General features: G+C 62.5%; 56 protein-coding genes and 2 pseudogenes (2 of these 58 running past the window's edge). 25 read left to right on the forward strand and 33 right to left on the reverse strand.

Going from position 1 to position 55578, the window contains the following annotated elements:
• The 3 genes from BMZ69_RS16065 to BMZ69_RS16075 all read left to right on the forward strand — a co-directional run.
• Positions 1 to 2093: the 3' portion of a relaxase/mobilization nuclease domain-containing protein gene (locus BMZ69_RS16065; protein WP_092158329.1), read on the forward strand. It extends 166 nt beyond the left edge of the window; 2093 of the gene's 2259 nt are visible here — the last part of the coding sequence; its start codon lies beyond the left edge, outside the window; its stop codon occupies positions 2091 to 2093.
• Positions 2094 to 2263: 170 nt separating this feature from the next.
• Positions 2264 to 2986, forward strand: coding sequence for an antitoxin Xre/MbcA/ParS-like domain-containing protein (locus tag BMZ69_RS16070; protein WP_092158331.1), 723 nt, complete (start codon positions 2264 to 2266; stop codon positions 2984 to 2986).
• A complete protein-coding gene (locus tag BMZ69_RS16075; RefSeq protein WP_092158332.1) occupies positions 2983 to 3570 on the forward strand; it encodes an RES family NAD+ phosphorylase in 588 nt (195 codons plus the stop codon). Before BMZ69_RS16070 ends, BMZ69_RS16075 begins: the two co-directional genes overlap by 4 nt.
• A 126-nt stretch (positions 3571 to 3696) precedes the next feature.
• Here BMZ69_RS16075 and BMZ69_RS16080 read toward each other — a convergent pair whose 3' ends face one another.
• The 12 genes from BMZ69_RS16080 to BMZ69_RS16140 form a co-directional block, all read right to left on the reverse strand.
• Positions 3697 to 5970: a type IV secretory system conjugative DNA transfer family protein gene (locus BMZ69_RS16080; RefSeq protein ID WP_092158333.1), complete on the reverse strand. Its 2274-nt coding sequence runs from the start codon at positions 5968 to 5970 to the stop codon at positions 3697 to 3699.
• Complete coding sequence (gene virB11 / locus BMZ69_RS16085; protein ID WP_092158335.1) at positions 5948 to 6994, reverse strand: P-type DNA transfer ATPase VirB11; 1047 nt, start codon at positions 6992 to 6994, stop codon at positions 5948 to 5950. Before virB11 ends, BMZ69_RS16080 begins: the two co-directional genes overlap by 23 nt.
• A gap of 57 nt (positions 6995 to 7051) precedes the next feature.
• Positions 7052 to 8404 carry a type IV secretion system protein VirB10 gene (virB10, locus tag BMZ69_RS16090; RefSeq protein WP_092158337.1) on the reverse strand — a complete coding sequence of 451 codons (1353 nt, stop codon included), beginning with the start codon at positions 8402 to 8404 and terminating at the stop codon, positions 7052 to 7054.
• On the reverse strand, positions 8391 to 9239 hold the full coding sequence (gene virB9, locus BMZ69_RS16095) for a P-type conjugative transfer protein VirB9 (protein ID WP_092158339.1): 849 nt from the start codon (positions 9237 to 9239) through the stop codon (positions 8391 to 8393). The genes virB10 and virB9 overlap by 14 nt, the downstream gene beginning before the upstream one ends.
• Positions 9236 to 9958, reverse strand: a complete 723-nt coding sequence (locus BMZ69_RS16100; protein ID WP_092158341.1) for a VirB8 family type IV secretion system protein — start codon at positions 9956 to 9958, stop codon at positions 9236 to 9238. The genes virB9 and BMZ69_RS16100 overlap by 4 nt, the downstream gene beginning before the upstream one ends.
• Before the next feature lie 15 nt (positions 9959 to 9973).
• The gene (locus BMZ69_RS16105) at positions 9974 to 11056 is read right to left on the reverse strand and encodes a TrbL/VirB6 family protein (protein ID WP_092158343.1); all 1083 of its coding nucleotides are present in this window, start codon (positions 11054 to 11056) and stop codon (positions 9974 to 9976) included.
• 216 nt (positions 11057 to 11272) lie between these two features.
• Entirely contained in the window at positions 11273 to 11995 is a 723-nt protein-coding gene (locus BMZ69_RS16115) for a conjugal transfer protein (RefSeq protein WP_092158347.1), read from the reverse strand.
• Between the two features lie 14 nt (positions 11996 to 12009).
• The gene (locus BMZ69_RS16120) at positions 12010 to 12942 is read right to left on the reverse strand and encodes a hypothetical protein (RefSeq protein WP_092158349.1); all 933 of its coding nucleotides are present in this window, start codon (positions 12940 to 12942) and stop codon (positions 12010 to 12012) included.
• A 2-nt stretch (positions 12943 to 12944) separates the two neighbouring features.
• Positions 12945 to 15353, reverse strand: coding sequence for a VirB4 family type IV secretion/conjugal transfer ATPase (locus BMZ69_RS16125; RefSeq protein WP_092158351.1), 2409 nt, complete (start codon positions 15351 to 15353; stop codon positions 12945 to 12947).
• Positions 15354 to 15355: 2 nt separating this feature from the next.
• Positions 15356 to 15649 carry a VirB3 family type IV secretion system protein gene (locus tag BMZ69_RS16130; protein ID WP_092158353.1) on the reverse strand — a complete coding sequence of 98 codons (294 nt, stop codon included), beginning with the start codon at positions 15647 to 15649 and terminating at the stop codon, positions 15356 to 15358.
• Between the two features lie 4 nt (positions 15650 to 15653).
• Entirely contained in the window at positions 15654 to 15962 is a 309-nt protein-coding gene (locus BMZ69_RS16135) for a TrbC/VirB2 family type IV secretion system protein (protein ID WP_092158355.1), read from the reverse strand.
• 14 nt (positions 15963 to 15976) lie between these two features.
• Positions 15977 to 16873, reverse strand: a complete 897-nt coding sequence (locus BMZ69_RS16140) for a lytic transglycosylase domain-containing protein (RefSeq protein ID WP_244543399.1) — start codon at positions 16871 to 16873, stop codon at positions 15977 to 15979.
• Positions 16874 to 16891: 18 nt separating this feature from the next.
• On the opposite strand from BMZ69_RS16140, the gene BMZ69_RS16145 reads away from it, so the two are divergent.
• Together BMZ69_RS16145 and BMZ69_RS16150 are read left to right on the forward strand one after the other, a co-directional pair.
• Positions 16892 to 17206 (forward strand): hypothetical protein, encoded by a 315-nt coding sequence (locus BMZ69_RS16145; RefSeq protein ID WP_092158359.1) that lies wholly within the window; start codon positions 16892 to 16894, stop codon positions 17204 to 17206.
• A 17-nt stretch (positions 17207 to 17223) separates the two neighbouring features.
• A complete protein-coding gene (locus tag BMZ69_RS16150) occupies positions 17224 to 17805 on the forward strand; it encodes a thermonuclease family protein (RefSeq protein WP_092158361.1) in 582 nt (193 codons plus the stop codon).
• Here the strand turns inward: BMZ69_RS16150 and BMZ69_RS31180 are convergent.
• Positions 17735 to 18001 carry a hypothetical protein gene (locus tag BMZ69_RS31180; RefSeq protein WP_139219067.1) on the reverse strand — a complete coding sequence of 89 codons (267 nt, stop codon included), beginning with the start codon at positions 17999 to 18001 and terminating at the stop codon, positions 17735 to 17737. The two genes, BMZ69_RS16150 and BMZ69_RS31180, sit on opposite strands and share 71 nt — an antisense overlap.
• 114 nt (positions 18002 to 18115) lie before the next feature.
• Here BMZ69_RS31180 and BMZ69_RS16155 point away from each other — a divergent pair, with 114 nt between their 5' ends.
• Complete coding sequence (locus tag BMZ69_RS16155; RefSeq protein ID WP_092158363.1) at positions 18116 to 18847, forward strand: thermonuclease family protein; 732 nt, start codon at positions 18116 to 18118, stop codon at positions 18845 to 18847.
• Positions 18848 to 18883: 36 nt separating this feature from the next.
• Here BMZ69_RS16155 and BMZ69_RS16160 read toward each other — a convergent pair whose 3' ends face one another.
• Positions 18884 to 19162, reverse strand: a complete 279-nt coding sequence (locus tag BMZ69_RS16160; protein ID WP_139219068.1) for a hypothetical protein — start codon at positions 19160 to 19162, stop codon at positions 18884 to 18886.
• A 450-nt stretch (positions 19163 to 19612) separates the two neighbouring features.
• On the opposite strand from BMZ69_RS16160, the gene BMZ69_RS16165 reads away from it, so the two are divergent.
• The 5 genes from BMZ69_RS16165 to BMZ69_RS16185 all read left to right on the forward strand — a co-directional run bounded on the left by BMZ69_RS16165 (position 19613) and on the right by BMZ69_RS16185 (position 22694).
• Entirely contained in the window at positions 19613 to 20044 is a 432-nt protein-coding gene (locus BMZ69_RS16165) for a thermonuclease family protein (RefSeq protein WP_139219069.1), read from the forward strand.
• Complete coding sequence (locus BMZ69_RS16170) at positions 20041 to 20664, forward strand: hypothetical protein (protein ID WP_244543400.1); 624 nt, start codon at positions 20041 to 20043, stop codon at positions 20662 to 20664. Before BMZ69_RS16165 ends, BMZ69_RS16170 begins: the two co-directional genes overlap by 4 nt.
• A gap of 158 nt (positions 20665 to 20822) precedes the next feature.
• Positions 20823 to 21407 carry a hypothetical protein gene (locus tag BMZ69_RS16175; protein ID WP_092158369.1) on the forward strand — a complete coding sequence of 195 codons (585 nt, stop codon included), beginning with the start codon at positions 20823 to 20825 and terminating at the stop codon, positions 21405 to 21407.
• 167 nt (positions 21408 to 21574) lie between these two features.
• Complete coding sequence (locus BMZ69_RS16180) at positions 21575 to 21940, forward strand: hypothetical protein (protein WP_092158371.1); 366 nt, start codon at positions 21575 to 21577, stop codon at positions 21938 to 21940.
• A 1-nt stretch (position 21941) separates the two neighbouring features.
• The gene (locus BMZ69_RS16185) at positions 21942 to 22694 is read left to right on the forward strand and encodes a lytic transglycosylase domain-containing protein (RefSeq protein WP_092158373.1); all 753 of its coding nucleotides are present in this window, start codon (positions 21942 to 21944) and stop codon (positions 22692 to 22694) included.
• A 1-nt stretch (position 22695) separates the two neighbouring features.
• Here the strand turns inward: BMZ69_RS16185 and BMZ69_RS16190 are convergent, their stop codons facing one another.
• From BMZ69_RS16190 to BMZ69_RS16205, 4 genes are all read right to left on the reverse strand, one after another.
• Positions 22696 to 23124 (reverse strand): helix-turn-helix transcriptional regulator, encoded by a 429-nt coding sequence (locus BMZ69_RS16190; RefSeq protein ID WP_139219070.1) that lies wholly within the window; start codon positions 23122 to 23124, stop codon positions 22696 to 22698.
• Between the two features lie 65 nt (positions 23125 to 23189).
• Entirely contained in the window at positions 23190 to 23597 is a 408-nt protein-coding gene (locus BMZ69_RS16195; protein ID WP_092158377.1) for a hypothetical protein, read from the reverse strand.
• Between the two features lie 919 nt (positions 23598 to 24516).
• Complete coding sequence (locus BMZ69_RS16200) at positions 24517 to 24720, reverse strand: hypothetical protein (protein WP_139219071.1); 204 nt, start codon at positions 24718 to 24720, stop codon at positions 24517 to 24519.
• A 635-nt stretch (positions 24721 to 25355) separates the two neighbouring features.
• Complete coding sequence (locus tag BMZ69_RS16205) at positions 25356 to 25679, reverse strand: WGR domain-containing protein (protein ID WP_348272477.1); 324 nt, start codon at positions 25677 to 25679, stop codon at positions 25356 to 25358.
• Positions 25680 to 25732: 53 nt separating this feature from the next.
• Between BMZ69_RS16205 and BMZ69_RS31615 the strand changes: the two genes are divergently transcribed.
• The 4 genes from BMZ69_RS31615 (at position 25733) to repC (ending at position 29840) form a co-directional block, all read left to right on the forward strand.
• Positions 25733 to 25891, forward strand: coding sequence for a hypothetical protein (locus BMZ69_RS31615; RefSeq protein ID WP_175506829.1), 159 nt, complete (start codon positions 25733 to 25735; stop codon positions 25889 to 25891).
• Positions 25892 to 26108: 217 nt separating this feature from the next.
• Entirely contained in the window at positions 26109 to 27293 is a 1185-nt protein-coding gene (repA, locus tag BMZ69_RS16210; RefSeq protein ID WP_092158383.1) for a plasmid partitioning protein RepA, read from the forward strand.
• A 78-nt stretch (positions 27294 to 27371) separates the two neighbouring features.
• Positions 27372 to 28364: a plasmid partitioning protein RepB gene (repB, locus tag BMZ69_RS16215; RefSeq protein WP_092158385.1), complete on the forward strand. Its 993-nt coding sequence runs from the start codon at positions 27372 to 27374 to the stop codon at positions 28362 to 28364.
• Between the two features lie 159 nt (positions 28365 to 28523).
• Positions 28524 to 29840, forward strand: a complete 1317-nt coding sequence (gene repC, locus BMZ69_RS16220) for a plasmid replication protein RepC (RefSeq protein ID WP_092158387.1) — start codon at positions 28524 to 28526, stop codon at positions 29838 to 29840.
• A gap of 11 nt (positions 29841 to 29851) precedes the next feature.
• Here the strand turns inward: repC and BMZ69_RS16225 are convergent, their stop codons facing one another.
• Positions 29852 to 30808, reverse strand: coding sequence for a recombinase family protein (locus tag BMZ69_RS16225; RefSeq protein WP_092158389.1), 957 nt, complete (start codon positions 30806 to 30808; stop codon positions 29852 to 29854).
• A 283-nt stretch (positions 30809 to 31091) separates the two neighbouring features.
• On the opposite strand from BMZ69_RS16225, the gene BMZ69_RS16230 reads away from it, so the two are divergent.
• Positions 31092 to 32207, forward strand: coding sequence for an RHE_PE00001 family protein (locus BMZ69_RS16230; RefSeq protein WP_092158401.1), 1116 nt, complete (start codon positions 31092 to 31094; stop codon positions 32205 to 32207).
• A gap of 65 nt (positions 32208 to 32272) precedes the next feature.
• Here the strand turns inward: BMZ69_RS16230 and BMZ69_RS16235 are convergent, their stop codons facing one another.
• Both BMZ69_RS16235 and BMZ69_RS16240 read right to left on the reverse strand, forming a co-directional pair.
• Positions 32273 to 32956 (reverse strand): hypothetical protein, encoded by a 684-nt coding sequence (locus BMZ69_RS16235; RefSeq protein WP_092158403.1) that lies wholly within the window; start codon positions 32954 to 32956, stop codon positions 32273 to 32275.
• Positions 32957 to 33017: 61 nt separating this feature from the next.
• Positions 33018 to 33929 (reverse strand): helix-turn-helix transcriptional regulator, encoded by a 912-nt coding sequence (locus BMZ69_RS16240; protein WP_092158405.1) that lies wholly within the window; start codon positions 33927 to 33929, stop codon positions 33018 to 33020.
• Positions 33930 to 34066: 137 nt separating this feature from the next.
• On the opposite strand from BMZ69_RS16240, the gene BMZ69_RS16245 reads away from it, so the two are divergent.
• Genes BMZ69_RS16245 through BMZ69_RS16255 form a run of 3 tightly spaced genes read left to right on the forward strand, consistent with a single transcriptional unit; the run spans position 34067 to position 38093 of the window.
• Complete coding sequence (locus BMZ69_RS16245) at positions 34067 to 35215, forward strand: patatin-like phospholipase family protein (protein WP_092158540.1); 1149 nt, start codon at positions 34067 to 34069, stop codon at positions 35213 to 35215.
• 3 nt (positions 35216 to 35218) lie between these two features.
• Positions 35219 to 36265: a cyclic GMP-AMP synthase DncV-like nucleotidyltransferase gene (locus BMZ69_RS16250; protein WP_092158413.1), complete on the forward strand. Its 1047-nt coding sequence runs from the start codon at positions 35219 to 35221 to the stop codon at positions 36263 to 36265.
• Positions 36258 to 38093, forward strand: a complete 1836-nt coding sequence (locus BMZ69_RS16255) for a ThiF family adenylyltransferase (RefSeq protein WP_092158542.1) — start codon at positions 36258 to 36260, stop codon at positions 38091 to 38093. Before BMZ69_RS16250 ends, BMZ69_RS16255 begins: the two co-directional genes overlap by 8 nt.
• A 167-nt stretch (positions 38094 to 38260) precedes the next feature.
• On the opposite strand, the gene BMZ69_RS16265 is transcribed toward BMZ69_RS16255, so the two are convergent.
• Entirely contained in the window at positions 38261 to 39052 is a 792-nt protein-coding gene (locus tag BMZ69_RS16265; protein ID WP_092158417.1) for a hypothetical protein, read from the reverse strand.
• A 52-nt stretch (positions 39053 to 39104) separates the two neighbouring features.
• Complete coding sequence (locus tag BMZ69_RS31185; RefSeq protein WP_175506830.1) at positions 39105 to 39371, reverse strand: hypothetical protein; 267 nt, start codon at positions 39369 to 39371, stop codon at positions 39105 to 39107.
• A gap of 143 nt (positions 39372 to 39514) precedes the next feature.
• On the opposite strand from BMZ69_RS31185, the gene BMZ69_RS16270 reads away from it, so the two are divergent.
• Positions 39515 to 39871 (forward strand): DUF6283 family protein, encoded by a 357-nt coding sequence (locus BMZ69_RS16270; protein WP_139219073.1) that lies wholly within the window; start codon positions 39515 to 39517, stop codon positions 39869 to 39871.
• Between the two features lie 204 nt (positions 39872 to 40075).
• On the opposite strand, the gene BMZ69_RS16275 is transcribed toward BMZ69_RS16270, so the two are convergent.
• Both BMZ69_RS16275 and BMZ69_RS16280 read right to left on the reverse strand, forming a co-directional pair.
• Complete coding sequence (locus BMZ69_RS16275) at positions 40076 to 41809, reverse strand: UvrD-helicase domain-containing protein (protein WP_092158421.1); 1734 nt, start codon at positions 41807 to 41809, stop codon at positions 40076 to 40078.
• On the reverse strand, positions 41806 to 43926 hold the full coding sequence (locus BMZ69_RS16280; RefSeq protein WP_092158423.1) for an ATP-dependent nuclease: 2121 nt from the start codon (positions 43924 to 43926) through the stop codon (positions 41806 to 41808). Before BMZ69_RS16280 ends, BMZ69_RS16275 begins: the two co-directional genes overlap by 4 nt.
• Positions 43927 to 44084: 158 nt before the next feature.
• Here BMZ69_RS16280 and BMZ69_RS16285 point away from each other — a divergent pair, with 158 nt between their 5' ends.
• The 3 genes and pseudogenes from BMZ69_RS16285 (at position 44085) to BMZ69_RS16295 (ending at position 46229) form a co-directional block, all read left to right on the forward strand.
• Positions 44085 to 44780: a hypothetical protein gene (locus BMZ69_RS16285; protein ID WP_092158425.1), complete on the forward strand. Its 696-nt coding sequence runs from the start codon at positions 44085 to 44087 to the stop codon at positions 44778 to 44780.
• A gap of 32 nt (positions 44781 to 44812) precedes the next feature.
• Positions 44813 to 45739: pseudogene (locus BMZ69_RS16290) on the forward strand (IS701 family transposase); the annotation flags it as partial.
• A gap of 16 nt (positions 45740 to 45755) precedes the next feature.
• Entirely contained in the window at positions 45756 to 46229 is a 474-nt protein-coding gene (locus BMZ69_RS16295; RefSeq protein WP_092158427.1) for a Shedu anti-phage system protein SduA domain-containing protein, read from the forward strand.
• Positions 46230 to 46554: 325 nt separating this feature from the next.
• On the opposite strand, the pseudogene BMZ69_RS16300 reads toward BMZ69_RS16295, so the two are convergent.
• Positions 46555 to 49434: pseudogene (locus BMZ69_RS16300) on the reverse strand (Tn3 family transposase).
• Positions 49435 to 49587: 153 nt separating this feature from the next.
• On the opposite strand from BMZ69_RS16300, the gene BMZ69_RS16305 reads away from it, so the two are divergent.
• On the forward strand, positions 49588 to 50232 hold the full coding sequence (locus BMZ69_RS16305; RefSeq protein ID WP_062654055.1) for a recombinase family protein: 645 nt from the start codon (positions 49588 to 49590) through the stop codon (positions 50230 to 50232).
• Here the strand turns inward: BMZ69_RS16305 and merA are convergent.
• Genes merA through BMZ69_RS16325 form a run of 4 tightly spaced genes read right to left on the reverse strand, consistent with a single transcriptional unit; the run spans position 50212 to position 52640 of the window.
• The gene (gene merA, locus BMZ69_RS16310; protein ID WP_052642669.1) at positions 50212 to 51654 is read right to left on the reverse strand and encodes a mercury(II) reductase; all 1443 of its coding nucleotides are present in this window, start codon (positions 51652 to 51654) and stop codon (positions 50212 to 50214) included. The two genes, BMZ69_RS16305 and merA, sit on opposite strands and share 21 nt — an antisense overlap.
• A gap of 5 nt (positions 51655 to 51659) precedes the next feature.
• On the reverse strand, positions 51660 to 51911 hold the full coding sequence (locus BMZ69_RS16315; RefSeq protein ID WP_052642671.1) for a mercury resistance system transport protein MerF: 252 nt from the start codon (positions 51909 to 51911) through the stop codon (positions 51660 to 51662).
• Between the two features lie 11 nt (positions 51912 to 51922).
• Positions 51923 to 52210, reverse strand: coding sequence for a cation transporter (locus BMZ69_RS16320; protein WP_077548684.1), 288 nt, complete (start codon positions 52208 to 52210; stop codon positions 51923 to 51925).
• A 16-nt stretch (positions 52211 to 52226) separates the two neighbouring features.
• On the reverse strand, positions 52227 to 52640 hold the full coding sequence (locus BMZ69_RS16325; protein ID WP_092158429.1) for a mercuric transporter MerT family protein: 414 nt from the start codon (positions 52638 to 52640) through the stop codon (positions 52227 to 52229).
• 98 nt (positions 52641 to 52738) lie between these two features.
• Here BMZ69_RS16325 and BMZ69_RS16330 point away from each other — a divergent pair, with 98 nt between their 5' ends.
• Positions 52739 to 53179, forward strand: a complete 441-nt coding sequence (locus BMZ69_RS16330; protein ID WP_052642677.1) for a MerR family transcriptional regulator — start codon at positions 52739 to 52741, stop codon at positions 53177 to 53179.
• Here the strand turns inward: BMZ69_RS16330 and BMZ69_RS16335 are convergent.
• The 3 genes from BMZ69_RS16335 to BMZ69_RS16345 form a co-directional block, all read right to left on the reverse strand.
• Positions 53176 to 54090, reverse strand: a complete 915-nt coding sequence (locus BMZ69_RS16335; protein WP_092158431.1) for a nucleotidyl transferase AbiEii/AbiGii toxin family protein — start codon at positions 54088 to 54090, stop codon at positions 53176 to 53178. The two genes, BMZ69_RS16330 and BMZ69_RS16335, sit on opposite strands and share 4 nt — an antisense overlap.
• Entirely contained in the window at positions 54080 to 54925 is an 846-nt protein-coding gene (locus BMZ69_RS16340) for a type IV toxin-antitoxin system AbiEi family antitoxin domain-containing protein (protein ID WP_092158433.1), read from the reverse strand. The genes BMZ69_RS16335 and BMZ69_RS16340 overlap by 11 nt, the downstream gene beginning before the upstream one ends.
• Positions 54926 to 55031: 106 nt before the next feature.
• Positions 55032 to 55578, reverse strand: the final stretch of a protein-coding gene (locus tag BMZ69_RS16345; RefSeq protein WP_092158435.1) for a hypothetical protein. It continues 818 nt past the right edge of the window; only the last 547 of its 1365 coding nucleotides appear in the window; its start codon lies off the right edge, out of view; its stop codon occupies positions 55032 to 55034.

A 55578-nucleotide genomic window follows, 5' to 3' on the forward strand; every position in this document is an offset into this window, starting at 1 on the left:
ATGGCATGCCTGCGCGTCCCGTCGCGTCACGCTTCGACGTGGAGGATCCGCCGCACGGAAAGGCTGGCCGGCGAGTTGCCGGTGGGGCGAGGGCTTCGCGGCTCGTGCCCAGTGCCGGGGCTGCGACTCCGGCTGGACTGCTCGCGGCCGGTTATCAGCCGGCGGTGCTGAAGGTGATCTCCTACGGTCACGGCGTCGCGCGGGCCACGGCGATAGGCCAATACATCCAGCGGGACCAGGCAGCGCTGGAAACACATGACGGGAGAATTCTCGCGACGCAGGACGCGGTTGCCGCTGAAATGAAGACCTGGGCGCGCGACTTCGACAAACGCCGCGAGAGCGATGATGTCGCGATGTTCCGGCTAACCGTGGCGGGCGAGAAGGACCCGGAGCGCCTCGCCGCAGCGGTCGAGGCAGCTTTCGCAGGCCACCGCTACGCTTACAGGATCGATCGGCGCGGAGATGGTACGGCTTCCGCCCGCATCGTCGCGACGATGGCCGGACACAGCGTTGTGAATGGCGAGAACGGCGATGAGAAGCTGCATCACCGTTTTCATCTCTCCGATGCCCGGGTGCAGGGCGATCGCCGGTTCAGCGCCCCCACCCGACAGATGATCGCTGATCGTGTCGGCGCCGCGATCGGTATCCCAGCCGAGGCAGTCGATGTCGTTCCAGTTGGCAAGGCGAGCCACGGCAAGGCTGGTGTCATCTACCAGCTCTCTCGGCTGACCCATGACGGCAAGGCACGAGGCGGAGATGGCGAGGTGATCGCGACCGAGCCGCAGGTGCGCGCTGCGGCCCAGGCCTGGAGCAAGGCGCTCCGTTCCTTCTCGCCACGCGATACGATGCACATGATCCTGTCGGCGAAGGCCGGTGAGGACAAGGCGGCGCTGGTTCGGGCGGCGCGCGGGTTTCTGCACGAGCTGTTCCCCGAGCATAAATTCGCATTCGCGCTTCATGATGACAAAGAAGTCGATGGGCATATGCATGTCCACGTCATCGTCGCAGTCAAGGGCGAGGACGGGCAGAGACTGCGGCCGGGCCCGGCCGACCTGCGGAACTGGCGTGCGGTCTATGCGACTCATGCCCAGCAGCAAGGTCTCAAGATCGTCGCCACTTCGGCCGCCTACCGCGCGTCGTCGCAGAGCTACGGTCCGCGCGACAAGGCGATTGTCGACGTCGCTGAACGGCCGCGCGCGGGGCGGGAGGCCCAGGACCGAGCCTATGCGAAGGCCAATCCGCATGTCGTCGAGAAAGCGCGGCAGCGCATTCAGCGCGCCAGGATCAACCCCGTTCGGCTGCCGGAGACCGGGTCACAACTCGCTGCCGCAGGCGAGGGGCTGCGGGACTGGCAGGCGGTCGCACAGGCGCAGCCGAACCATCCGGCTGCGGCTCAATATATTGCGCGGCTGACGCAAAGCCTCGCTTCGGGTAAGATTCTGGTCTCGCTCAATCAGTACCGAAAGGCATCGAACATGGCTGACGCGACCGCCGCCGAGATGCGGGAAAACCTGAAGGACATTAGCGAGGCCGTGGCGCTTGCTGCCGGCGTCATGGGGGGCGCGACGAAGATGGAGTTCCTGCGCCGGACCGCTGCGACCATGGAGAAGCTGGCAATCCAGACCGATCTCAAGGCCAATCAGGAAAGCGGACAGACACATATGTCCGAGGATGAGGTGCGCCAGCTTCTCGGGCCACATGCCGACGCGTTGATCGCACGCGCCCGCGAGATCGAGGCGGCTGAGCAGCGCGAGGCCGAACGGGCCGAGGCCATACGCGATCGAGCGATCGCCGAGCAGAGGCGGGAGGAGAGTTCCGGCGCAATCGATCCTGCCTCGCTAAGGGAGGTCGCCGAAGACCGTGCCACCACGCACCATGCCGAGGCGATCGCGGCGCGCGAACGCCGGGAGGCCCAGGCCGCGGTCGAGGCGGCGCGCGCGCTTGCGGAGAACCCAAACCAGCGGCTCGATCCCAACCTCGCTCAGGGTGAACGCTTGCAGGAGCTGAAGCACCAGCAGGACACCGGCATCAACACCCGGCCCATCGAGGGCGAGGAATCGGACAGGGAGAAGCCGTCGAGCCAGCGCATGTGATGGCTGATATTCGGGCGTCGGAACGCCCTGGACCGGGCGCCCGGCGTCGGACCCGGGTCGTGTTACCGTGGCATAGCCATGGGCATCTCGATCGTATCGCACAAATTGGACATATTGGACAATCGGCGGCCGCTCACCTATATTGGTCACACAGTGTTGGAGTGTGATCCATGGCCAGTTCCCAGATGCAACGAAACGGAGCAGGGCAGGCGAATGTGGCGGCCCGCGTTGCGAGCAAGGTGAAGGATGCGCTGCGCAGCGACAAGGCCTTTGAGGCCGGGTCCCTTGCTCTCTCGGCCCGCATCGCCGGAGCCGCGGCTGCTGCTGTCGTGGATCTTCCTGTCGAAGCGCGTCGCGAGCTCGGCAAGCGGCAGGGCGAGCTCGCACGCGGCATCCGCAGGCTGGTCAAGGCCTTCAGCGACGAGCCATCCGCTGGCAAGATCGAACTCGACCTGCCGGGGGACGTCGCCCCGTCGAAAGGCGAGGGGCTCGGTGAGATCGTCTCGCGTGAAGAGGGGGAACGCTTGCTGAGCGACATAGCCGTTGCCCGAAGGCTGGAGGACTGGGCCGGCCCGGTTGCCGGTGCGAGCGAGCTCAGCCGCGACTATGGCGTCCCCCGCTCGACGCTCAATCATTGGCATCACGCCGGTGAGGTGATCGCCCTGCTGAAGGGGACGAGGAACCACGTCTATCCGATCGCGCAATTTGTCGACGGGCGTCCTGCCAGAGGCCTCGCCGCGATCAGCACCCTTGCCGGAAATTCCCGGATCGCCTGGTTCTGGCTCAGCAGGCCGAATGCCGCTCTTTCGGGCCGGAAACCGATCGACGTCCTGAAACAGGATCGCGTCGACGAGGTCGTCGACGTGGCCCGCGCCTATTTCCATGCGCAATGACGCTCGACAGGGTTGTTCTGCAACGTCTCGCCGTGCGGGAAGACGTCACCGACTATGTGAGGATTGTCGGCCGCGCGCACGCCGCTACACCTTTGGGCATGGGCTTCGGAAAGACGCGGTTCTCAAGCCCGAAGGACAAGTTCCGTCTGCTCTACCTCGCCCAGGATACGATGACGGCGGTCGCGGAAACGATCGTCCGCGACCGCTTTGAGCGCAAGACGAAACGCGAGATCCTGCAGGAGGAATTCGATCTCTATTCGATAGCGGCAATCCGGAATTCGGTGCCCCTGCTCCTGCTCGACCTTCGGCACGAGGGGGCAAGCCTTCTTGGCGTCTCGACCGACGCCGTCAGGGCCAAGGCGCAATTGGCGGGGCGGCGGTTCAGTCAGCAGCTCTACGATCGAACCGACTTCGACGGGATCATCTACATGTCCCGCATCACCAACAAGCAGTGCATAGCGGTCTACGACCGCGCAGCGACATTGAAGCTTGAGGCCAATAGCCCCGCCCTTGATTTGCCCCGCCTCGGATCGCTGCACGCGATCCTGAACATGCTCCACATCACCGTCATCGCGCGGGTTTAGCGCATCGGCTCCCGGCCTCGGGCAATTCTGAAAGCAGAAACCCCGAGAACGCTCGGCGGAGGGGCAGGCACCGACACCACCGGCATCTGCCCCCTCAAACCCCGTCGATGGACGGCCAAGGAAGCGTCAGGAGCCGCTGCGACCCTCGCCATGATCCTTGATTTGACGGCTGACGTCGTCGATCGCCGCTTGGGCCTCAGCACTCAGATTGGCCAGCATATCGGTCGGCATCAGCTCGAGCTGCTCGGTGGCGGTCCTATCGGCATTCGCCTGGATCAAGGCGGAAATGCTGACGTTCCGGGCGCCAGGACGCATCGGCAGTGCCAGCAACCGGGAAGGGGAGGGTGAGGGCTCCTTCGTCCGCTCTCCACTGTTCGCGACCTTCGGGAGCGGAGCCGCTTCTGTTGGGGGCCCGGGTCTGAGCTCGACGATTTCGTCGTCATCGCTCTCATCGAGGCGCTCCGGAACTGGAGCCGCCTCCTGTCCTGGCGGTAGCGGTGGCTCCTCGATGATCGTGTCCGGTCCATCGAGGTCTGGCGGGAAGGCCGCCGCGGGTGGTGGGCTGGATCGGACGGGAGGCAGCACCTCGGGCTCGACGAGGTCGATCGGCAGGTGGGAGGCCGCCTGGGCGGTCTCCCGAGCAAGCTTGGCCTTCACCTCCGCCAACGATGTGATCGGCTGGACCTCCCAGGCGGGGAGGGGCGGGACTTTCAGTCGACGGTCACGACACCGCCGATAGATCGCCTTGAAGGGTGCGTCGCGAAAATACCTCAGCTTGCCGATCACGAAGCCCGGTGCATTCGGCACCAGCACGATCGCGCGGTCGGACGGCATCTGGCGCAATTCCTCGGCGGTGCGCAGCGCACGCTCCTGATAGCTGACGCTCTTGTCGCGGCTGGCGAAGATGCCTTTGCCGGCGCGAATGATCGGGGTCCGCACCTCGATCGTGGTGGAGCCGAGCATCTTCGAGACGTATTCTGAGGTCTCAAGATCGTTCATGCGGATGAAGAGCTTGACCTGGCAGGCCGAGACGGTGGTTTGCCGCGTCGCCCGGCCATAGAGCTCGTCGAGCTGCGCGAGGTCCTGGAGGATCAGAACCATGCGGAAGCCATAGCCGGCATTGATCGTGAGCTTGGAGACCAGCGACTCCATCTTGCCGAGCTGCCGAAACTCATCGATCACGATCAGGACCTGATGCGGCTCGTCTGAGCCCGGCATCGCGGTCATCAGCACATCGTGGATTTGCTGGATCAGAATCTTGATGATCGGCCGGAAGATGTCGAGCTGCGCGACCGAGCAGCCGATGAAGATGGCAGTCGGATCCTTGCGGAGCTGCGCGATGTCGAAGTCAGTACTCGCGGTCGCGGCCGCGACGAGATCGTTGGTCCACGGGTTCAGCGCGGCGGTCAGGTTGAAGAAGGCCGAGTTGCGGGTTTCCTTCTCGAGCGCGATGAACTGGTTGAGACCCTGGACGACCCAGCTTGGCAAAAACTCCTGCTCGTCGTCGCGGATATTGGTCAGCACGCGCAGGAATTCCACGCCCGTCGCGGTCAGGTTCGTGACGGCGCGAAGATGGCGTTGACCCTCATAGCGCGGGCTCGCGACGACATAGCCGATCAGGGCGGTGAGGAGCTGGCGGCCTGTCCGGGCCCAGATCTCCGAGGATCCGGTTCCCTCCGGCACGATGAAGGACGCGACCACGGCCGCATCCGTTGCCATGTGCGCATCGCGGCGGATGAAGTCGAGGGGATTGAAGCGATGCGTTTCGCGCTCGCCGGGCGAGAACATGAACACCTTGTCGCCAAGCGCCTGCCGGTGGGCGCCGATGGCCTCGAACAGCTCGCGCTTCGGGTCGAACCAGACTGAGGATCCGCGCCAGCTATAACCGTTGGGGATCACGAAGCTGACGCCCTTGCCCGATCGGGTGGGTCCGACGACGAGCACATGGGAGGGATCGTCCGAGGTGATCGTCGCGCCGTTCAGCCGGCCGAGGATCAGGCCCTGCCTGGCTAGAAGTCCCTTGCGGCCGGCATCGATCAGAGTGCCGAAACGCGCATTGCCATGATGGGTGGGCTTGCGCATGACGACAGCGAAGAGGGCGATGCCTGCGGCAAGCGCCAGCGTTGCGCCAACGGCGATCAGTCCACGCAGGATGGTCTCCTCGCGCGTGCCCGGATAGGCGAGCCGCTGCGAAAAATGCTCCCAGGCGACGAGCAGGGCACCCGGATCGCGGCGGCTGTTCTGGAACTGGAGGAGCGCCCAACGTGATTTCCCTTCGCCGGCGAGGGCAGGATTCCAGCGCGCTGTTGCGACGAGCTCGTAGGCGAGGCTCGTCAGCAGGACGGCGGCGACGAGCGCAAGCAGCGCGATCAGCAGCCTAAAGGCGTAGACTCGCGCCATTGCCGAGGCCCTTTCTGGCCGCCTGCCAATCGGCCATGCGGTTGAAAAAGATCGCGGAGGTACCGCGCCAGCCGCCGCGGCGGGTCTGCTGGATGACGATCGGCAGGACCGAGCGGATGTAGTCGATGATCTCAGCTTTTCGCAGGCCGAGGCCGGCCTGCATGACCATCAAGGCGAGCTGCTCGAAGGCACCGTGCGGACTATCGGCATGGATGGTGGTGATCGATCCGGGATGACCGGTATTGACGGCGCGCAGGAAGGAATAGGCTTCGGCGCCGCGGATCTCGCCAAGGAAGATGCGATCCGGTCGCAGTCGCATGGCGGCCTGCAGCAGGCTTTCGATCGTCACCCGCGCCTGGCCCTGGTCGCCCTTCGAGGCGACGAGCGGGAGATAGTTCGGCTGGACCGGTTTCACCTCGCGCGTGTCCTCGATCGTGATGATCCGCTCCTCCGGCGGCACCTCGTGCAGGATCGCGTTCAGGAAGGTCGTCTTGCCGGAGGACGTTCCGCCGGAGAGCAGGATCGAATAGCGCTCGGCCACGGCAAGGCGGATGAAGTTCTCGATCTCGCCGGCGTCGAGATGCTCGCAGAGCCGGATATCGGTCGCGCTCAGCGCATTGGGATCGCCGATATCGATCGCCTCGAACGAGCCGCGCTTGCGGTACTCCTGGAGACGCATGTCCTTCACGACCTGCTTGCGGATCGCGAAGGCGCCGCCATTGGTCGTCGCCGGCGGCAGTACGCCCTGGAAGCGCTCGCCATCCGGCAGGGCGGCAGAGAGTAGCGGATGCTCCTCGTTGACGGACTGGCCACTGAAAGCGGCGACGCGTTCCATCAGATGGCGTAGCGCGGCGCGGTTGAGCTCCGGCACGGCATGGCGCTCCATTTCGGTGCCGCCGGCGACCTCGACCCAGACTTCGCCCGGGCGATTGGCGCAGATCTCGACGACCGTATCGTCGCTGAGCCAGCGCCTGATCGGCTCCAGCGCGCGGCTCAGAAAGACGGTCCGGGTGGTGTCATTCATCGGTCTCAGTCGCGATTCGCATAATGAGAATTATGGAACATATTCCTATTTCATGATTTATTTCATAGTGCGTGCGCGGGATCGTTCAAGCCGGATTTCCCGCAAGGCCTCCTTCACCGGATCCGGATAGAAGGCCGAGAAATCGAGATCGCGCCGAACGAAGACCATGATGCGCGAGCCCTGGTCGACATGGATCGTCGGCGGAATGCTGATGGAGTCGCGTAGCGCCTCTTCCGCGATCCGGTTCAGCGTCATCGAAACCTGCTGCGCGCCGATCTGCCGCGCATAGAGCGCGTTCTGGTTCGGCTGGCCCTGCACGAGCACCGGTTGGCCTGTATTGGGATCGATCGTGCTGTACTGGTTCTGGCCTGACTGGTTGTCCTGGCCGAGATTGGCGATGAACTGCGCCGTGCCGCCGACGAGGCTGAGCAGGATCGCTGAGCCGAACTTCTCGACCCAGTGCTTGTCGACGATGCCGGTCATGCCCGTCCGGCCGAGTTCGTCGGTCCCCATCGAGCCGAGCTGCACGGAGACGCCGTCGCTTCTCAGCATCCGCGTCCAGACGATGAAGACGCGGGTCTGGCCTGTGCTCAGGCCGCTGCGGTATTCGCCGATCAGGCGTGAGCCGGCCGGAATGAGAATACGGCGGCCATCGAACGACCAGACATTCTCAGAGACCACGGCGCGCACCATGCCGGCGAGATCGCTTTGGATCGCGGTCTCAAGCACGCCCTTGATCATGGTTCCCTGCGCGACCAAAGCGTCGATGCGCGGGTTTTTCGTCGCCTCCGAGATCTCGACGCCTGCCTGCCCGGTGCGGGCCAGGAAGCGACGGTTCGGATCGTCTTCGGTATTGTCGGTGGCGCCGGCGGTCACTGAACCATTGCGATTGGTGCCCCTCGTTTCGCTGGCTGTGCCGCCGCTATCGGCCACGAGCTGGCCCGCGCGCAGGCGCTCCCACTTCTTCCGTTCTTCCTCAGCCAAGCGCAACCGCTCCTCCTCGGCCAGCCGGCGCGCTTCGCTGTCGTCGGGTACGGTCGCCTCCTGGATCGGCGGCTGGAGTGGTGGCGGCGGTGGAGGCGCTTCGATTGTCGTCGGTGGTTGCGCCGGCGGCGGAGGAGGAGGTTCGGGCGCAGTCGGGATCGTGATGGTGCCGTTGTCGAGTTGCGGCCGCGGCGTGTCGATCGATGGGCCCGGATATTGGGTCGTCCGAAAATCCTCCGTATCCGGGCTTGTGATCGAGGGGCGGTCGGGGGCACGCATCGCGCTGTAGATCATCCAGCCGGCGACCAGTACGGCGCCGGCCGGCACCACAACCTTCACGAAGGTCCCGATCCGTGAGGCGCGCGCCGCAACCACGCTGCCGGCAGCCTCCTCGGCCAGAGCCCGGTACTCATTAGGAGATGGCATTGTGGGTCCTCACCGGGCGCGGCTTTGGGCCACCGATGCGCTGCGGCGCATGAGGCTCCAGACCCGTCGGCTCGTTCACATTGTTGAGGCGCATGTTGAAGATGCAGATGGCGTCGTCGCCATTGCGCAGCGTCCACTGGTAATTGACCCGATCGACGACGAGATATTCTCCCTCCCGCCGGAAATTGATCAGGCTCTCGTTACGCTCCGCGTCGACGACATAGATCGCGGGCGTCTCGCGCGCCGGATCGAAGCGGAAGAAGGTTTTTACGCCATCATCGAAGATGACGAGCGGCTTGTTGGCGGAGGCACCCTTGTAGCCATAGGCCGAGTTCACATTCTCGGCCCGGAGGTTGCGGAGATTGGGCTGCGCGGCGCGTTCGCGCGCCTGGGCCATCATGGCGGCGTTGTCGCCCTCCTCGTCGGGATAGCGGAAGACGATCGAATAGACCTGCTGCGCGACCGGTCGGAACTCGCCCTTCAGGATGAAGACGTAGGAGCGCTTGTTGGTGAGCACGTTGAGATTGGCGTGGGCCTCCTTCTCGACGGGCTTCACGAAGAGGACGTTGCCTTTCTTGTTGGGCTCGATGCGCCATGCCAACGCGTCACCAGCGCCGAGGGTTTCGATCCGCTCGTCCTCGGCGAAGGTGATCATGGTCGAGGCGCCATAGGAGGCTTGCACCGAGACGACCTCGTCCTTGTGATACCAGACATAGCGAATGCGACTGTCGCGAGGGCCTGCACGTGGACTGAGTTCCGCTGCAGCCGGGAGGGCGAAGGCGACGGCCTGTATGATGAGAACCGCAAGCGCGCTGATGCGCGCGAGGATTGTCATGGCCTGCCCCCTTCGGGCGAAACCGTCTCCTGGTCACGCCGGTATTCGAGGACCTGGAAGCCGAGCGGGTTCTGGAAACGATATTCATTGCGGGCTGGCGCCGCGGTGTAGCGGAAGCGGATCAGCGACACCCAGTGCCGGGTGACGATGTTCGTCTGGGATTTCTCGTCGGTCGAGAATCTGACGAGCGCGGTGCGCTGGTTCGGGAAGGTGACGGATTTGACGTTGACCGCGACGATCGTGTTCGAGCCGAGGATCTTGATGGGATTCTGCGGATTGGCGGGGCTGTAGATCTCGACGAGCTCGCGCGAGGCGTCGCCCATCGAGAGAAGCTGAGCCAGGTCGAAATTGTCCTTCAGCGCCTTGGGATCATAGGTCTCACGCGCCTTCACATAGCGCACGAGATCGAAGGTCGCGATCGCCTCATCCTGCTGCAGCGGCCCTTCGGCCATCGGCCGCTTCACCTCGACGAACCCCGTCGAGCGGTCGACCACCACCATATAGGGTTCATAGGTCTTGAGCGGCAGCGCCAGGACCAGGGCCCCGAGCGCGGCGACCGCGATCACCGACATGACGAGCGCGATTGTCCAGGCGATCGAACGGGACCAGCGGTTGCGGCGGGCGATGTCGTTCTCCCAGATCGCCGCGTCGGTGTAATATGGCAAGGGCGGCGCCCTGCCTTGGGTCGCTCCCGTGGCCTCACTCACCAATTCCGTCATGCCTGTTCCTGACCGCTATGCGGTTTCTGTGAGTTTCTTCGCCAGGCGCTTGTAGTCGGCGCTCTGTTCGAACTCCCGTTGCGTGAAATGGAGACGCGCGCGCGCCCTCCCCGCATGGCGCTCTGCGGGCGTGGTCCAACCCGTTCTGTCGAGCAGCCTTCGTCCGAGCGCGCTGCCGCCCATAGCGGCGCCAAAGGCACCGATCCGAGAGTACATGCCGCCAAATCGCGGCGATTGGACCGCGATGCCGCCGGCGATCGAGGCGGCAACCATCGTGATCTGCGAGAGCAGCAGGATGCCGATCACGCAGATGACCACGAGGGGCGCAGCTTCGGTGAAGCTCGTCGCCACCTTCGCGTTTGCCTGGTTGACCGCGTCGAAATAGCTCTGGCTGATCGAGATGAAGAAGGCGCAGAAGCCGTAGACTAGGATCTGCACGCAAACATATTGCACGATCGAGGATGCCCAACCGGAAAAGAACCGGCTCGTGTAGCCGAACAGCAGGAGGATGATGAAGATCGGCGCGAGTGCCAGCAGCAGCCAGAGGAAAATCTTGGCGAGAATGATCAGGAACAGCGCGTAGCCGACCAGCAGCGCCCCGAAAATCAGGATGACCGCCCCGAGGACATAGCCGCCGAAGTTGAGCACGCCGAGATTCTTGATGAAGCTGGTCGTCGAGCCCGCGAGCGAGTCCCACATGTTCTGGAGCCCGGTCTGCACGCCGTTGACCGAGTTGAGCCCGGCCGAGGTGCCGGTGACGTTGGCGCTCACGCTCGTCAGCATCGCGTTGCCGATGGCCGAGGGACCCTCGTTCAGCATCTGATAGGCGAAAGTCTGAAAATCGTTCCAGCTTGTCGCCAGCGCATAGATCGCGAAGGCGCGTAGCAACCGGAACGTGATCTCCGCTGGATTGCCCTGCGCGGTTCCCGACCAGATGCCGTAGGCCCAGACGATCACATAGAGCGTCAGCAACAACCCCGCGACGCCGACCTGTCCGTCGCCCGTCAGGGCGGAGGCGAGGTTCTGATAGGCTTGGGCGACGAAATTGTTGCCGAAGCGGTCGACGGTCGAGAGCAGCGTCGTGATGTTGAAATTCATGCGCCGCGGCTCCGTGTTAACGCGCTGGAGCCGCGTTGACGGGCCGCATCGGACCGCATTCGTCGGAGGCGGCGGGAGACACGGCTCCGAGCGATGAAAACGCCATCGGCACGATCGGCGGGCCTTCGTCGCGCGAGCACGGTGCCTTGAGCGGCTTCACCGCGCACCCGCCGATGAGCGCGGTAAGGACGCCGGCCGCGATGAGGCGCCCTCCCCTCATCGCCCCGCCTTGTACTCGAGCGCGCGGGTCGCCTGCGAGATCATGGTCATGCGGTCGATGTTGGGTTGGTTGGCCGCGGCCGTCGCCGTGTTTACCGCGCCGATCAGCTCGTTCACGGTGATGCCGGTCTGCACCATGATCTGACTGTTCTGGTCGACACTCCCCTTCAGGTCCGGGGCCTGGCCGATCATGCCGGCGCCTTGCTTGAAAGATCCGCTGCGGGTCTGCACACCCGATTGCGTGGAGTCGACGAGGCCCGTAATGGTGCCGGCCGTATTGACGAGCTGCGAATAGCTCTTGTCCATGGGGCTGGTCTGGCCGTTGATCAGGCCGGAGATCGTCTTCACGAGCTGCAGGCCGTTGATGAGACCCGAGACGATGTTCTGCGAGCCGCCGCCCATCCCGGCAAAGGACAGCGATCCCCCGGAGATCACGCTGCCAAGGGAGGGTGCGCCGCCCATCGAAAAGCTGCCGCCACCGAGCGCGATCTGGGAGAGTTGCCCGGCCTGACTGGTGCGATCGCCGGTCACGGCGGCAAGCGTCTTCTGCGTGAACTGCATGATCTGCCGGTCGGCAGCGAGGATGCTATTGGTCGTCGTCGCGATCTCCTGCGCCTTGCGCAGGTTCGCGTTGTCGATCACCGGCGTTTGGGCCGAGGCGGCGGCAGCGAAAAGCACGGCCGCGACGCTCACACACAGGGTCTGGATGGACTTGCGCATCACGATCGCTCCCTTCAGCGAGATTGGTACTGTCGGACCGCGGCCACGAGCTCATCGCTCGACAGCGGCTGTTGCGCGGCATTCGCCCGCGCGGCTTCGCGTTCGATCGCAAAGGAGACATTCCCCGCCGTGTCGTTGTAGCGGCGGGCGACGCAGCCCGACGCCGGCGTCGTCCCGTAGGGCGTCGTCGAGCAGCCCGCGGCTACGCAGGGGCTTGCGGCGGTCCCCTCCCCCGTCATCCCGGCCGGACATAGATTGATCGTCTGTGGCGGCCTAGCCGGTCCGCGGGCCGATGTCGGCAGCGTGACGCCGCGCGTGCCCTGGCTCGACATCGAGGCGGCGGCAAGATTGGGCAGGTTGAAGGCTTGCGTGAGAAAAGACACGCCGTGGATGGCCTCGTTGAAGGTGAGCCCCGTCTGCGTGCGGATCGCGCTATTGCGGTCCATGGCCTCCATCAGGGTACCGTCCGAGCCGACCTCGCGGCCCATGCGTTCGAAGACCTGGCGGTTCGGCTGAAGCGAGGCCTGCACCGTCTCCATGCCGCCGATGACCTGGCCCGTGCCTTCGCGATCAGCGCGCGGCCCGGCCGTCCAGTCGGTCGCCGGCTGTGCCCCAGTGCTCGTGGACCCGGTCGTCGTCGGCTTGGCGAAAGCCGGCGACGTTTTGATGGTTGGGTCAGCTCGATCGAGGGTCGCCGCGCCGCGGCCCGCATCAGGCTTCTGCGTCGGGCTCGTGACCGCATTGTCCTTCTTCGGCTTGGTCACAGAGCAGTTGATGCCCTGCGTAAATGTCTGGGTCTTGCCGGTGATGAGCTTGATCTCGACCTTCTTGGTGGACTCGTCCGTGCGCCGGTCGAGGATTGCCCCGTCATTCACCGGCACCGCAGCAAGGGTAGGGCCCGCGATCCCCGCTGCCAGCAGCATCAAGGCGAATGTCTGGAACCGCATGATCAGTCTCTTCCCATGAAAACCGGTAGCCAGGCCTGCGGATCGTCCCCGACCCGGGCGCGCAGCGCGTCGAGCTCGGCGACCGTCTCGGTGCGGCCCGACAGCACCTTGATCAGCTCCGGCATGCCCCGGAGATTGAGGCGCGCGATCACGCTGTCCTGGTCATGCTTGATCAGGAAGGAACGCGATTCCGCCGGCGTGGTGCGGATCCAGCGCACCTCGCGCGCCGACAGACGGAAGGCACCGCCATAGGACGCCTCGTCGGCCTTGGGGTTCGGGAAGAAGATGTTCGTTGCCGATTGCTCGATCAGCGTATGCGCGAGCTTGGAGTTCACGATATCGGCCGCCGATTGCGTGCCGAAGCCGATGACCCCGTTCTGCTTACGGATGGTCTTGAGCTTGTCCTTGATGAAGTAACTGAAGACCTCGTCGTCGAGGAGCCGCCAGCCCTCGTCGAGGAAGATCATCACTGGCTGGCCGTCGAGCAGTTCGTCGAGCCGGTGGAAGATGTACATCAGCGCCGCCGTCCGGTTGACGGGATCGTCGAGCACGCTGGTCATGTCGAAGCCGAAGATCGCGGACATCGAGAACGTGTCCTCGGTGTTGTTGAACAGCCAGCCGCGCTGGTCCGCGCGGATCCAGGGCTGCAAACGGGCGTAGAGATCGTCGTCGCCGGCCCGCATGGCGCCGCGCAGCAGCTCGGCGAACTCGTCGAGCGTTCGCCCTTCCGGCGGCGCCGTCAGGACCTGCGTGATCGCATTGCGGATGACCTGCTCCTCGCGGGTCGAATGACCGATGCCGTCGGCGCGCCGGAGCATGAAGCTGAAGAGCTGGAACAGGAACTCGCGGTTTGCGCCATTGTCGGAGAGCCGCAGCGGATTGAACCCGGTCGGCTCGCCGGCGCGCAGAACCTCGTATTGCCCGCCGAGCGCGCGCACGAAGATCTCCAGGCCCCGATCCTTGTCGACCAGCACCAGCTTTGGCCGCGGTTGCACGCGTTGGGCCTGGGCGGAGATGAAGCCGAGGAACACCGTCTTGCCCGAGCCGGACGGCCCCGTGACTGTGAAATTGCCGAGGTCGCGGACGTGGAAATTGAAGAAATACGCGGTCTGCGACGTCGTCTCGAGAACCGAGATCGGCGTGCCCCAATGCGTCCCGCTCGCCTGCCCACTCGGATAGTTATGGAGCGAGGAGAACCCGGCCATATTCTTCGAGGAGATCATGGAGGAGCGCGCGATATAGGAGGCATTGCCGGGGAGTTGCGCCCAGAAGGCCGGCTCGCAGTTCAGGTCCTCGCGCACCCAGATCGCCGAGACATCCGTCAGTGCCGTGCCGCAGTCGGTGACGCATTTGGTCACCTCGTCCATGTCGCGGCCGAGGCAGAGCACGCTGAGATGGTGGTGGCCGTAGATTGATTCCGACGAGAGAAGCTCGTCGCGCGCATCCGAGAGATGCTCGGCAACGACCGAGCCGGCCTCGTCCGACATCTCGATCTGACGACCGACGCGATCGATCTGCGTCATCGCGATCGGCTTGTCGATGAGGGCGAAGGACTGCGTGACGATGAACTCGTGCGGCACCCGCAGCATCGGGTTCAGCATCCCCGGGCCAGTCAGCGCCGGATATTCGCTGACCGAAATCAGCGCCCCGAAGCGTGTGTCCTCCGGCGAGGCGCCACGGATCTCGACGGCGTTGCGGCCGAAGAACAACCGCTTCGTCGACAGGGCTTCGGCGAGCTTCATGCGCGGCAGCGCCATCGGGCGCGGCATTCCGCCATTCACGAGCTGGACCAGGAATTCCAGCGGTTCCGAATGCCAGACGCCGCCGCGCTCGACGACCCGCAGGACCCGAGCGCCGTAGGCCTGCAACGTCTCGCGCATGGCTGTCATCACGTCGGACAATTCGTTGACGGCCTGCTCCTCACTGAGCGAGCGGCCGTCCGCGTCGTGGCGCCCGAACAGCTTGCGCAACACGACATCGACCGTGCCGACGCTGCCCTGAAGCTCCCGGCGGACGACGGAGAGGTAGATGTCGTTCACGAACATCCGCCGCTGGCGCAGGCCGGCGGTATAGCGTTCGTCGAGCTCGCGGCAGAAATCGTTGTCGAAGGTCGAGGCGATCGAAGGCTTCACCTCGCGCCGGACGATATGGGTGTAGAGCGCGTAGCGCGACGAGCCCAGCGCCCGCAGGAGATCGTTGCGGCCGAGCAGTCGTGAATTGACCTCGCTGATATCAGCCGTCTCGAAGCAGAAGCCGGAGAGGTGCAGGAACGACATCAGCATGCCGTCATCCGTCCTGATTGCCTCGTCCGAGACGTGCCGTGAATAGGGAATATGCGCAGCGACCGGGTTCTCGCGCCGGGAAACCGCACCAAAGCTCAGCTCGTCACGCAGCGCCCGCGCAATCGCCATGGCTAGACCCGGTAGCTCGTGGCGCCCCAGAACCCCTTGCTCCGGGGCGGGACCTTTCGGCCGCGGATCAGCATGATCTCGAAGATCGCCGGATCGCGCACGATCATGATCCGGCCGATGGCGTAGAGCGGCAGGATCGTCAGCAGCATCAGGAGGTTTTTCGTCACGAGGAAGACGACGGCCGAAACGACGCCGATCAGCATGAAAAACTGATACGGCACGCCAAGAAGGCTCGGCGGCCGGGTCAGGCCCTTCACCAATGGCGTGATCAACGGCTGGTCGACATCCTCGGCCATGCGATCACCTGCCGACCGCTGACTGGAAGAACTGGACGATCTGAGCCGATCCGAACACGAGCACGATGCCGAAGATGACAGAGCCGGCAAAACCCCAGGTCAGGCGCCCGACGAACGCCATGAGTCCGCAGGCAATGACCGCGAGCACCGCGAGCGACGTCGAGATCGGCCCGGTCAGCGTGTTGACGAGCGTCTGCAGGGTGCTCTGGACAGGCTGAAGCTGACCGCCGCTCTGTGCCAGGGCCGGTGCTGCCATTGCCATAGCCACGGCGCCCGCCCATGCGCTCCGTTGGATCCAGCCCTCAAGCCTCATGGTCTTGCTCTCCTTCAATCGAAATTCTGGACGAAGCCGCCCTGCCAACCCTCGGCCTGGCGGCGCGCGCCCGCTCGGGCCGGCGCGGTCGTTCTCGGCACGCTTCCGGTGGGTTCACCGGTGGATTCATTGGGTCCGCGCCTGGGCGCAGGCGCGAAGGCGTCGGTCCGGCTGCCAAGGGCGGGCCACTGGTAGAACTCGTTCAACACTGCCGCGACGAAGCCGACGGTCTCAGGTGTCGGCGGCACGCCGCCCGCCTCGAGGACGGCCGGTTCGCCGGCGTTGTAAGCGGCGAGCACATAGACCGGATTGCGATATTTCGCCGTCAGCTCACGCAGGAAGGCGATGCCGCCGCGCACATTGTCTTTCGGATCGCAGATGTCGACGCCGTAGGCCTGGGCGGTCGCCGGCATGAGCTGCATCAGCCCATAGGCGCCCTTCCCCGAGAAGCTCGTCGAGTTGTAACGGCTCTCGGCTTGCGCGACCGACAGCACGAACTCAGGCATGAATTGCTCTTCGCGCGCCGTCGTCTCGACCAGACGCCTTGCCTCCTCGCGGTTGAGCGGGGCACCCTCTGCGCAGGGCGATGTGGCCTTCGCGGCATCAGGATCAGCGCGGGCGCCCTCCCCGATCCGCTGCACGGGCTCGGCCGAGTCGGTGGCGTCCGGCACGATCCGCCCATCCGCGTCGACGGAGGCAGATCTGACCGCCGGGCGCTCGACCGGCGCCGGAAGACGCTCCTGACGCTTGGCCGGGATAGGACTGTTTGCGTCCGATTGCTGCGCCGAAGAGGTGCTTGCCGCAGCGAGAAGCGCGATCCCTGCCAGCGCCGTTCTGCGTCGGGCGCTCATGTCGATTTGCTCCGCATCATGCTGTACGCTTAATATATTGAGCGAGGCGCAGGCAACCAAAAATCACGGAGCGGTCATATGAGACCCCGGCATCTGTTCGCACCGCTGGCAATTCTGCCGACGCTCACGGCGATTTCGCCGGCGCCCGCCCGGGCCGATACCTTCGGCTGTACCGTGCTTCTCTGCATGCTGAACCCCCAAGGATGGGCGTCGGTGCCGTACTGCGTTCCGCCGGTCCAGAAGGCCTTCGCCCTTGTTGCGAGCCGCCGCCCCTGGCCGCAATGCCCAGAGGCCAACATGTCGGCACTGCCCGACAAGGCGGGCGAATCCATTGACATCCTGGGCCAAGACGGGACGACGCGCGTCCCGCTCGGCAAGTCTATTGCGCCGTGAGTCGCAGCTTCGCTCTTATGATCGCCGTCTTCCTCGCCGGCGGCGCCCATGCGCAAGATCCAGCAAAGCCAAACCCCTGGTTCGCCATCCCGAAAGGCGCCGTCTTCACGACCGGCGACACCTGGACCTATGCCGGCGAAACGCATCGGCTCTACGGCGTTCAGGCCTGCCTGCGCGGGACCCACTTCACCAATGGCAGCGGCGCCCGGATCGATTGCGGCGAGGCGAGTCTGACCATGCTCGTCTCGCTCGTCCGCGACCTCAATCCGCTCTGCTATTCAGCGGGGTGGCAGGCTGTCTCGAAGACGCGCTTCGTGGTTTGTGTCGCTCAACCCGGCCAGGGCGCGGGCGCCGGCTCGCGGATCGATCTCGGCACGGCCCTCGTTTCCAGCGGATGGGCCTTCGCCGCCGTCAACCCGGAGGGTGCTGCGGTCCACGAGCCCTATCTGGTTGCCCAGGCCGTCGCCCGGAAGGAGCGTCTCGGCCTCTGGCGATTTCCCGATATGCCGGACCCGAACGCCATCATCCTCAGGCAGATTCGCGCCGGCGCCGCCGCTGCTCCGGGCGCTCCCCTCCCCGCTCCGGCTCCAGTTCGATGATGGGCGGCCGGTTCCCGCGGTCCTCTGTGAGCGTTTCCACACGTCGGTGCATGAGGAAGCCGATCGCAAGTGCCAGGCCGGAGAGCCCGCCGATGAACAGCGCGGCGAACAGGCCGGGATCCCGCCACAGCGTCGCCTCGTCCCAGTTCATGATCAGCCGGAAACCACCGAAGGCGAGGATCAGGATTGTCGCCATGATGATCCCCAATCGTGGATCGATTGAGAATCGCGTCAGCACAGCTTTCCTCCCTCCCCGATGCTTCGCGATCTCGCGTGAAGCGCTTCACAAACCGATGTCCGAGGCCAACCGATGACCTTCACCAAGCCCGCGATCGCGGTGATCGTCAGTCTCCTCCTGACCTCGATCGCAGCGGCTGCCGAGATCTGCGGCGTTCCAAAGATCCTCGACGGCGACACCGTCGAAATCGCCCACCAGCGCATCCGGATTTTTGGGATCGACGCGCCGGAGATGGAGCAGCTTTGCCTCGATGCGGCGACCCGCCGCTCCACCTGTGGTGTCGACGCCCGCAACGCGCTGTCGTCATTTGGCGCCGGGCGGTCATGGTCCTGTACGAGCGTCGACGTCGACCAGTATGGCCGGCACGTCGCGCGATGCCAGATCGAAGGACAGGACGTTGGACGCTGGATGGTTGCACAAGGGTGGGCGCTCGCCTTCATCCGCTATTCCTCCGCTTATGTCGAAGACGAGAAAGCGGCTCGCTCCGCCCGACATGGGCTTTGGAGTGGCGCCTTCGTCGCCCCGTGGGACTGGCGCTCCCGCAGCACCAGCACCGTGATCCATGTTGCCGTCAGTGTTCCGGCCGGTGCACAGAAGATCCTGCTCAACTCGGTCTCGGAGGCCGGAGGCCCAGCTGGCGCGTGTGCGATCAAGGGAAACTTCAAGGCGGATGGCTCCTGCATCTACCACCAACCAGGTCAGCGCTTTTACGATGCCGTGCACATGAATGGGTCGGATCGAAAGCGATGGTTCTGCACGCCGGCGGACGCCGAGAAGGCGGGTTGCCGCGCGGCGCGTTGGTAACGCGCGAAGCGGTCGCGAGCTTGCTGCCTTCGTCGCCTAATTTCGAACCATGAATCCCATGATCAATGTCTTCACGAGGCGAACGCCTCGGCGCAGGAGCGCCAAGGCGATGAGTCCCAATACGGAGAAGGCGAACACATATCCAAGGCCAGGTATCCAGCGCTCGATGGTGTCGGCGGCGATGCCGATGCCGCTGGCGAACAGAAAGAGCAGCAGCAGAGATCCGAGAATTCCGTCGAAGCTCGGAGCGCCACCGGACCGGAATACCTGCTGGTTCATCTCATTGTAGGTGTGCGGGTGCCAACGCTTATCCATCTGATACCACTCGCGGTTTGACGGAATTGTGGGACGCTTTCGTCTCGTCCCCTCTGTTCCGTCTCACTCCTGCCCGGCAGGCCTGTTTCCCGTCTCGCTTAATATATTGATCTAACGCGGCCGGATGCTTTAAGCAATGTTCTCGGCCCATCAGGGGCGTGGGAATTGGCATTCTGCCCCTTGTCATCAGCGGCGCTGCGCCCCTGCCCTGCCGGCAGCGTTGGCCCGTTCGGCATCAGCGCGACCCGCGACTGGCAAGAGTGGCCAACGCGCGGAACGGAGATCAGTTTGGATGAGGCGATGGCTTCGCGTTCTGACCGGTTGCTTGCCCCCCTACTCCTCGCGGCGGGAGCTTCCGTCGCGCAAACACCAGTAGCGCCGACGAGCGCGCCCGCGGCTCCGCAGTTGCCAGATCTCTACGCGCCGCAGTCGACAACCGCGACGGTTCCGATGCGCGTCGAAGTCGTGACGAGCACGACCTTTCGCGACGTTGAAACGAAGCAGCTCTATCGCCTCTATGGCGTCGACGCCTGCGATGCCAACCAAACCGCCACTTTCGGCAAGCAGACCTGGCCCTGCGGGGTCGTCGCAACCGCCTGGCTCGTCAACGTCACCCTCAATCGCTGGGTGGCCTGCACGCCCATCCGGCAGACCGAGACCCTGAAGCTCGGGCGGTGTGCGACCGGCGAGATTCCGGATCTGGCCGCCGAGATGCTGAAGCTCGGCCACGCGATCACCCTCCCCTCCCCCGAGGACCGGCTGATTCCGACCTACGCCCAGCTCGAGAAGGATGCGCGCGCTGCCTATCGCGGCATCTGGGCGAGCTCGTTTCAGATGCCGTGGACATTCCGGCAGCAAGCCAGCCCTCCGAATAAACCGTGACGGATTTGATCATCATGTGCCGGTACGTTTTGCCAATTGGGATCGCGGTTGCAGCCGTCACGCTGGCGGGCTGTGCCTCGCAGCCAGCGCACGATGCGCAGATCTCGTCGCCGGCCACCAGCGCCTACCTCGCGCCCGAACAGGTCGACCGCGGCAGACAGGAATACGGCTCCGGCTACGAGCGGTTCCCACCTGTCATGACCGCGCGCACCGGCTATCCGACGCGGAACCAGGCCAATACAGCGCTGCGGCTCTCGCGCTGGGGAACGGTGCCGATCCGAACGCTCGTCACGAAAGAGGGCATCAAGACCATCGCCATACCCGCTGCCCTCCCCGACACCGTTGCCCATCGCGTTCGTCTGTTCGCCTGTCGGCCGGGGGCCCTGGACGGCGTGACCGGCCGCGTTCGGACCTATCGCGGCCCCGTCGTCGTCTGTGCCTCCGATCTGTTCGGCGCTGATGGCGCGGTCCTGGCGCGCGTTCCGCTCAATTTCTACTACTGGCAAAACGCCTGGCGGGTTCAGGATCCCCGGCCGGGCTACAAGCCGGTGCCATGGGTCGAGAACGAGCCCTCCCCGCCCAGGAGCTCCGGCTGGTTACCCTGGCAGGATCGCTACTGATCTGTTCACCCATCCGGGCGTTCCCTTCGGCCAAAATCGTATTGGGCTCGATCGGGTCTCGGACAGACCAGCGCCCTTCCCTTATCGGCCCGCCCTTCATTCCGGCTCGACAATCGCTGGCTCAATATATTAAGCAATAGCGAATTGTGAGGGAGGCCATGCTCGCGCGATCGACGATGGCGCTCGGCGCCGCTCTTTTCTCGTCGCCTCCGGGCCTGGCACAGTCGCCGACGGCCGAGCCTGGCAAATGGCGGCCGGTTGTCTATGCCGATCTCCAGCTTCCGGGGGAAGCCGCCCTCCCCTATGCCTCGCTCTGGGCCGACGAGCTCAGGCGCAACAATGACGCCTACAAGGCCAGAGGCGACAAGCGCTTCCTGGTGGCGAACGCTCCGGCTGCCGAGAGCCACGTCGTGATCCGGAGCCCGGAACGGGTGGTCGTCCTGTCGGTGCTGCATACGGTTACAGCGTGCACGACCCTGCGCCGGGACGTAAGCCACGCGACCCTGAAGAGCTGCCCGATGCGGCTCGCGATCTACGAGAACGGGCAGTCGCGCGTTGCCGATGCCGGCCGAGGCTGCTTCATCGAATATGCGGCCAGCCAGGGCGGCACCGCACCCGACATGGTGCGCAACGCGGCGCTCGCCGCCTACGACATCGAGAGCCGGGCGATCCGCGCCGGCATCGTCTTCCAGGGCCAAGCCGCGGACGAGTGCCAGTTCCGCGTGCCCATTCCCCGATCCTGAGGAGGTTCATCATGCGATCGTCGTCGAGCCGAACCAAACCTGAGTGTCCACTGTGCCGCGGCTCGTCGCCTTGCGGTCAAGGCAACCCTGCGGGCGCGCTGCGCGCGGCCTTGACTGCAGCGCCGCTCCGCGGCCGGGCCGTGGCCTCAGGTCCTCGGAGGTTCGCCATGACGACGAGCATCGCATTCGCACTCAGCATCGGCCTGGGCGCTGCCTCATACGCCCTCGACATCCGCGACTTGCGCCCGGGCTCCTATGTCCAGCGGCCGGCCGCCTGTAGTGCTCTCGGTGGTGCCGGCACCATGACCTTCGATGGACGCAATTTCTCGGGCCACTATCAAATGTGCCGGACCGACCCGCTCGGCGGATCGCGCGTTCGCAACACCTGCATCGAGGCCCAGGGTCCCAATCGACCCGATCCCAAAGAGATCGACACCGACCCGGATCGGACGGTTGTCGAGGCGATGGTGACGGTACAATCGCAGACATCCTTCACGATGTCCGGCAAGCAATTCCAATTCTGCGGAGAGTGAGATGCATCGGCCGCTCGTGACCGCCGCACTGACAATGCTCGCGACCGTGTCATTCGCGAGCACCTGCCCTCAGGGCGACGAGATGCTCAAGAACAATACGTCGCTGGCATCCCTCTGTCCGAACGGATTTACCTCGCAATCTGGTGGCGACATGGCGACGGCGATGGATCGGCAGAAGAACAACGTCTCGATGGTCTACGCATCCGCGCAGAATATGGGTGTTCCGCCCGAACTCGCTCTCGCCGTCAGCTATCATGAAGCGGTCGGGTTCAATTCCTGCGCTGGCTCGGATACCGGCGTCAGAGGGCCGATGCAGCTCACCAAGCGAACCGGCCGGTCCTACGGCTACGATCGCGACATCAACGAGCAAAACGTCAATGGCGGTATGAAGGTCCTGAAAACCGCCTACGACAGATGCGGCATGGACTATGCCTGCCTGTCGGCGAACTACAACGGCTCACCCCGCCCGGGTGAGCAGGCGGGCTGGGCGCGTGGCGTCGGCGCCGCTCATCAGAAATTGCTCAATACGCCGAGCCTGATGGCGAAGGCATGCAGCGGGAGCCAGAGCGCGGCCTGTGTCAGTCCCGGCGACTTTCCCAACCCCGGCACGAGTCCCAGCCTGGTTGCAGGATCTGCTGCGCCCGCGGGCAATGCGGGGCTGGCGGGCATCGTCCCGCAACCCATGGATACCGACATCGTCGTCGGATCGCGGATGGCGGAGCACCGGTCGGGCAGCGCTCTCACCCGGGGCTGATCTATTCGTCAGGCGGTTCAGCCTTCGAAACAGAACGCTGCGACTGCTGGGGGGCTTGATCGTCGTCGAAGCGCTCGTCCGAATATTCGTGGGACAAGAGCTGATCGATCTCGTCGGCCGAGAGGCCGTATGACTGCGCCCCGCTGCTGACGGTTTCGTCGCGAATGCCAAGGAGGCTCCAAACAGAAACCTCATACGAAGCCGCCAGGGTGAGCAGTGTCGCGAAGCTTGGATTCCCCTTTCCATTGCGCAGCAGCGCTAACGTCCGACGCGAAATCCCGGACTTCTCGGCAAAGGCCGCATAGCTGGGAAAAGAGCGCTCAATCTGCCGAAGCCGCAATGCAAGCACACTATTTAGCCACCTATCGGTCGTATCGGCAGGCTTTCTCCCAGGCATCGTCATAGAGCCTCGACTTTTGATCAGGCTCAATAAATTAACCCGGGGAAACGAACCGAGTCGAGATGTAAGGGGGCTGTTCACGCAACTAATGCGTGTCAGCGGCGCTTCTTGGCGACAGTTTCTTGCTTCCGGGACGGCTGCGGGACCGGTGCTTCCGCCCCGATTTCCTTGTTCAGCTGCTCGAAAATGCCGTCATATGGGAGCCCGAAGGACTCGACGTCGCCCTTCACACTCTCCTCGCGGATTCCAAGCAGGCTCCAAACCGAAACACCGAAGCTATCTGCCAGCGTGGTCAAGGTTTTCAGGGAGGGGTTGCCGCGGCCATAGCGCAACAGGAGCAGGGTGCTGCGGGAAAGCCGCGAGGCCTTCACGAATTCCTCGTGGCTGGGATATGTGCGCTCGATCTGTCTCAGGCGAAGTGCCAAAACCGAAGACAGCCACGGATCGTCGCTGCGCTCGCGCTTCTTGTAGATCCGTGCCCCTGAAGGCGACCCTTTCCTCATAACCGATTCCATTCGCGGCTATAGGTACGGGCGTCGATCAAGGTTTGATATTCGGACGTTTTCCTCAACCAGCATGCTCGAAGAGCCTTGCTCATGGACAGCAGCACAGCGCGCATGACTCCAAAGGCTCGCGATGTCCAGCAATTTAGTGATTGGGGTACAGACTGTTGCGCAGAGCTGCCCCCTGGCAGCCCGTGCACCGCGCCGACCCGCACGATCCCCTGCCCAGGACGCTGCCAGTTCTTGGCTCGAACCGGCGGAGTTGATGGTCCTTTTTTCGGCTTCGGGATCATAGGATGTCTCAAAACTGAACAGACAGGGAGCGCGGACCTCTGAGAATGAAAATATCATGCCTGCACGATTCTTGGACACTCCAGCCCTCTTATTCATAGGGCTTAATCGCCAACATCTGCTGGGTAGTGGGCCGTGTGACCGAGCCTGGTGGCGGAAACGACCTCGCGCGGCACTTCATCATTGCAACTGCGGAGTGCATTTCCCTTGCGCTGCCAATTTCTTCGGGTAATTTGACTAAACGGAATGAGAGACCCTTCCGTGCCTCCCCTGAGCCTGGTCTCCAGGCGAACTCCAAAGGGCCGATGAGGCCCTTTTTCTTGAGTGACTGCTTGCCCCCCTTCGTCGTCAGAGATCCCTCGCCATCGTTGCGATTGGGAAGCTCGGATGCGAAAAAAAGGCCGGCGTCCCATTCGGGAGCCGGCCTTGAAAGTTTGAAACACCCGGCGACACGCCGAATATCTCAGAGGGGAACGGCTGAAACGGGGTCGACGCCGGGAGGAGGTGGCGGAGCCCGTTCAGAACAACCGTGTCACTGATATCGTCCTGCGCTGGTCATTTTGCAATGCAGCATTAAAGAGATTCGTTATGCGCCTTACGCATAGCATGGCCATATTGACCCAGCGTGTCAGGCGCGGAGGTTCTGCTCGCGATTGGCAGCTCGCTCAAGCTCGGACTGGCTGACGAGCACACCCTTCTGAAAGACGGCGCAGGAGGTCACGCCGGAGCCGGTCTGCATCTCCCGAAAGAGGCGAAGCGCTTCCGCGGCCGAGGCCGCGCGCTTGTTTTCCTTGGAAGTCCGCGTGAAGGCCTTCACCTGGTACACAGTCATTCTCGCCGTTGCTGAGAGCCTACGGCATAGCGAATGCAGCGCTGCGGGGAAAGCACTCCTCGTCATTTTCAGGTGGGAAGCGACCTTGCCGAGCCACCGATCCGCGCATCGGGGAATCTCACGCCGCTGCCGACAACCCGCTGCTGTTTCCTCGAAAGCGTCAGCGCGCGAACGCCAACGGGAGCACCACCACTCCGAATAGCAAAGCAACAATGCCGGTCCGGATCCACACGCCCGTGAAACGATGGCTCAACAGCATCGACGCTCTCCACCCAACACGCCGCTCTTCGGCGGCTCTCTGCAGCGAGATGACCACGAGAATGAGGTAAGGGCAAGTTGGTGGACAGTTTGCTCCACGACGCATTCGATCGCACAGCATCGCGCGCAGATATTGCCGCTCCACCATTGCGCTTGGACGCCGTCGGCGTTCCTTCCGCTTCGCAGAATGGCGATCCCCTGGCGCGATGGCCGGGTCGTCATCGGGTGCCAATTTCCGAACGGGATCGCGACCCATACCACGAGGTGCCTAAGCGGAAGAACTGAGCGGGCAGTCCTTCTCCTCTGTACGTTTCTCATCATGGTCATTATCGACCGCGTATCGAAAGCCCCCTCCCCTGCTGAAAATTCGGCCTGGGCTACGATCGCTGCTGATAGCCTCGGCGGCATTTGCGCTTCAGCCAAGCGTCGAGCGCGAGATGGGCGTCGGTCGGCTGAGGGAATAATTCGGTGCGCCGCTGGCCCAACGAGCCGATGCGTCCCCACTCACGGACCAGGGCGCTGTCGCCGAACAACGTTGGTTCAATCGAGAGTACGTAGTAGCGCGCCATGTTTTGCGATGGGTCGATGCGCTCGAGGAGGATGTGAAGAAGAGACATGGCGGACCCACGATGCTGCGTCGGCTGAATCCTTCCATTCGCCATGCGGTGGGTCCAATTGATTGGTTGAATCGCTTCGGCCATATCGATTCACGTTCGTGATCGATGAATTATGAAGGTGGGCCGGCAGGTGACAGATGCAGGTGATTGTCCTGCTGGAAGTGCAGTCCCCGCCCCTGCTGGTGCGTCTCTGCGTTCGTCAGTCAGATTCCGAAGACGATGCGACGGGGCTCATCCTGCAATTCAGCTTGCTCTACGGTTTTGAGACTGGGCTTTGGCGCGGCGCCTTCGCCTGAGGAGGCCGCGCGATATCACGTGACACGCTCCTTCTATTTCGACTGCCCGGCATTTGCCCTGCTTTTGGGGCCCAACAATCCTGCTTTCCTAGGTCAAAAGGCTTGGCGTTAAGCTTTCGTTTACCCAAAATTCCTTGCGCCGAATCGAATCCGTAGCCAAGGTGTCGATAATTTCGCTGCGATGGCGAATTTATCGACACTATAGGTATTGGCGCGAATGAGCGTTCCAAAGGCAAAAGAAGAATCTGAACCGTCCTTCGCGGACGTGATCTTGCAGCAGTCGAACGAGATCTCTCGGCGGCTAGAAATGCTGCGCATTGAGAAATTTCCGCCAAACGCCCAGAAGTCGCTTCGCCGGTTCTCAATGGCCGAGGTCGCAGACTTCATTGGTGTCTCGCAGAGCTATCTCAAGAAGCTGCACCTTTCCGGGAAAGGCGTTGAACCTATCGTTACGCCTACTGGGCGGCGCTACTACACGGGAGAGCAGGTCAACGAGCTGCGCGAGTTGCTCGATCGCTCTCCTCGGCGCAAAGCGGGCGAGAAGCTGCAAATCATCGCGGTCGTGAACTTCAAGGGCGGCAGTGGAAAGACGACTACGGCTGTCCACCTGTCTCAGCACCTCGCTCTCAAGGGCTATCGGGTACTCGCCGTCGATCTCGATCCCCAGGCCTCGCTAACCGCCCTTTTCGGGATTCAGCCGGAGATCGACCAAAATCTCTCCTTCTATGAATCCTTGCGCTACGACAGCGAGCGCAAGCCGCTAACAGAGGTCATTCAGAAAACGAACTTCCCTGCCCTCGACATTGTGCCGGCGAACTTGGAACTCCAGGAATACGAGTACGAAACGCCGATCGCGATGCGGGCAAAGGATCCGACTGCTGGCCGCACGTTCTTTACGCGTGTGGGGGCGGCGCTGGAAGAAGTCGATGATCAGTACGACGTCGTGGTGGTCGATTGCCCCCCACAACTCGGGTACCTCACCCTAACTGCTCTAGCTGCTGCGACGTCGGTTCTCATCACTGTGCACCCGCAAATGCTCGATATCATGTCCATGGGTCAGTTCCTGCTCATGCTCGGCGATATTCTGAAGAGCATCGAGAACGCCGGTGCGAAAGTCTCGCTCGACTGGTTTCGTTATCTCGTCACGCGCTTTGAGCCCGGGGACGTACCCCAGCAGGAGATGGTGGGGCTCATGCAACTCATGTTTGCCCGACAGATGCTGAAGAACCCTATGGTCAAATCCACGGCAATCTCCGACGCGGGCCTGACCAAACAATCCCTCTACGAGGTCGAACGCTCGGCGTTCACGCCGGCGACCTATGACCGAGCCCGGGAATCTCTCGACGCTGTTAATTCCGAAGTGATTTCTCTCATCGAAACAAGCTGGGGACGGGCACGCTGATGACGGAATTGTCAGCCGTACAGATCGAGCTTTTCTCATTGAAACTCAGAACCTTAAATGCATTTCGGAGGTGCCAATATGGCGCGCCGTGATATTTTCCGGGCAATCAAGGAAGTCGATACAAGCCAATCGGATAGGGCGGCCGCACCTGGCTACGCCTCCCGCGGTGCCAGCAAGAATATGTTGGCCTCGATCAACGAGCTCGCGGCAAAGGCCGCGCAGGCCGAGGCGTCGATCGACGGTGAGGTCGTTCAAGAGATCGATCCGGATCGAATCGAAGATTCTTTTGTCTCCGATCGCCTGACGCAAGACGATGTCGCGTTCGAAGAGCTCGTAAGCGGCATCAGAGAGCGAGGGCAGGACACGCCGATTCTCGTTCGCCCGCATCCGAACGACAGCGGGCGCTACCAAACGGTGTTTGGACATCGGCGGCTGCGAGCAGCGCGGCAGCTTGGCCGAAAGGTCAAAGCGGTTGTCCGGAATGTCTCTGACGAAGAGCATGTTATCGCGCAGGGCCAAGAAAACTCCGCTCGCGAGAATCTTACTTTTATTGAGCGTGCGCTTTTCGCTCAGCGTCTGATCGGGCGCGGCCATGATCGTGGGACAGTCCAAACTGCCCTGTCGGTCGACGCTCCAATGCTGACGAGAATGCTCTCGGTGTCGGGGCGCATTGAAGAGGATCTACTCCTGCTCATTGGCCCGGCCAAATCGATTGGTCGTGACCGCTGGCTGGAGTTTGCGCAGCTTTACGAGAAGCCTTCAAATCGTTCGACGCTCTCGCAGGTCTGCCAAACTACGGTTTTTTTGGCGGCGACCTCCGAAGTGCGATTTGAGATGCTCTTCGGAGAATTGAAGAAGGCGGACAAGCCGCGGCGCGCCAGCCCCGATAAACCGGCGAAAGCTAAATGGCAGCCGGCTGACAAAGCCTTAGCGGCCGAATTGGTCGACACCGGGAAGACATTTTCTGTCGCGTTCAAGTCGAAGGATTCCGCCCGTTTCGGGCGATTCCTCGCTGAACGTCTCGACGCCCTCTATGGAGAGTTTCTTCAGCAGGAGAAAACGCAGGTGTAACCCGCAAAAGAAAAAGGCCCCCGAAACGAATTCCGGAAGCCCTTCTCTCGTGTAAGCAGCCTGAGAATCACACTTCCGCGAATCGCTGTCAAGAGTCACGTCGAACGCAGTGCCGTTTTGGCGAGCCGGATTCTTTTGCCTAACAAAAGGTAAAGGAACGTGTTCTCGCACATCACAACGACGCCCTTTGGGCGGCGGCCGATGACGCTCGGCCAGATTTCAACTCAGATGACGGCAAAGGCCGCGAAGCCCGATGCCGTCGTGCACAAGTGGCAGGTCTTCCAGGACATCCGTGTGGCGAGGGAGCTCCTCGGCGCGACGGATCGCTCGCTTGCGATCCTCAACGCACTGCTGACGTTCCATCCGGAAACCGCGCTCACGGGCGACGCCGAGCTCGTCGTTTGGCCGTCGAACGAGCAATTGATGGCCCGGGCCAACGGCATGCCGGCGACGACGCTGCGGCGGCACATCGCGGTGCTCGTCGATTGCGGTCTGATCGTTCGCCGGGATAGCCCGAACGGCAAGCGCTTCGCCAGGAAGGGGAGGGGAGGGGAGATCGAGCAGGCCTACGGGTTCGACCTCGCGCCGATCGTCGCACGCGCCGACGAGATCAAAGACCTGGCGGAGGCCGTTCACGCCGAGAAGAAGGCTTTTCGTGTCGCGAAGGAGCGGCTCACGCTGCTGCGCCGGGACATCGTCAAGATGATTGACGCTGGCATCGAGGAGCGTGTTCCGGGCAATTGGGGCCGGGTCCAGCAGACCTACCAGGCGATCATCGGCCGGTTGCCCCGCACGGCTCCCAGGCAGCTCGTGGAGGCTATCTGCACCGATCTGCAAGATCTCTGCACGCAGATCCGTGACGTGCTGGAATCCTTTATGAAAGCTCAGAATCCGGATGGCAATGAGTCCCATTTTGGGCGCCACATACAGAATTCAAATCCAGATCCCCTATCTGAATCTGAACACGGCTTTTCGGAAAGTGAAGAAGCGGCCGCCATCGTTGCGGAAACCGACAACGTGCGGAGCCTGCCGAAGCGGGAACTGCCTCTTGGCATCGTCCTCGATGCCTGCCCGAACTTGCGGGATCTGGCGCAAGGCGGCGAAATCCGACACTGGCGCGATTTCCTGGCGGCAGCGGAGCTGGCCCGGCCGTCGCTCGGCATCAGCCCGAGCGCCTGGCGTGAAGCGCGCGAGGTCATGGGTGAGCAGCACGCCGCAATCACGCTGGCGGCGATGTATCAGCGCGCCGGACAGATCAACAACGCCGGTGGTTATCTGCGCAGCCTGACCGACCGGGCGAAAGAGGACAAATTCTCGACCTGGCCGATGGTCATGGCGTTGCTGCGCGCTCGTCTCGATGTGCAGAAGGCGGCAGGGTTGGAAGAGGGGCCGGCCGAGGACGGCTCTTCGGACGAGAAACCCCGCATCCAGGCCTCGGCGTCGCTGCTGAAGAGCCTGCAGAAGCCGCGGTCGTGATGAGGACCAGCCTACCCCTGAGCTACGCCGGCTGTGGGAGCGTTGCCGTCACCGGCGATCAAGCCGGAACGACGGGCGCGGTCGATCAGGTTCTTCACGGAGGAGGGCGACCATTTCGAGCCGCCGCGCGGCGTCCGCTCGTGCAGCCGTTCGAGCTGGGTTGCGATCTCGCGGAGCGTCAGGGTGGGGTTCGATACGTGGATGCCGGCCACCAGCGTGACCAGGCGATCCTCCGGGAGGCGCGGAGGAGATTTCCGCAGGAGGGTCCGGTCGGCCGTGTGCTCGCTGACCAGCCATTTGACGGCGCGGCGCAGGCGCTCGGGAGTCCAGTCGAAGCCGCGTTGCTTCAGCACGCGGGCGACGTCGTCCCAGTTATGATCCGGCCGCATGCGCCTGACCGTCGGCAGCCATTGGCTCGCCGTCGCCTGAACGCGATCGCCATAGGCTGCCTTTTGCGCCGCGGTCATCTTCGCCAGCATCTCTGGTCGGCGCTCGCGAATGCCAGGATTGCCGGAAAGCCGGCCCTTGGCCTTCGCGGCCTTGATGCCGGCCTTGGTCCGCTCGGAGATCAGCGCGCGCTCGAGCTGCGCCACGGCGCCGAGGACCTGCAGCGAGAACATGCCCTGCGGCGTCGTCGTATCGATCGGATCGCGCAGCGAACGAAAATGGGCGCCCTTCTCCGTCAGATCCTCGATCACGTCGAGCAGATGGCTGACGGAGCGCGCCAGGCGGTCGAGCCGAACGACAATGAGCGTGTCGCCGGCGCCGATCTCCCGCAGTAGCTTCGTCAGGGCTGGCCGAGCACGCGATGCGCCAGAACCGTGCTCCTGGACGATGAGATCGCAGCCGGCCGAGCGCAGTTCGATCTCCTGCGCTTCTGTCGTCTGCTCGTCGGTCGACACCCGTGCATAGCCGATCAGGCGGCCCTGCGGTCGACGGGAAGCTCGATTTTGGGTGTCGCGAGCCATTTGGAGCGCCTGAGAGAACGCCGAGCGGCGATTTTCCAAATGCAGAAGATACGGATAACCGATCGTTTGTAAACGTCTCTAGGTGCTATTTCCGGAGGGCGGCCCGCTAGAAAACCCAATGAAATCGGGGCTTCTCGTCGATCTGAGGCACGACCGGCGTGCCCCTGTTCAATCCGGACGACCAGGCAACTCTGCCCACCACGAGCGTGTCTGCTAGATATCTATGTGACGGAAGGCAAAATAGTGATAGCTTCCATATTGATATCGAAGCAGCGTATTTACAATGACTTATGAAATTGGAGATCTGCCGTTCCAGACCCTCCTTCCCAGGGTGGCGCTTGCTGAGGACCAACTGGCCCGGCTCGATGAAATCGTACGCCGAAGCCCGGTCGGGGAGGGGTTCGCGGAGCGCGGACATTTCCTTGATGCAGCCGGCAGCATGTGGAACTCGGGCGAGCTCCTCCACGTCGAGGACCTGGTCTTTCACGATGCCCATATGGATATCCGATCGCCGACTCACGAACTGGTCATCGGCCATGGCATCCTCCGCGCGCGGCGTCGCATGGCCGGCGCCGCGCCTGGGTGGGCAGTGTCCGAAGCCGGTATCTCGGCGCTGACAGGGGCTGAGCGCGTCACCCAATCGAAGGCACCGGGCGTTGCTGATGAGAGGGGAGGGGAGGGGGCCGACGAGCCTCCCGATGAAGACGATGATCCGCTCTCTCGCGAGCTCGCACACATCGATGCGGTGCTCGAACGCTCGCGGCGCGTTCTCAACGGGGTCGCCACGCCGGCGGTGGCGTCTGAAAAGCCGTCGCTCGTCGTCGGCGGGCTCGTTATCCGCGACGCGGAATGGCACGAAAAGGAGCGGCTCTCCCAATGGCAAAGTGTTAGGAAGCACGTCGCTGATCTGCCGCCGGTGTTGTCGGCCGCGCTCCTCTTCGACGCCTGGGAAATCATTCAGCCGTTGCAGCGGCAGCATTGGCTCGGCGGGCAGCTGGTCGCCACCTGTCTACGGGCCCAAGGCAAGGTCGTTTCGCATCTGCCGGCGCTCAACGTCGGCCTGAAAGCCGTGCCTCGCGAGCGGCGGCGCTCTCACGATCGGACGAAGCGATTGCTCGCCTTCCTCGACGCGATGTGCCTCGCGGCGGAGGCGGGCATGAAGGAGATCGCCCGGCTCGATCAGTCTCGCCAGCTTATGGAGCGCAAGCTCCGCGGCCGCCGCTCGACCAGTAGCCTCCCGGCCGCTATCGAGCTGTTCCTGTCGCGGCCGATGGTTTCGGCCGCCATGGTTGCGAAGGCGGCCAACGTGACGCCGCGGGGCGCCCTCAATCTGATTGCCGAGCTCGGGGTGCGGGAGATGACGGGGAGGGGAAGCTACCGCGCTTGGGGAATCCTGTGATCCCGTAGATTGGCATCTCGGGTAGCTTAAAGCCGGCTGATCCAGCTTTGCGGATTATTGCCATGCTAACCAACATAACCTGCTCGACTGTGGTCTTCCTGATGGAGCGTCTGCAACGCCACCTTGTTGGCGGTAGCGGAAAACCGTTGGAAAAAAGTCTCGCGATTGGCATTTAGGAGATCGGCGTCCGATAGCTCTTCTGCTTCAAGGAATGAGCGAAGAACCTGACGAACCGTGGCGTCGTCGCGTGGATCGTGCCGGTGGCTCAGGAACTCGCGCGCCGCAACCGACCGGGTTTCCTCCGCGAGCTGGTGCGGAGCAAAGACGGGATCGCGCCGCTCGGCGCTCCGGGCGATCAGGACCGTTCGAATGCACCAAAGAGCCCGTTTCGTCAGGAGCGACGGGTTAAGTTCGTTCCCATAGAGGACGAGATACCAACCGAAGTCGGCGGCGTGGCCGATCTCGTCCGCGTAGCTCGACCTGAAGTGAAATGCATCTCGGAGCTTCTCGAGGTAGCCGTCAGGATCGACGAGTGCCTTCGCTTCGCGGACAAGATGGCACACGAAGAGATCGCCGCTATGCGCGTCCTGCGCCAGTTGGTGCCAAGGGTAGACGAATAGCGACAGATGGCCGACCGAGACATGACGGGTGTCGTCGTCGAGGTCGATCATCAAGAGATCGGTGTCGGAGCCTTCCGACTGATCGGCGCGGGCAAGACTCCCGAACAAAATGGTCGCCGCTATCGCCATGGTTGATACAGGCGCCAGAGTTGGGGACACGAGGCGCGCGTCGTCGAGTACCTCACTGTCATCAAACGGATTGTGAAGCGCGTGCGAGCGCTTCGATCGACATTTGACGCGAGGACGCGCGCGCCTGCGTGACCTCGTCACGATTGTGAAGAACGATCTGCTGCTTCTCGGGTTTCAGCACGCCCGGCTCGACGTCGAGATTATATTCGCTCATCAGGTAGAAGCTGAGGCTCAAACGGCATGGCCGTATGAGCTGGCCGTTTGTCATGGCGTGCTCGGATGCTACGGCTGCTTGACGCTCCGGCGACAAGCCCGGATTCGGCCGAATGACGAGATTGATCTTATGGACCCACTCGAAATCGAGTGCGACGTCAACCGCAGCCGGCCGGTGGGCAAGGACCGCGATAATCCTGTTGAGATTGTAGTCTCGAAAATCATTGTGGTCGCGTGACCATGACCGCACGTACCAGCGGCCGGCGCTATGAGCGAGGGCATGGGGTGCGATCGTCCGGGAAGGCTGAACCGAGCCGGTCAGCGACGCGTAGTCAATGTCGATTTCTTGCCGTTTGCGGATCGCGTCCAGCACGCGCAGCAACACCGTCGGATCGGTGGCTCTGCGGCCCAAGGTGATGATTTCGATCGGCGGAATGGCGTCGAACCAGGTGTCGCCGGGCCGCATCCAGTGATTTTCGATCGCGACGAGCTGGAGAAGGTAGCGCTCGATCGTCTCGCCGATGAACGCCGGCGCGAAACCTTCGGCACGGATATAGGCCTTCTCGGCGCGGTCGTAATGGAGGTTGTCGGGGGCTATCTTCTCGTATTGCCCGATATCCGCCGACGCCTGTTGTGCCGAGATGCCGAACGTAACCGACAGGTCGCTGCGGTTGAAACGGCCGTCCCAGAATAGTCTGAAGTCGATAAACTCGAGCCGTCGGCGGACCCCCCAGCGCAGCCGCTCGCTTCCCTCCTCCATGCGCAATCCTCCAAAAAACGCGATTCTCATCTGATCATCACGTCTAGTTACTTGACGCGATGGCGCGCCGTCCCCAAATCATATGGACGGACGTAGGGTGCAAGGCAACCGCGTCGTCAAGGAGCGGGATGGCCTGCATGGAAGCGTCCGAAGAAGATCAACAGCTTAGGAGGCCGTTCCGCGTGCTCAGCCTCGATGGCGGCGGCATGCGCGGCATCTATACGGCGGCCTTCCTCGGCCGCCTGACCGATCAGTTCGCCCGGATCAGAGGCGAATCGGCGCTCGATCTTGGTCGGGGATTTGATCTCATCACCGGGACCAGCACCGGCGCGATCGTCGGCTGCGCGCTCGCCGTCGGGCGGCCAATGACGGAGATCGTCAGGCTTTACCGGGAGCACGGGCCGAAGATTTTCCCTCATCGGATCGCCGGCAAGCGCAGCGCGATCTACCGCGCCACGCAAGGCAGTCGTTTTGTCCGCGAGGGCGACAAAGCGCTTCGCGGAGCGCTGACGGAAGTGCTCGGTGACGTCACCATGCTTGATGTTTTCGAGGAGCGGGGTATTTCACTGTCCGTCCCAGCCGTGCTGATGAGCGAGCATCGCGCCTGGGTCTTCAAGAAAACGCCCAAGAGTGGCGTCCGTGACGATCGCTATCCGCTCGTCGATGTGTGCTTGGCGTCCAGCGCGGCGCCGATCTACCGGTCGCTCGCTGCGATCGATGACCCTAATACCCCGAGCGGTCCGAAGCAGGTGTTCGCCGACGGGGGGCTGTGGGCGAACAATCCGATCATGGTCGGGCTCGTCGACGCGCTAACGATCGCTGCGCCGGCGCAGCCGATCGAGATCTTCTCGCTCGGGACCTGTCCGCGTCCGGAAGGCGATCATCTCGACGCCGAGACTGCCCATCGCTCGATGCTCGACTGGTCGCTTGGCGCCGACGTCGCACCGCTTAGCATCGCGGCACAGGAGTTTGCCTTCGACAACATGGCGCGGCTGCTCGCTAACGCGATGACGAATTGCGGGCGCTCGATCCGGCGGGTGCGGTTCCCCAACAAGCCGGTCCCCGCCAGCATGATGCCGTACCTGGCGCTCGACGACACGCGCCCCGAGGCGATGGATCGCTTGATCGGTCAGGCCAACACTGACGCCGACCTCACCAAGAGCGCCTGCGACGACTTGAACAGCGAAGACGGCCGAATGATCCGGCGCCTGATGCTCGACCTGCCGGCAATGCCGGTCAGCGGCGCGATCTGGGATCGCGCTTTGACACAAACCCAGAAAGCATAGGTGATGTACGATTGCGCCAAAGACGTCCGTGCGTATCACGATCAGGAGGTGACTCTTCCCAAGACCGAGCAGGATGCGATGCGCGACCGGCGCGACGCGAACCGTACCCGGCTGCGCAACGGCTTGGCCAACGCTGGCAAGCCGGCGCCGTTCGAGTTCGTCAAGCAGGGTAGCTACGCCATGAAAACCATGGTCCGCGACCCGGACAATGACTACGACATCGATGACGGCGTCTACTTCCGCAAGGAAGATCTGGTCGGCGAACGCGGCGCCGAGATGACGTCGTTGCAGGCCCGCCAGATGGTCCGGGATGCGCTCGATGACGGCAAGTTCAAGCGTGCGCCCGAGGTCCGCTCCAACTGCGTTCGGGTCTTTTACGAGAAAGGTTATCATGTCGACCTGCCGGTGTACCGTCGCGTCGTGACCTCGACCGCGTTCGGCGAAGAGGTCCACTACGAGCTCGCGGCGAGCAGCGGCTGGAAACGATCCGACGCACGCGATGTCTCCGATTGGTATGAGGATGAAAGGACCAAGTCGGCGGATGGCGTCCAGCTCCGCCGGATCAACCGTGACCTGAAGAAGTACGCCCGCAGTCGTTATAGCTGGCGCGGCGGCATCCTCAGCGGCTTCGGCATCACGGTGCTCACGACCGAGCGGTTCCGGGTCAACGACCGGGAAGATCAGGCGCTCTATGACACCATGGTGGCGATCCGCGACCGGCTCAGCTGGGATCTGCAAATCGCGCATCCGGTCACGCCCGGCGACTACATCACCAGCGGCAGCGATGATGCCCGGGCGCGGTGCTTTCGCGACAAACTGACTGAGGCGATTGATACGCTCCAGCCGCTGTTCGAAACCGGCTGCACGCGCGAGCGCGCCCTGAAATGCTGGGACAAGGTGTTCGCGACCACCTTCTTCAGCGAACGGCTCGAGGAGGAGAAGCGCGCGGCCGTGGCAGCCCCGGCGATTATCAGCTCGGCGGCGCTGTTGGGCGCGACGACAGCTGCGGCTGCGGCCGTCAGCAGCGCCGGTGGCGGCCGCCATGCGTGAGCAGCCTCGCTCGCTCCGTTGGCGGCAGGCCGCACTTCGGCTCGAAGCGATATTGCGCGAGCTGACCGGGCAGGCGCCCACGCGTCTCGATCAGGCGACGATCAGCAGCAACTATCCGACCCGACGCTGGGTCGCTGCTTGGCGTGTCAGCGTCGCCTTCTCGGACGGCGTGACGCGCCGGATCGACATCGTTGCGACGGCGGGCTTCCCGACTGTACCGGTCCGCACGGCGCTCGTTGACCATCCTGCGTTCCTGACCTGGCCACATGTCGAGAGCGATGGAATTCTCTGCCTGTTGCCCAACATGGCGGAATGCGATCCCGATGATCCCTCGGCCGTGGCCGCGAACCTGTTGCACCGTTCGATTCGCCTGATTGAGGAGCTGCTGGAAGGCACCATCGTCGAGCGGGACTTTCGCGAGGAGTTCTTGACCTATTGGGCCTATAAGGCGCACGCGAAGGGGGAGAAATTCTATAGCTTGCTCGAACCGGTGCCACCGTCGCGTTCGGTGCAGGTCTGGAGAGGCGAGGGACTGGAAGTTGTCGGTGAGACGGCTGAGGAATTGGCCCGATGGGCGCGCCGCCGTTTCGGCCCGGATGTCGGCGTCAACACCGAGGAGGCTACCTTTCTTTGGCTGGACAAGCCACTTCTTCCATCCGCCTACCCTGAGACGGCCGCGCACCTTCATGCTCTGGCGACCGAGCTCGGGAGCGGCGCAAGGGCGGTCATTGAACAAGCGGCGGTCGGAGAACCCGATCATCTCGTCGTTGTGTTGGGGGCGATGGGTCGCGGTGGCGCCGGCATGGTCGGCGTCAAGGTACCCAATCCGAAATACCTGAAGTCGTCTCCGCGGTCTCCACGGGAACCCCTGTCGAGAGGCTTCCGGCCTGGCCGCACACCCAAGCCGGTCTTGCTGAGCCGTTTTTTCGGCTCCGGGCCTGTCATTCGGAGCTCGCTTCAGCGGGCGGATGCAATGTGGGTCCATGGCCGCGGCAGCGATCCCCGAACAGAAAGGCTGCTGGGCGCAACGGTCGTGCTGATCGGCTGCGGATCGGTCGGCGGGCCAATCGCCGTCGCCCTCGCACAGGCTAGTGTCGGCCGCTTGATCCTGGTCGACTCTGATACGCTCTCTTGGCCGAATGTCGGCCGGCATCCGTTGGGCGCGTCGGCGGTCGGTCGGGATAAGTCGGAGGCACTGGCCGAGCGCCTGCAGGCTGATTTTCCTCATCTCCAGGTCGAGCATCGGGTCTGCGATCTGCATTATGTGCTCGCAAAGGAACCGGATCTCCTGGAAGCGGCCGATCTGATCGTTGCGACGACGGGCAGCTGGGTGGCCGAAAATGCGCTCAATCGCTGGCATCTCGCCCAAGGTCGGCGGCTACCGATCCTGTATGGCTGGACCGAAGCTCATGCCTGCGCTGGACATGGTGTGGCGATCGCAGGCGAGGGCGGCTGTCTGCAATGCCACATCGGTCGTACTGGTACGCCGGCGTTCAAGGTTGTGGATTGGCCGGATGGCGGCGACGCCAATCAGGAAGAGCCCGCTTGTGGCGCGCACTATCAGCCATACGGGCCGATCGAGCTCAACTATGTGACCACAATGCTCAGCGAACTGGCACTCGACTGTCTGCTCACACCGCCGTTGCAATCGTCAAGCCGGATACTCGTCACATCGGCCCGGCGCATCGCCGATCTTGGTGGTCGTTTGAGCGAGGCGTGGCGGTCTGAATACGGTGAGCATCGCGGTGGCGTGCAAACGGTTGAACGGCCGTGGTCGAACCTGCGCTGCACCGCCTGTGGCGAGATTCGCGCGGACGAGGCAGCCTAGTTGCGCGAGGTTCGATCGGTGTTCATCGCTATCGGGGTGGCTCGTTGCGGCTCGCGAAATGACGGGGAGGGGGAGCTATCGCGCTTGGGGAATCTTGTAGGAGGCGGAACCTGAGCTCCGGCAGGAGGCCGCTGTCTATGACCTCCCAGGATCTCTCGTGAGTTGTGTCAGCCCTGTGCTTCCGTCACGAAAAACAATTGCGCGCCCTGTGACCAGGCTTCGAGTCCGATGATCGCGGCCATGCCGTGTGTCCGGCCCTTCGAGCGAGCGAATATTTCATCCCGTCTTGAAGGGGCGAGCGCGCCAGGTCCGTCGGTCGGCCGCGTACGTTCGTAAAGGCGGCCGATTTGCTCTTCGAGTGTCGCTGCCGATTGATCGATCCGCATGCGAATTTCGGCTGCCATCTCGTCCTTTCGAGAGTCGTGAAGGGGTGTCGGTTGGGAGCAGACGTATCGGTTCGAGCCATCATAGACGATCCGATGAGCCCCGGCAGATCCGCCCTGGGCAAGGACGCCTCGCGAAATCTCCGACGGCTTCAGCAGCAGCGATTTCTCAAGCACCTTTCCGTCCTGGAACGCGCTCTCGTACACCTTCCAGTCGGAAAATTGGGGCGCGACGTAAAAGGTGTCGGCGTCAGTTGCCTCGAATTCGGTTAGGCGCTGAAACTGGTGCCCCGATGTGTCGACCACAAATCGCCAGAATGGGCGCTCCAACACCGGAATGGATTGCGATGGCGTCGCGCGATGAAAGCGGCGCAGTTCGTGGCCGAGCTTGAACTGCAACACGACAACCCGGCCGCGGTCGTTAAAGCCGACATCGAAGCCAAGCTCCTTTTCATGGAGCAAATTGGGCAGGAAGGGGGTCGGCCGCAACCCGATTCCCTCCAGCAGCGATTGTACTTCGCGGGTGACGCCGAAACCGTATGAGAACTCGGACAGACGTTCGTGCAGATTGATCATTTGGGCTCTTATTGCGGCGACGGCCAGCCAGTTCCCGCCGCCAGTGGCGGACTCAGCCCGGGAGGACGAATTCTGGTTTTGCCGCTGCCGGCACTTCAACGCCGTGATGCTGCATCATGGACACGACAAAACGATCCCAGGCATGAGCCGGATCCACATCGTGGAAGCAATCCAGGCACTGGGTTCCCGTCGCGACCTGCTCAGGGCCGGTTCTATGGACATCCACGCCTCGGCGAGTGAAACGACCGATGCAGCATCCGGTAAAGTCGTTGACCCAAACGCTGCGTCCATCCCACACGACTTCATGCTTCGGGCTCACGCTGATCATTCTCCTGACGGCGCAGTACTCGGGTGTCCGCTCATGCTAACCGGTTGATTCCGTTTGCGGCATCAAATTTGTACCGTGGGTTCAAATCCAAGCCAATTCGGCGCATATGCAGAGGCTGAGACACGGAGGCAATGTTGAGCTGGAGACTGAAGCGCGTCCGGCAATGCGCAAAATGCCCCTGGAAGATCTCGGCCGATCCGCGCGATACCCCCAACGGCTATAGCGAGGACCAGCACCTTGCGCTTGCTGCAACGATAGCGCACCCGGGTTCGCTCGTCGGTACCGGCAGAGCCATGGCCTGCCATGAGCATCAGCCAGGCGACGAGGCGCACTGTGTCGGATGGCTGATGAACCAGCTCGGTCCGGGCAATAACATCCCGCTGCGGTTGCAGGTGCGAGATTGCGAAAACATCGGAGCAGTCATGCTCGACGGTCTGCAACACGAGCGCTTCGAAGATACGCTGCCCATCGCCATTGATGAAGTCGGCTAGCGCGCGACCTCGACCGAATAGGTGCTGAGCAACTCGTCTATCGCGTAGCGCCATTCGCTGCGGGAACGGGCGGAGGAAGAAGCACGTGCCATCTGCTGGGGCCGTGCAGCGTCGAGACGCCATAGTGGCGGGCTGACTATCGTAGGCCTTTTTGCGGTCCTGCCTGGATAGCCTGTGACGGGAAAGACAAGCGGGGAAGGGCGGTTATTCGACTACCGCAAGCGCCTCGACGTTGGCTTCCCCGAAAAGCTTCGCCGCCGTCGTCAGGGCTGTGGCGGATAACGTCTGTGTCGCCAACACCGCAAGCCGTTTCATGGGCCTAGAGATCGAAACGTAGAAGAGATTGCGTGCGCGGTAGAACCCCTTCGCGTTCGCTGCTGTGAGCGCCTTGGTCTCGATGAGTTCCAGCAGTAGCGGCCAGTTGTAGTGATTCCACCCGCCGCCGAGTACGACCAGCACATTCTCGAATTCGGCTCCCTTCACGCTGTGCTGGGTAGCGAAAGGCGTCTGCTTTTCCACGAACCTGACGAGAGCGGCCATTTCTGGATAGGCAATCTCGCGCAGCGCCTGATGACGCTGCAGGCTTGTCGCTTCCTCCGGCACCGGCTGCCCGTTCAATTGCCGGAGCTCCTCCTCGCGGCGAAGCACGCGATCGGGCAGCACGGGACGCTTCGTTGCCTGCAGATGCTCGAGGACGCCGCCGATGGTGCCCTCGTTCCTCAGTGTCATCAATGCATCCATGTCATTGCGCCATGACTGCTTGTCCGCTTGGGTATCGATGGCAGGTCGCGCACCGTAAAGGCGAAAGAGTTCGCCGTATTTGGACGCCTGATAGGCCTCCGCCATCGGCTCGAGGGTCTCCGCGAAGAACCTGACCGATGGGTCCTCTTTGCGCGCGAACGCGTCATTCCGTCCGGAGAACACCTTCGCGATGGAGGGATAGCCCTGCTCGGCCGCAAGCACGTTATGGGTCAGCATGAGCATCTTGGTCTTGCCAAGATCCCATCCTTCGCCCTGCAAACGCTGCATCAGCGACTCCCGCACGGTGCGGGCCATCTCGGGAAAGAGATCGGCCCTCGAGTGCGGCGTGTTTGTCCGCGCTCCCGTGAACTGGTTGGTGTGGAAGAACCGCGCCTCGCCGGCAGCTGCGGGGGCAGCGACGGCCTGCGTCAGTTCCGGGCGGAGGCGATTCAGGACGTTGACGATCGCGGGCACCGAACGGAAATTCGATCCCTTGTCTATCGCTTCGACCGGATAGGCAGCCAACTCGTACTCGCTGTTGTAGATCGTCTGCCAATGATCGCCGAACAGCCCTATGATAGGTCCCTTCTTGGGCGTGAAATAGTGATCGGTGATCGCGGTCATGAAATCACGATCGGTGTCTTGGTATTCGTCGATGAAGACGATCGGAAACTGCTGCTGGAATAGCAGCTGGAACTTGGGCTTCGCGAGAAGCTGCGACATGTATAGGGGGATGTCGTCATGGGCGAGCGTGATACGCTTGTCGTCGACGCCGAAAAAACCGAGCTCGTACTCCACCAGCTTCGACCCGACGCCGCCCGCTTCCTCAAGCTTGTCCTTGCGTTTCTCCGATGCCGCGATGAGCTCGCGCAGGGCCTTCTGGTACTGCCGCAGGAATGCCCATGAAAATGCATGGATCGTCTCGACCAAAATGGCGGGATGGCGTTCGACCTCTCGTGCGATCTCGTCGCGCGCCACCTCGGTGTAGGTGATACAGGCGATTTTGCGCCCACTTTGCATCAGCTCGGCGCCGCGCGTGGCGATAGTGCGCTTGAGCGCGGCGACGAGCGAATAGGTCTTGCCAGCGCCCGCGCCCGCTTCAAGCCGAAAACTTCGGCCTTCGTCCAGGCATTTCTCGACCTTCGCCTGGGCGTCTTTCGCGGCGATGAGAGCGGGATTGTCAGGCTTTTGCGTCACTGGCCCGGCTCCCCGGCTTCGGCGGGCTGGGGCGGCACTGCCGGAGGATCCTCGGCGGGCGGCGGCGGTGGTTCAGAGAGCCATTTGAGGCCTTCGTGGATGTACCGCGGGACCTTCCAATTCGTTTCACGGATCGCAAAGCGCAGCGCCGTTTCCGATTTGGGTAAGTCTTGCGCGATTTCCCAGGCGTCCTCTGCCTGGTCTTCGCTCTCGGCAAGCTGGAATCTATCCGGATTGGCGAGGACAAGGGCGTCCTCATAGCTGCGCGCGCAGACCTTCGAGTCCGGCTTCTCCGGCACCTGGTAGGCGATGCGACGATAGCCGGACAGCTTCTCGGCATCGGTCTTAGCAAGCAAGGTCTTAAGGTCGATCTCAGGGGCAGGCGTGCCTTCTGCATAGCCATCACCTTCCCCGCCTGCCGGCCTGAACCACTCGCGGATCGCTGCGTTCGAGGTCTTCTCACCAGCGGCGACCGGGCATTTCTCCCAGACCTGGCGCACCTTTCCTTTCTTGTCCGTCCTGGTGGCCGAGCGAACGGCATCGAGATCGGTGATGACCAGCGTCTTGAGCTCGAGGAAGTTCAGGAGCGGATAGAAGATATGGGCATAAGCGCCGCCGACCTCGACCGTGGTGATATACTGCTTAGACAGCTTACGTTCCTCATCGAGATCGCGGTCGACGATCTCGCAAAGCCTTGGCATCAGTACCCGCTCGGTCGTGCCCTCAACGAGGATCGCCTTATCCGCGAAATAGAGGTCGCATTTGGTGAGGGTCATATACTGGTACAGAAATTCCTGATCGGGCTTCGGAATCGCTGCCATGCCCTTCTTGAAATCCTTCACCTTGGTCCGGCGCCCCGACGCCGGCACCGGCTGCTGATTCAGAAAATAGCGTATCGCTTCGAACGGCGCGGCGTTCGCGACATGGGACGAATGCGTCGTGATGACGAATTGCACCTGCCATGCCGGCTCTCCCGGATATTTCGCTGACAGCTTGCCTATCGCAGCATTTAGCCGCGCGATGAACACTTCCTGCATCTGGGGATGCAGATGTGCTTCGGGCTCTTCGATGAAGATGAGATGCGTCGCGGGACGCGTTGGCCGCGCGCGGTAGAGCTTATGGTAGGTCTCCAGCTGCAGGAGCATGTAGATCAGGTTGCGTGTGCCCAGCCCGTTATAGCCTTCGGGCAGATGCACGCCGTCGGTGCCCGCATAGACCACCCTTGTATGGTCCGAAAGCAGTGCATCAATATTCAGCGACGTCTCCGGCTGCAGCTCGGCATCGTTCATGCTCGGAAAGCCAAGCACGCTCATCGCCGGCAGCAATGCTTTCAGCATCGTATCGAATTCCGACTGCACCTCCCGTTCGATGCCCTCGACCGAGGATTTAAGCTGTGCGGCGAGTTGCTGGTCCGCGGCGGCGGCAGTCGGCGTCGATGCGGTCTTGAACAAGGTGCTGAGCAGCTTGCCGATAACATCGGCATCGCCATGCTTGGCGTGATCGAGGGTGCGCTGGGCGCGCACGAGGTTGCACTGAAGCAGCGCCGCGAGGTGCGATGTTCCCTCGAACTGCCGTACATTCGCCGGATCGGTGGGGTCGATCGCACTGACCTGAACGCTATAGGCCTTTGGTATCGCGTCCTTCAGGTGCCGCATGAAATGCACCTTCGCATCGACGCCTTCGGGGGTATCTGCGGCCTCAAGCAATTGCTGCAGGGAAGAGAGTGTCGGCGCGTATTCCAGTTTCGCGATGGCTATCGTCGAGTCCATATCGAGATCGATGATGAACGCGGAAAGCGGGCCCAGGGAGGGGGCGGCGCTGTCATAGGCGAAGGTCAGGGTGATCGTGATCGTCGGAATGGCAGCAAGGACCTTTCCCGGATCTTCTCCTTTTTCCCGGAGTGCCTTCGCTTCGAAAAAACTGCTGCGTGTGCCGGCGGAAAAATCCTCCAGCCTGAACTTCGCGCCACCATCGCCCGCGAAACGCTCGAACACGTCGGTGAGTGAGGTCTTGCCGCTATTGTTGCGGCCCACGATGACCGTCGATCCTGGCTCCAGCATGATCTCGACATCTTCGAGCAGGCGGAAGCCCTGGACCCTGACCTTCTGTATACGCATGCCCTCTCCCAAGGAACCGCACTGACGTACAGTCTTGGATAGGCGGAGACGGCGGTTTAAACAACAACGAAGCTATGCAGTGAAGCGCAAGATCAGCTTCTGTCCAGAGGCGGCATTTCACTTGCGTTGCACAGGAAATGGGGCATTCAACCGGTACTATGGCTACGTTCGGCCCACAATTCGGCGAAGAGGATCAGGGCACATTGTCCGTCGAGGCATTGGAACCCGGTGTGGTTGGCGTGTACTTCACACCGTCCTCCATACGCTTGCGTGCAGCGCGCAGGATCGACGATCCGAACGCTCGGGTGCTGCTGCTGCGTTTCGATGCCAAGCAGGAGACCACGACGCTCTTTCCCATCAATACGATGCCCACCTCGGCACGATTCCTCGCGCCCAAGCACGCGCCCATCATCTCGATCGAGCTCGTCGAAAAGAACAGCCTGATCCATATCGTGGACGATCTCGACGATAGCGAACACTACATTCTGCCCCGCACCGTCGAGGACGTTCAGTTGTACCTCAACGAGTGCATGCCTGCGGGATTTACCAAGGATCCGAATTTCGGGCTGGGACTGGACCGCACCCTCTCCTTCATCGTTCAGGCACTGGCCCAGATCGACGGTGTCGAACATTTGCGCCTCACCGACCAGAAAACACTCGAGGTATCACGCTCCGACGACGGCAAGACCTACGAAATGGGGTTTCGGCTGTTCAACGAGCTGCGGCGCGGAGCCGACCGGTTCGACCACAAGGCGCGCGCGTCCAGCCGCCGGAAGAAGACACAACTAGCACTACTTTGGCAGATTTTTAGACGCGCTGGCATTTTTGGGATTCCCGCGGCGCGATTTGCGTGATTCATGGGTGGTCGGCTTATGGAGGGCCGGCCATGGACGAGAACTGGAAGTCGGATCTTGAGCGCTGGCTTGCACCCTTTCTCGGTGCTCTGCGGCACAAGGTTCGGGTGCGGATGTGTCCGGCTTATGTGGCGGGGCTGATCGGCGCTGGGGATCGCAAGAGCGTCCAGCCGATGGCGGCGCGTGACGGTGGCGTCGGCTACGACCAGCTTCATCACTTCATCGCCAGCGAGGCGTGGGACGCCGCACCGCTTGAGAAGATCTTACTTGCCGAAGCCGACAGGATGGTTGGTGGCGCTGAGGCCTGGCTGATCGTCGACGACACGGCCCTGCCGAAGAAGGGCGAGCGCTCGGTCGGCGTCGCGCCGCAATACGCCTCTGCCTTGGGCAAGAACGCCAACTGCCAGACCCTGGTGTCGCTGACGCTGGCTTCCGGTGAAGTCCCGGTCATGGTGGGGTTGCGGCTGTTCCTGCCCGAGAGCTGGACGAGCGATCCTGCGCGGCTGGCCCGAGCCGGTGTGCCGGACGATCACGGGGGCTATCGGACCAAGCCCGAGATCGCACTCGCCGAGATCGATCGGGCGCGCGCGGCCGGCCTGCGCTTCGGCTGCGTGCTGGCCGATGCCGGTTATGGCCTCTCCGCACCATTCCGGCAGGCCTTGAGCGAGCGTGGTCTCAACTGGGCCGTCGGCGTTGGGGGGCGCCAGAAGGTCTATCCGATCGACGTGGCCCTCGTCTTTCCCGTCGCCGGGCGGGGTCGCCCGCGCAAGAACCATGTGCCCGACGCGAAGTCGGTATCGGCGGAGAAGACGCTGGCGACGGCGCCCTGGCGCACGCTGAGTTGGCGGCGTGGCACCAAGGGCCCACTCAAGGCCCGCTTCGCTGCCGTGCGGATCAAGGTGGCCGACGGGCCGCCCCAGAGGATCGGCGACATGGGACAGCAGCATCTGCCGGGAGAACCCCTTCATCCTCGACATGGCGTTCAACGTGCCGGTCCTATTGCTGCAGGGGCAGGCGCATGTTGGAGGTAAGAAGCTCACCGGAGCCGGTGAGAAGATCACGGACTTTTTGTTCGCCAACCAGCTCACCGACAACCTGGCGGTCCTTGAGATAAAGACGCCCGGTATGGCGCTGCTGAATAACAAGGAATATCGCGCCGGCGTGTACGGCCCCGCGCCCGAGCTCGTGTCCGCTGTTACTCAGGTCCTCGATCAAGTGAACCAGCTTCAGAGCGATATATTTCGCCTGAAAGCGCTGAACCCTGAGCGCCGAATGGAATCCTTCGGTATTCGCGGCGTGCTGGTGGCAGGGGTCATTCCAGACGTCGAGCGCAAGCGGTCATTTGAACTTTATCGTAACGCACTCGCCGGCCTGTCGATCATCACGTTCGACGAGTTGCTGGGAAAGCTGAACTCGCTTCGCGTCCTCCTCTCCGCCGGCGAAGGATAACTGCAGCCGTGTGTGCTGCGTTCAGTTCGTGACCTGGCTTGCGACCAACAGAGCACATGGGCCTTCGATTGCGAGGTGCCGCTTCATAGCAGCTTGACCGGTGCCTTCGCGCTGGAGACGAAACACAGCTATGACCGTAGCGCCTCAATCTCGCGCCGCTGTTCGGCATGCTTGGGGTCAGGACAAGAGCAGTTCAAAATCCTGCGTTAAGCTCGAACGAACTGAGAACGTCATGCCGCTCGCAGGAATTGGCCAGGGATGCGCAGAGATCTGAAGCCTTCCGGCATCTGCTGTTCGGTGTCCCAGGAATAGATGCCAGTGAGATTTATGTGCTCCCAACTGAGCGGCGAGATGTGCTTGAGCAGATCGTCAGGAATATGCCGGCCCTGTTGCCGCAGATGGGCAGCGGCACGGCTGAGATAGACGGTGTTCCAGTGGACGATGGCGCTGACGACCAGATTGAGGCCGGAGGCCCGGAATGCCTGGCTGTCAAAGGAGCGGTCGCGGATTTCGCCGCGCTCGTGGAAGAAGACGGCGCGCTTGAGCTTGTGGGCGGCTTCGCCCTTGTTGAGACCGGCCTGACAGCGCCGGCGCAACGCCGGGCTCGAATACCACTCAATCATGAACAGGGTTCGCTCGATACGACCGACCTCGCGAAGCGCTTTGGCCAGATCGCTGGATTTCGATGAGGCGGACAACCTTTTGAGGATCGTCGATGGTGCAACGGTACGGGTCATAATCGAGGCGGCCAGACGCAAGAGATCGTCCCAATGCTCCAGGATGAGTGCCGTGTTGATCGGTGCGCCGATATGGTTGGCCAGCGCCGGATAGGCATCGGCCTTCTCGAAGGTGTGGAATTTCCGGTCCTTGATATTGCGCAGACGGGGCGCGAAGCGCTTGCCGATCAGGGCAAACAGCGCAAAGACATGGTCACTGGAGCCACCGGTATCGGTAAACAATTCTTCGATCTCCAGAATCGTGTCGTGATCGAACAGGCCGTCGAGGACATAGACGGCCTCGCTCTCGGTCGGACTGATCGGCAGAATGCTGAAGTAGCCATATTGGTCCGAGAGTCCGCTGTAGAATTTCGTGCCAGCTCGTTGCTGTAATGGAGATTGATGTCACCCCGCTTGGCAGCCCGATCGCTAGCCCGGAAGAACTGCCCGTCGGATGAAGCGGTTGTTCCATCACCCCATAGTCGCGAATGCGGATGGCGCGTATGAGCGTCGGTGACACAGGCCTGTGCGGCGCGATAGGTTTCGGAGCGGGCATGGAAGCTGCGCATCCAGCCGATCTGATGTGCGCTGATGCCTTTCGAGGCCCCCGCCATGCGTTTCGGGCCGAGATTGGTGCCATCGGCAAGCACGCCGGCCAGCATGGCGGCAATATTCTGTGGTGCATCTCCCGTCCGGACATGGGTGAACTGGTCGGCGAATCCCGTCCATTCATGCACTTCCCGCAACAGATCGGGTACCTCGACCAGAGGATACATGTCGGTGATTTCGGCATAGAGGGTTTCCGCCGCGGCTGGCACAGCGCTTCTGTGCGGCGTCACGATCAGGGTTCCATTCTCCATTCTCACGCCCTCAAGCTTTCCATAGCGGGCGCGCCAGGCCAGCCGCTTCAGGTTGAAGTCCATCATTTGCTGGGTTTCCGCCAGCCATGCCGTGCCGTCGGCCTGGACGCCGAGACCAAGCTTGTCTTCCTCCTTCAGGGCAACAAAGGCCGGCTTCGGCATCAGATGTTCATCAATCGGCCGGAACGAGCGGCTGCCTTCGACCCACACATCCCTTGAGTGCAGCCGGTCACGCAAATGCGTGAGTGTCGCAAGCTCGTAAAGCCGCCGATCCGGCTTGCCATTTTCGAAGATCAGTTCGCGCTCCGATTTTGTCAGATGCCCGACCGGAACACGATCGGGCAACACGCGGCGGCCTTCCGCGTAGAGCTCTTTGATGGTGGCGACGGCGGAAAGCAACGGATCGTGCCGTCGCTGCGAGCGGAAGGTGAACGTCTGGAGAAAATCGCCGGCATATTTGCGGACGGTCGCATGTTGTTCGGCCGCCATTACCAGAGGCGACACATCACTGTTCTCCACCATGGCCTCGAGACCGGGTTTGACCTGAAGCAGCCGATGCCATCCTACGCGCCGATCCAGGATCGTCATGGGATCTGCATACATGTCGTTGGCCGCCTGCAGGGCGACGATCGTGTCCAGAAACAGCCGTAGTGCCTTCGATGTTTCCAGGCGTGCGCTCATATGGCGCTGCTTTTTGCGGTTGTTAACCTGGGAGAACAACCGGCCCATGAGTTTGATAAACATCATCACCGCATCGTCGGTGAGTTTCTGGCCAAGCTTGATGATCTGCGCGACGATCGTCGCACGCCGGCGACTGGCATTGAAGTCGCTGGCCAGCCATGCCGGAGTGGCGTCACCCTCGCGGATCATCTGATCCCACCGCCCGGAAGGGACACGGGTCTGCAAACGGGGATCGATCCCAAGCATCCTCAGGAATGCGATCCGTTCGGTCAGGCCCACCAAGTTTCCCGCGCCTGGTGCCTCCGGCGCTGACCGCAGCCAATGATAGCGCGTCTGGCCAATTGCCGGATCGACGGCCAGCAGTCCATCGAGGGTTCCCAGCGTTTCCGGATCAAGGTCCGTGATCAAAGCGGCTTCGGCTTGACGACGAGCGATGGCACGGGCAGCCAGTCCCATCCGTTCGATCATGTTCGCTGCAGGCAGCAGAACCCGGCGTTCGCGGAAGGTGGTGATGATCGCAGTCGCGATCGTTGCTCCCTTGTCCGTCGCGGCCGCAGCTTCGATTGCCGCCAGCAGCGCAGCACGCCGATCCTCGGCTGTCGGCCCCCTCATCCCCAGATAATCGAGCAGGTGAGCGACATGATTCATGCGCGTCTCTTCACGGCGAGCATAAAGTCCGAATGAAGCGGGATCGGCGCCGATTTGCTCGGCGACATAATTGAGCATCGCTCTGGGTGGCGTCTCGTTGGCCAGGAGCGGACGGCCGGGATAACGCATCAGGCAGAGCTGCACCGCAAAGCCGAGCCGGTTATGCTCGCGTCGCCGAACCTCAATCTCAAGCCGGTCGGCAGACGACAAGAAATAACGGCGGATCAGGCTATCCTCGTCGGTCGGAATGTCGAACAGCGCATGCCGATCCTGAATTTTGAGAAGTTTCCGCTTGGCCATTTGCTACTCCTTACATTTGCGCGCCAATGACCTTGCCCTGTACGGAAAGGTTCGGTTTCGTACAGGGGCGAAACAACCTGTCCACAAATTAGATTGACACAGTAATGAACAGGAGAAATATTCCGGACAGCCTATTCGGACGAAATTAAACCCATGCCACGCACCTTCGCCTATGTCCGCGTCTCCACGACCGGCCAGACCACCGAAAACCAGATTCAGGAAATCGAGGCCGCTGGTTTCCACGTCGAGCCACGCCGCATCATCACTGAGACGATTTCCGGCAGCACAGCCATCGCCCAACGGCGGGGCTTCACCCGGCTTATGGATCGGCTGGAATCAGGGGATGTGCTGATCGTGACAAAGCTCGATCGCCTCGGTCGAGACGCCATAGATGTCAGCACCACGGTCAAGGCGCTGGCCGAAATCGGCGTCCGGGTTCATTGCCTCGCTCTCGGCGGTGTCGATCTCACCAGCTCGGCCGGCACAATGACTATGAACGTCCTCAACGCCGTCGCACAGTTCGAACGGGACTTGCTGATCGAGCGGACGCAATCCGGCCTCAAGCGCGCCAAGTCAGAAGGAAAGACCCTCGGCCGCCCCTCCACCCTGAGCGAAAAACAGAAACAGGAAGTGCGCGAGGATCTCGCGACAGGGATGAGCGTTTCCGCTCTCGCCAGAAAATTCGACACCAGCCGCCAGACCATCATGCGCGTCAGGGATGAAGTGCCCGCTTCGTCCAAGCCACAACTTGAGCACGCACCCGTTTCCCTTTCGCCGTTACCCCGCGCAGCAGGATAGTTTTTTCACGTCCCTGTCGAAGGTCTGAGCCGCAAGCTTCAAGCCTTCGACGGTCGTCAGGTACGGGAAGATCGCCTCCGACAGATCGTCGATCGTCAGGCCGCCGCGGATAGCCAGCGCCGCCGTCTGAATGCTGTCAGCTCCTTCCGGCGCAAGAATATGCGCGCCCAGGAGCTTCCGGCTTGCCCCGTCGGCAACCAGCTTGATCAGGCCGCGTGTATCGCGTGCCGCCAGCGCCCGCGGGACATTGTCGAGGGAAAGAACGGACGTGCGAACCGAATGCCCCGCAACACGCGCCTGCGCCTCGGTCATGCCGACGCTCGCCACCTGTGGGTCTGTGAACACGACAGCAGGCATCGCGGAATTGTCATAGCGCAGGCCATCGCCGTTCAACGCGTTCTTGGCGGCGAGCTTGGCGCCATAGGCGGCCATGTAAACGAACTGATCTTTTCCTGTCACGTCTCCGGCGGCATAGACGCCGGTCTTTGAGGTGCGCATGCGGTCATCGACAATGATGGCGCCGGCCGGCGTTGCGGCAATACCCGCCTCAGCCAAGCCAAGGGTTTCGGTGTTCGGGCGGCGTCCCGTTGCCACGAGAATCCGTTCGGCCGTCAGGATTTCCGGCCGACCGTCCCGCGCGATGGTGAGCGCCACACCGCCGTCATCGGTCTTGCGGATGGATTCGTAGGCGATCCCGCTGACGATCCTGATGCCCTCATCGGCCAGGTAGGTTGCAAGCGCCGATCCGATTTCGGGTTCAGCCTCCGGCAGAAGCCGGCTGCGGAATACGAGCGTCACCGCGACGCCGGCCCGCGCGAACGTCTGGGCAAGCTCCGCACCGATATAGCCGCCGCCAAGCACGATCATCGAGCGCGGCAGTTCGGCCAGGGCCAGCGCCGTCGTGCTGTCGAGCGGCGACACGTCGACGATCCCCGGAATTCCCGGCAGGCCTGGGCGCGCGCCCGTCGCGATGATGATCCGTTCGGAGGCGAGGCGCTGGCCCGCGACCTCGACGCCGCCGTCAACGAGGCGGGCCTGCCCTTCGCGATAGACCACATTGTTATACTCCGGCAGCAGATCAGCGTATTTCGCCTGCCGAAGACCCGCAACCAGGGCGTCTTTCTGGGCAATCTGAGCGGCCCAATCGACGACGCGCGCGCCGCTTTCAATGCCATCGAAGCGGGCTTCCGCATCATTGGCGTGACGCACGGCTTCCGTGGCCCGGATCAGGGCTTTCGAGGGCACACAACCGATATTGACGCAGGTGCCGCCAATCGTGCCGTGCCCGACAAGGGCCACTTGCGCGCCTTGTTCGGCGGCCGTGATCGCGGCAGAGAATCCGGCCGAGCCAGCCCCGACGACTACAAGATCGTAACGGCCGTTGCCTTTGCTGGAACTGGGAGCATCACAAGCTTCGCACATCTAACTTATCCCTGTCGTTTGTCATTGATTGAGCAGCAATCGGCATCAGCCGATGGGCCGGAACGGCGGCGCCGATAAAGGTAAAATGCCGCCAGCCCAATAGCAGCGAGTGCGATCGGGATCAGCACATAGCCGGCTGCAGCGAGCCATGCGGAAACCCCGAAGGAGCCCGCAGCGACCAAAAGAAATGGGGCGGCACAACAAATGACGGCGAGAAGCCCGACACCGCCCATGCCGATGAACTTTCCATCCGTCATGCTGAGCCTCCCTACTGCGAAACCTTGGAGGGATAGCCGGCGTTGGTGGTTGCGGTGATCAACGCAGCGACATTTGTCTTGCCGTCGTCAAACCGCACTTTGGCGATCGCCCCATCTGTCGCCTCCGACACGTCAACCGCGAGCACCCCTGACACGTTGCTGAGCGCCCGCTTCACGATCGGGCCGCAAAGTTCGCAGGTGGCATTGGCGACATTCAGCGTGACGGTCTGCTCGGCGGCAAAAGCGGCGCCACTCGCCAGCAGGGACGCGGTGAGAGCGATAAGGTGTAAAGTTTTCATCAGGAACTCCTTGAGGTTAGGCGGTGAGGAAGAACCCCGCTGCATAGGGAAAGCCCACGGCGACGATGATCAGAATCGTTGCGATCCAAAGGCCCATCTTGGCGTTGCGATGGGACGACGGACGCGCGCAGTAGGAGCCCTCGATGCACTCAGCCGCCCTCGGCTTGCGATAGACGAGATAGAAGCCGTAGCCGAGGCAGGCGAGCGCGATCGTGACGAACACGGGCTGATAGGGCTCGAACGCGGTCAGATTGCCGATCCACGCGCCGCTGATGCCGGCAAAGAACAAGACAAAGGGCACCACGCAGCAGGTTGCCGCGCCCAGTGCCGCCACGATGCCGCCAACCGAGAGCAGCGCTGCCTGATCAAAACCCTTTTCGACGGGCTCCAGGGCCGTATCTGCCAGTGGCCGCGCTTCGTTCTGCATCATCGTTCACATGCTCCCGCAATTGATCTATGGTGACCCTAATGCCTGTAGTAACTACAGGGTCAAGCGGGAAAGTTTCACGGTGTTGTGCGAGCTATGTGATGAAACAGGCTGATGAATTTTCGATCGGCGTCCTGTCCGAACGCAGCGGCGTCAACATCGAGACGATTCGCTATTACGAGAAGATCGGCGTCATGCCGAAACCAGCGCGCAGCGCGGGCGGGTATCGCGTCTACGGCAACGATCACGCAAGGCGGTTGCATTTCGTGCGGCGCGGCCGTGAGCTCGGCTTCAGCCTCGACGAACTGCGTGGACTGCTTCGCCTGGTCGACGGGCATAGCTACACCTGCCGTGAGGTTCATGACCTCACCATCGAACACCTGAAAGATATCCGTCAGAAAATCGCCGATCTACGACGTCTGGAGCGGGCAATGTCGGATATGGCCGCGCAATGCACCGGCAACCAGGTTCCGGAATGCCCGATCATTGATGCTCTATTCGAGATGCGCCCAGTGGGCCGTTCCCGCTCCGTTCGACCTTAGCGCAGGATTTTGAACTGCTCTTGTTCCGACCCCTGCTTGGCGGGATTCTGCGCTCTGAGTTTCTCAAGGTTGAGGAGCTTCCAGCGAACCGCCGGCAGCTCGGCCGCCTGGGGCAGCCCGATTGCGTCGAAGTCCGGTTTGCCATCATGAAGTGACAACAAGAAGCGCATCGCATTGCTGTCGAGCCTGACAAGCAGATCTTTCGTCAACCGCTCCCTCGCGGCCTTCAGCTCCTCGATGCTGGCTACTTCGGTCGTCATCCCCTCGAATTCCCTCACGAAGGCTTCGTCGAGGGAAGCGAGCGAAGGCTTGACCAACTCGTGAGGCGGGCGACCGGAGCTTGCGACATAGATCAGGAACGTTCGAAACAGGGCGTCGGTCAGGCCCTCGTTCTCATAGAGTAGCTTCACATCGAACAAGTCGCGCGGATGCTGCCGATCGACAGCCGCATGCAGCTTTCCGCCGAATAGATCCTCGAATGAGACGACCTGCATCTCCGCGAAGCCGAACACATCTTCGACGCTTGGGCTCACCCGCCGCCGTTCGGGCGGATGGACGGTGCCGCGCGCAACGGGCGACGTCTCGATCTTGATTTCGGCGTTTCCTTGCCGGACGAGAACGCGGGTGTCGTTGTTGCCGCCGCCGGCGATCCGCTGAACGCTGACAGCACGGAGATTGCGCTGCAGGTCCTTACGAATGTGATCAAGGATGGCGTCGATATTCTTTAGCGTCGTTTCGCGGTCCTCGATCGGCAGATAGGTGAGGTCGATGTCTACCGAGAGCCGTGGCATGTCTCGGTAGAAGAGGTTGATTGCCGTGCCGCCCTTCAAGGCGAAGGCGTCATGGCGGGCTATGAAAGGCAGGGTCCTCACCAGGAGAGCGACCTGGCGCATGTATTGTTCACGGGCCATCGTGCGTCTCCGTCGGCATCAGGTCGGCAGGGATCGTAATGCGGTAGACGGGGTGCAGGCGGCCGCCCGGCGTCAATGCCCGATCGCCGCTGCCGAGATCGATTTCCGACATGTCGATATGCCGACGCCAAGCGTGATTGTGTTTGTCGGCATAGACAAAAAAGAGGCGCTTGGTTTTCACGCGCCGGCACAAGGCGAGCAACGTCGTCAGCAGTTTTGGGCGCAAATTGGCGAGGCCCTCGAAGGCCACATCGACGTTATGGAAGCTCTCGCCCTTCGGCACTTCGTCGAGCATTTCGAGGATCGCACGCTCAGGTGACGACATCGGCATCGGCCAGCGCCACGGGCTCTGCGGCAGCTCGGGATCGTCGTCGTTCGAGAGGCTGAAATCCATATTCTCGATCCCGGTCGTGGCTTCGCCAAAGAGCGTGTTGCTCCTGACCAGCACGTCGGCGTCCGTCCGCAACTTCGGGAGCCAGGACGGGATGTCGGATCCGTATAGATAGAGGGCGAATTTGCCGCCCAAGTGGAGATAGTGGGAGTGCCCGCTCAAGGCGAGAGAACTCGCGCCGCCGACATGGAATTTGCGCCGCATGAGCCATACGGCGGAAAGCAACGGTATCTTCCAGCCGCCGACGGCTTCTGGATTGGCGTCCGTAGTGAACGGGCGACGATACACGCCCGATATGACCGGTTCGAGCCAGCCATTTTTGACATATGCTGATGCGGATTGCCGTGAGATGGCGTGACGGCTCATCCATCCGGTGTCCACCAGGAAACCAGGGGGCACACGCTGGAGGAGTTGCTTTAGCTTGCCCTGCGATTGTCCATTCATATTTGATACAATCGCATGAATCTAAAGCGAACGCGAGGGAGACTTTACTGAGTACAAAATTTGTCAATTAAGGATTGGCAACTGGTGCTGGATTCAAAGTTCTCGCTTAGGGCACCTCGATCGGACTTCGCCTTGCCACCGACGATCTTCCCAGCGTCGTCGACAATGCAGGCCGTAGTCCCCTTGGCAATCCGCATCCTGCGCAACGCCTGCTGCGGATAAAGATCGTTCTCCATTCACGATCGAGAAGAGATCGCCATGGCATGCTGGTTCTTCGCAAGCGATCTGAGCCAAAAGCTCCCGCCATCGCACCTTCGAACGTGCCAGTGCCTCGGGTGTCCGATCCGCGATGAAACCGACGACCCTCTTCAAGCAGCCAGTCAGCCAGCCTGCGGCACTCCGCGGGATCGTCGATGCAGTGAAAGACCTTCACGTCCTCCGTGAACTCCTCCAGAATCGCGTCAGCTTCGACGCCGCGCCGATTTAACAAGGCGAAGCGGACGGCAAAGTCACTGGCCCGCGAGCGGAAACTGTTGAATGCCTGGAGTGCTGATGCATATGGCTCGTTGGCCCGCGCGCGGGCTATCGCGGCATCGTAGTCAATCTCGTGCGCCGCGTGCGGGGCGATCGCGAGGATGGTTGCGCGAATATCG

Source organism: Allobosea sp. CRIB-10 (assembly GCF_900112185.1).
GTDB lineage: Bacteria > Pseudomonadota > Alphaproteobacteria > Rhizobiales > Beijerinckiaceae > Allobosea.

Coding starts and splice junctions, on each gene's coding strand:
- BMZ69_RS16160 (WP_139219068.1), bottom strand. CDS start 19,162: ATGGATAAGCGTTGGCACCCGCACACCTACAATGAGATGAACCAGCAG.
- virB10 (WP_092158337.1), bottom strand. CDS start 8,404: ATGCCATCTCCTAATGAGTACCGGGCTCTGGCCGAGGAGGCTGCCGGC.
- BMZ69_RS16245 (WP_092158540.1), top strand. CDS start 34,067: ATGGAAGCGTCCGAAGAAGATCAACAGCTTAGGAGGCCGTTCCGCGTG.
- BMZ69_RS16145 (WP_092158359.1), top strand. CDS start 16,892: ATGAGACCCCGGCATCTGTTCGCACCGCTGGCAATTCTGCCGACGCTC.
- BMZ69_RS16105 (WP_092158343.1), bottom strand. CDS start 11,056: ATGAATTTCAACATCACGACGCTGCTCTCGACCGTCGACCGCTTCGGC.
- BMZ69_RS16205 (WP_348272477.1), bottom strand. CDS start 25,679: ATGGCCGAAGCGATTCAACCAATCAATTGGACCCACCGCATGGCGAAT.
- BMZ69_RS16305 (WP_062654055.1), top strand. CDS start 49,588: ATGCCACGCACCTTCGCCTATGTCCGCGTCTCCACGACCGGCCAGACC.
- BMZ69_RS16180 (WP_092158371.1), top strand. CDS start 21,575: ATGACGACGAGCATCGCATTCGCACTCAGCATCGGCCTGGGCGCTGCC.
- BMZ69_RS16150 (WP_092158361.1), top strand. CDS start 17,224: ATGATCGCCGTCTTCCTCGCCGGCGGCGCCCATGCGCAAGATCCAGCA.
- BMZ69_RS16080 (WP_092158333.1), bottom strand. CDS start 5,970: ATGGCGCGAGTCTACGCCTTTAGGCTGCTGATCGCGCTGCTTGCGCTC.
- virB9 (WP_092158339.1), bottom strand. CDS start 9,239: ATGACAATCCTCGCGCGCATCAGCGCGCTTGCGGTTCTCATCATACAG.
- BMZ69_RS16320 (WP_077548684.1), bottom strand. CDS start 52,210: ATGAAAACTTTACACCTTATCGCTCTCACCGCGTCCCTGCTGGCGAGT.
- BMZ69_RS16250 (WP_092158413.1), top strand. CDS start 35,219: ATGTACGATTGCGCCAAAGACGTCCGTGCGTATCACGATCAGGAGGTG.
- BMZ69_RS16280 (WP_092158423.1), bottom strand. CDS start 43,926: ATGCGTATACAGAAGGTCAGGGTCCAGGGCTTCCGCCTGCTCGAAGAT.
- BMZ69_RS31615 (WP_175506829.1), top strand. CDS start 25,733: ATGCAGGTGATTGTCCTGCTGGAAGTGCAGTCCCCGCCCCTGCTGGTG.
- BMZ69_RS16330 (WP_052642677.1), top strand. CDS start 52,739: ATGAAACAGGCTGATGAATTTTCGATCGGCGTCCTGTCCGAACGCAGC.
- BMZ69_RS16185 (WP_092158373.1), top strand. CDS start 21,942: ATGCATCGGCCGCTCGTGACCGCCGCACTGACAATGCTCGCGACCGTG.
- virB11 (WP_092158335.1), bottom strand. CDS start 6,994: ATGAATGACACCACCCGGACCGTCTTTCTGAGCCGCGCGCTGGAGCCG.
- BMZ69_RS31180 (WP_139219067.1), bottom strand. CDS start 18,001: ATGGCGACAATCCTGATCCTCGCCTTCGGTGGTTTCCGGCTGATCATG.
- BMZ69_RS16200 (WP_139219071.1), bottom strand. CDS start 24,720: ATGACTGTGTACCAGGTGAAGGCCTTCACGCGGACTTCCAAGGAAAAC.
- BMZ69_RS16255 (WP_092158542.1), top strand. CDS start 36,258: ATGCGTGAGCAGCCTCGCTCGCTCCGTTGGCGGCAGGCCGCACTTCGG.
- BMZ69_RS16120 (WP_092158349.1), bottom strand. CDS start 12,942: ATGCGGTTCCAGACATTCGCCTTGATGCTGCTGGCAGCGGGGATCGCG.
- BMZ69_RS16285 (WP_092158425.1), top strand. CDS start 44,085: ATGGCTACGTTCGGCCCACAATTCGGCGAAGAGGATCAGGGCACATTG.
- repB (WP_092158385.1), top strand. CDS start 27,372: ATGGCGCGCCGTGATATTTTCCGGGCAATCAAGGAAGTCGATACAAGC.
- BMZ69_RS16315 (WP_052642671.1), bottom strand. CDS start 51,911: ATGACGGATGGAAAGTTCATCGGCATGGGCGGTGTCGGGCTTCTCGCC.
- BMZ69_RS16325 (WP_092158429.1), bottom strand. CDS start 52,640: ATGATGCAGAACGAAGCGCGGCCACTGGCAGATACGGCCCTGGAGCCC.
- BMZ69_RS16125 (WP_092158351.1), bottom strand. CDS start 15,353: ATGGCGATTGCGCGGGCGCTGCGTGACGAGCTGAGCTTTGGTGCGGTT.
- merA (WP_052642669.1), bottom strand. CDS start 51,654: ATGTGCGAAGCTTGTGATGCTCCCAGTTCCAGCAAAGGCAACGGCCGT.
- BMZ69_RS16130 (WP_092158353.1), bottom strand. CDS start 15,649: ATGGCCGAGGATGTCGACCAGCCGTTGATCACGCCATTGGTGAAGGGC.
- BMZ69_RS16235 (WP_092158403.1), bottom strand. CDS start 32,956: ATGGCGATAGCGGCGACCATTTTGTTCGGGAGTCTTGCCCGCGCCGAT.
- BMZ69_RS16195 (WP_092158377.1), bottom strand. CDS start 23,597: ATGAGGAAAGGGTCGCCTTCAGGGGCACGGATCTACAAGAAGCGCGAG.
- BMZ69_RS16175 (WP_092158369.1), top strand. CDS start 20,823: ATGCTCGCGCGATCGACGATGGCGCTCGGCGCCGCTCTTTTCTCGTCG.
- BMZ69_RS16070 (WP_092158331.1), top strand. CDS start 2,264: ATGGCCAGTTCCCAGATGCAACGAAACGGAGCAGGGCAGGCGAATGTG.
- repA (WP_092158383.1), top strand. CDS start 26,109: ATGAGCGTTCCAAAGGCAAAAGAAGAATCTGAACCGTCCTTCGCGGAC.
- BMZ69_RS16265 (WP_092158417.1), bottom strand. CDS start 39,052: ATGATCAATCTGCACGAACGTCTGTCCGAGTTCTCATACGGTTTCGGC.
- BMZ69_RS16165 (WP_139219069.1), top strand. CDS start 19,613: ATGCGCGTCGAAGTCGTGACGAGCACGACCTTTCGCGACGTTGAAACG.
- BMZ69_RS16100 (WP_092158341.1), bottom strand. CDS start 9,958: ATGACGGAATTGGTGAGTGAGGCCACGGGAGCGACCCAAGGCAGGGCG.
- BMZ69_RS16240 (WP_092158405.1), bottom strand. CDS start 33,929: ATGGAGGAGGGAAGCGAGCGGCTGCGCTGGGGGGTCCGCCGACGGCTC.
- BMZ69_RS16135 (WP_092158355.1), bottom strand. CDS start 15,962: ATGAGGCTTGAGGGCTGGATCCAACGGAGCGCATGGGCGGGCGCCGTG.
- BMZ69_RS16335 (WP_092158431.1), bottom strand. CDS start 54,090: ATGGCCCGTGAACAATACATGCGCCAGGTCGCTCTCCTGGTGAGGACC.
- BMZ69_RS16115 (WP_092158347.1), bottom strand. CDS start 11,995: ATGCGCAAGTCCATCCAGACCCTGTGTGTGAGCGTCGCGGCCGTGCTT.
- BMZ69_RS16155 (WP_092158363.1), top strand. CDS start 18,116: ATGACCTTCACCAAGCCCGCGATCGCGGTGATCGTCAGTCTCCTCCTG.
- BMZ69_RS16295 (WP_092158427.1), top strand. CDS start 45,756: ATGGCGTTCAACGTGCCGGTCCTATTGCTGCAGGGGCAGGCGCATGTT.
- BMZ69_RS16340 (WP_092158433.1), bottom strand. CDS start 54,925: ATGAATGGACAATCGCAGGGCAAGCTAAAGCAACTCCTCCAGCGTGTG.
- BMZ69_RS16075 (WP_092158332.1), top strand. CDS start 2,983: ATGACGCTCGACAGGGTTGTTCTGCAACGTCTCGCCGTGCGGGAAGAC.
- BMZ69_RS16225 (WP_092158389.1), bottom strand. CDS start 30,808: ATGGCTCGCGACACCCAAAATCGAGCTTCCCGTCGACCGCAGGGCCGC.
- BMZ69_RS16230 (WP_092158401.1), top strand. CDS start 31,092: ATGACTTATGAAATTGGAGATCTGCCGTTCCAGACCCTCCTTCCCAGG.